This is a genomic window from Acinetobacter indicus CIP 110367 (genome assembly GCF_000488255.1).
In the GTDB taxonomy this organism is placed as follows: domain Bacteria; phylum Pseudomonadota; class Gammaproteobacteria; order Pseudomonadales; family Moraxellaceae; genus Acinetobacter; species Acinetobacter indicus.
The window spans coordinates 1-57,671 of sequence record NZ_KI530760.1 but is presented as its reverse complement, the minus strand read 5'-3'; the positions used below and the strand labels follow the sequence as shown (position 1 = coordinate 57,671).

58 protein-coding genes and 1 rRNA gene (1 of these 59 running past the window's edge) are annotated in these 57,671 nt (G+C 44.9%); 24 read left to right on the top strand and 35 right to left on the bottom strand.

Annotated features, from left to right (window positions below; translation table 11 throughout):
- The 4 genes from P253_RS15205 to tyrS all read right to left on the bottom strand — a co-directional run.
- A protein-coding gene (locus tag P253_RS15205) for an IS200/IS605 family accessory protein TnpB-related protein (protein WP_016659756.1) crosses the window boundary here: on the bottom strand, positions 1-932 show its 5' portion. 451 nt of this gene lie to the left of the window's left edge; the window shows 932 of its 1,383 coding nt (coding positions 1-932); it begins with the start codon at positions 930-932; its stop codon lies off the left edge, out of view.
- Positions 933-935: 3 nt separating this feature from the next.
- The gene (locus tag P253_RS15200) at positions 936-1,535 is read right to left on the bottom strand and encodes an IS607 family transposase (RefSeq protein WP_016659757.1); all 600 of its coding nucleotides are present in this window, start codon (positions 1,533-1,535) and stop codon (positions 936-938) included.
- On the bottom strand, positions 1,535-2,176 hold the full coding sequence (locus P253_RS15195; RefSeq protein ID WP_016659758.1) for a hypothetical protein: 642 nt from the start codon (positions 2,174-2,176) through the stop codon (positions 1,535-1,537). Before P253_RS15195 ends, P253_RS15200 begins: the two co-directional genes overlap by 1 nt.
- A 562-nt stretch (positions 2,177-2,738) precedes the next feature.
- Complete coding sequence (gene tyrS / locus P253_RS15185; RefSeq protein ID WP_005181149.1) at positions 2,739-3,971, bottom strand: tyrosine--tRNA ligase; 1,233 nt, start codon at positions 3,969-3,971, stop codon at positions 2,739-2,741.
- A gap of 63 nt (positions 3,972-4,034) precedes the next feature.
- Here tyrS and P253_RS15180 point away from each other — a divergent pair, with 63 nt between their 5' ends.
- The gene (locus P253_RS15180) at positions 4,035-5,162 is read left to right on the top strand and encodes an anhydro-N-acetylmuramic acid kinase (protein ID WP_016659759.1); all 1,128 of its coding nucleotides are present in this window, start codon (positions 4,035-4,037) and stop codon (positions 5,160-5,162) included.
- A 73-nt stretch (positions 5,163-5,235) separates the two neighbouring features.
- Here P253_RS15180 and erpA read toward each other — a convergent pair whose 3' ends face one another.
- The 7 genes from erpA to P253_RS15145 all read right to left on the bottom strand — a co-directional run bounded on the left by erpA (position 5,236) and on the right by P253_RS15145 (position 12,004).
- On the bottom strand, positions 5,236-5,571 hold the full coding sequence (gene erpA / locus P253_RS15175; RefSeq protein ID WP_005181144.1) for an iron-sulfur cluster insertion protein ErpA: 336 nt from the start codon (positions 5,569-5,571) through the stop codon (positions 5,236-5,238).
- Between the two features lie 116 nt (positions 5,572-5,687).
- Positions 5,688-6,662: a putative solute-binding protein gene (locus tag P253_RS15170; RefSeq protein WP_171066731.1), complete on the bottom strand. Its 975-nt coding sequence runs from the start codon at positions 6,660-6,662 to the stop codon at positions 5,688-5,690.
- Between the two features lie 178 nt (positions 6,663-6,840).
- Positions 6,841-8,223 carry an IS200/IS605 family accessory protein TnpB-related protein gene (locus P253_RS15165; RefSeq protein WP_016659756.1) on the bottom strand — a complete coding sequence of 461 codons (1,383 nt, stop codon included), beginning with the start codon at positions 8,221-8,223 and terminating at the stop codon, positions 6,841-6,843.
- Positions 8,224-8,226: 3 nt separating this feature from the next.
- On the bottom strand, positions 8,227-8,826 hold the full coding sequence (locus P253_RS15160) for an IS607 family transposase (protein WP_016659757.1): 600 nt from the start codon (positions 8,824-8,826) through the stop codon (positions 8,227-8,229).
- Positions 8,826-9,467, bottom strand: a complete 642-nt coding sequence (locus P253_RS15155; RefSeq protein WP_016659758.1) for a hypothetical protein — start codon at positions 9,465-9,467, stop codon at positions 8,826-8,828. Before P253_RS15155 ends, P253_RS15160 begins: the two co-directional genes overlap by 1 nt.
- 261 nt (positions 9,468-9,728) lie before the next feature.
- Positions 9,729-10,739 (bottom strand): putative solute-binding protein, encoded by a 1,011-nt coding sequence (locus P253_RS15150; protein ID WP_016659761.1) that lies wholly within the window; start codon positions 10,737-10,739, stop codon positions 9,729-9,731.
- Positions 10,740-10,996: 257 nt separating this feature from the next.
- Positions 10,997-12,004: a putative solute-binding protein gene (locus P253_RS15145; protein WP_016659762.1), complete on the bottom strand. Its 1,008-nt coding sequence runs from the start codon at positions 12,002-12,004 to the stop codon at positions 10,997-10,999.
- Between the two features lie 232 nt (positions 12,005-12,236).
- Between P253_RS15145 and P253_RS15140 the strand changes: the two genes are divergently transcribed.
- Both P253_RS15140 and P253_RS15135 read left to right on the top strand, forming a co-directional pair.
- Positions 12,237-14,174: an ATP-binding cassette domain-containing protein gene (locus P253_RS15140; protein ID WP_016659763.1), complete on the top strand. Its 1,938-nt coding sequence runs from the start codon at positions 12,237-12,239 to the stop codon at positions 14,172-14,174.
- Between the two features lie 330 nt (positions 14,175-14,504).
- A complete protein-coding gene (locus tag P253_RS15135) occupies positions 14,505-15,668 on the top strand; it encodes a zinc-dependent alcohol dehydrogenase (RefSeq protein WP_016659764.1) in 1,164 nt (387 codons plus the stop codon).
- A gap of 54 nt (positions 15,669-15,722) precedes the next feature.
- On the opposite strand, the gene gyrB is transcribed toward P253_RS15135, so the two are convergent.
- From gyrB to dnaA, 4 genes are all read right to left on the bottom strand, one after another.
- Positions 15,723-18,191 (bottom strand): DNA topoisomerase (ATP-hydrolyzing) subunit B, encoded by a 2,469-nt coding sequence (gene gyrB, locus P253_RS15130; RefSeq protein WP_016659765.1) that lies wholly within the window; start codon positions 18,189-18,191, stop codon positions 15,723-15,725.
- 42 nt (positions 18,192-18,233) lie between these two features.
- Positions 18,234-19,316, bottom strand: a complete 1,083-nt coding sequence (gene recF / locus P253_RS15125) for a DNA replication/repair protein RecF (RefSeq protein ID WP_016659766.1) — start codon at positions 19,314-19,316, stop codon at positions 18,234-18,236.
- A 24-nt stretch (positions 19,317-19,340) separates the two neighbouring features.
- On the bottom strand, positions 19,341-20,489 hold the full coding sequence (gene dnaN, locus P253_RS15120; protein ID WP_016659767.1) for a DNA polymerase III subunit beta: 1,149 nt from the start codon (positions 20,487-20,489) through the stop codon (positions 19,341-19,343).
- A gap of 110 nt (positions 20,490-20,599) precedes the next feature.
- A complete protein-coding gene (gene dnaA, locus P253_RS15115; protein ID WP_016659768.1) occupies positions 20,600-21,979 on the bottom strand; it encodes a chromosomal replication initiator protein DnaA in 1,380 nt (459 codons plus the stop codon).
- A gap of 648 nt (positions 21,980-22,627) precedes the next feature.
- On the opposite strand from dnaA, the gene rpmH reads away from it, so the two are divergent.
- From rpmH to P253_RS15085, 6 genes are all read left to right on the top strand, one after another.
- Positions 22,628-22,762, top strand: coding sequence for a 50S ribosomal protein L34 (gene rpmH, locus P253_RS15110; protein WP_000831329.1), 135 nt, complete (start codon positions 22,628-22,630; stop codon positions 22,760-22,762).
- 28 nt (positions 22,763-22,790) lie between these two features.
- Entirely contained in the window at positions 22,791-23,183 is a 393-nt protein-coding gene (gene rnpA / locus P253_RS15105; RefSeq protein WP_005181120.1) for a ribonuclease P protein component, read from the top strand.
- A 9-nt stretch (positions 23,184-23,192) separates the two neighbouring features.
- Positions 23,193-23,513, top strand: a complete 321-nt coding sequence (yidD, locus tag P253_RS15100) for a membrane protein insertion efficiency factor YidD (RefSeq protein WP_016659769.1) — start codon at positions 23,193-23,195, stop codon at positions 23,511-23,513.
- Between the two features lie 5 nt (positions 23,514-23,518).
- Positions 23,519-25,288, top strand: coding sequence for a membrane protein insertase YidC (gene yidC / locus P253_RS15095; RefSeq protein ID WP_005181113.1), 1,770 nt, complete (start codon positions 23,519-23,521; stop codon positions 25,286-25,288).
- A gap of 95 nt (positions 25,289-25,383) precedes the next feature.
- Entirely contained in the window at positions 25,384-26,739 is a 1,356-nt protein-coding gene (gene mnmE / locus P253_RS15090) for a tRNA uridine-5-carboxymethylaminomethyl(34) synthesis GTPase MnmE (RefSeq protein WP_162182852.1), read from the top strand.
- 274 nt (positions 26,740-27,013) lie between these two features.
- Positions 27,014-27,349, top strand: a complete 336-nt coding sequence (locus P253_RS15085; protein WP_005181102.1) for a DUF1622 domain-containing protein — start codon at positions 27,014-27,016, stop codon at positions 27,347-27,349.
- Between the two features lie 117 nt (positions 27,350-27,466).
- On the opposite strand, the gene P253_RS15080 is transcribed toward P253_RS15085, so the two are convergent.
- Together P253_RS15080 and P253_RS15075 are read right to left on the bottom strand one after the other, a co-directional pair.
- Complete coding sequence (locus tag P253_RS15080) at positions 27,467-28,642, bottom strand: MFS transporter (RefSeq protein ID WP_434057934.1); 1,176 nt, start codon at positions 28,640-28,642, stop codon at positions 27,467-27,469.
- 106 nt (positions 28,643-28,748) lie between these two features.
- Positions 28,749-29,015, bottom strand: coding sequence for a metal/formaldehyde-sensitive transcriptional repressor (locus P253_RS15075; RefSeq protein ID WP_005181098.1), 267 nt, complete (start codon positions 29,013-29,015; stop codon positions 28,749-28,751).
- Between the two features lie 54 nt (positions 29,016-29,069).
- On the opposite strand from P253_RS15075, the gene dmeF reads away from it, so the two are divergent.
- A complete protein-coding gene (gene dmeF / locus P253_RS15070) occupies positions 29,070-30,053 on the top strand; it encodes a CDF family Co(II)/Ni(II) efflux transporter DmeF (RefSeq protein WP_016659771.1) in 984 nt (327 codons plus the stop codon).
- Between the two features lie 90 nt (positions 30,054-30,143).
- Positions 30,144-30,845 (top strand): DsbC family protein, encoded by a 702-nt coding sequence (locus tag P253_RS15065; protein ID WP_016659772.1) that lies wholly within the window; start codon positions 30,144-30,146, stop codon positions 30,843-30,845.
- 72 nt (positions 30,846-30,917) lie between these two features.
- Here P253_RS15065 and P253_RS15060 read toward each other — a convergent pair whose 3' ends face one another.
- The 5 genes from P253_RS15060 to P253_RS15045 all read right to left on the bottom strand — a co-directional run bounded on the left by P253_RS15060 (position 30,918) and on the right by P253_RS15045 (position 34,621).
- Positions 30,918-31,178, bottom strand: coding sequence for a GlsB/YeaQ/YmgE family stress response membrane protein (locus tag P253_RS15060; protein ID WP_005181091.1), 261 nt, complete (start codon positions 31,176-31,178; stop codon positions 30,918-30,920).
- 166 nt (positions 31,179-31,344) lie between these two features.
- Positions 31,345-31,872, bottom strand: a complete 528-nt coding sequence (hpt, locus tag P253_RS15055) for a hypoxanthine phosphoribosyltransferase (RefSeq protein ID WP_016659773.1) — start codon at positions 31,870-31,872, stop codon at positions 31,345-31,347.
- Between the two features lie 70 nt (positions 31,873-31,942).
- Complete coding sequence (locus P253_RS15935) at positions 31,943-32,098, bottom strand: hypothetical protein (RefSeq protein ID WP_005181085.1); 156 nt, start codon at positions 32,096-32,098, stop codon at positions 31,943-31,945.
- Entirely contained in the window at positions 32,085-33,401 is a 1,317-nt protein-coding gene (gene guaD, locus P253_RS15050; RefSeq protein ID WP_016659774.1) for a guanine deaminase, read from the bottom strand. The genes P253_RS15935 and guaD overlap by 14 nt, the downstream gene beginning before the upstream one ends.
- A 263-nt stretch (positions 33,402-33,664) precedes the next feature.
- Positions 33,665-34,621 (bottom strand): TerC family protein, encoded by a 957-nt coding sequence (locus P253_RS15045; protein ID WP_005181081.1) that lies wholly within the window; start codon positions 34,619-34,621, stop codon positions 33,665-33,667.
- Positions 34,622-35,209: 588 nt separating this feature from the next.
- Between P253_RS15045 and P253_RS15040 the strand changes: the two genes are divergently transcribed.
- Positions 35,210-35,494 (top strand): GNAT family N-acetyltransferase, encoded by a 285-nt coding sequence (locus tag P253_RS15040; protein WP_016659775.1) that lies wholly within the window; start codon positions 35,210-35,212, stop codon positions 35,492-35,494.
- 38 nt (positions 35,495-35,532) lie between these two features.
- Positions 35,533-35,814 carry a GNAT family N-acetyltransferase gene (locus tag P253_RS15035; protein WP_016659776.1) on the top strand — a complete coding sequence of 94 codons (282 nt, stop codon included), beginning with the start codon at positions 35,533-35,535 and terminating at the stop codon, positions 35,812-35,814.
- A gap of 95 nt (positions 35,815-35,909) precedes the next feature.
- Here P253_RS15035 and P253_RS15030 read toward each other — a convergent pair whose 3' ends face one another.
- From P253_RS15030 to P253_RS15025, 4 genes are all read right to left on the bottom strand, one after another.
- Positions 35,910-36,533 (bottom strand): zinc-binding dehydrogenase, encoded by a 624-nt coding sequence (locus P253_RS15030; RefSeq protein ID WP_016659777.1) that lies wholly within the window; start codon positions 36,531-36,533, stop codon positions 35,910-35,912.
- On the bottom strand, positions 36,484-36,684 hold the full coding sequence (locus tag P253_RS16090; protein ID WP_303620901.1) for a hypothetical protein: 201 nt from the start codon (positions 36,682-36,684) through the stop codon (positions 36,484-36,486). Before P253_RS16090 ends, P253_RS15030 begins: the two co-directional genes overlap by 50 nt.
- Positions 36,674-36,769 carry an alcohol dehydrogenase catalytic domain-containing protein gene (locus P253_RS16130; RefSeq protein WP_409360285.1) on the bottom strand — a complete coding sequence of 32 codons (96 nt, stop codon included), beginning with the start codon at positions 36,767-36,769 and terminating at the stop codon, positions 36,674-36,676. The genes P253_RS16090 and P253_RS16130 overlap by 11 nt, the downstream gene beginning before the upstream one ends.
- Positions 36,770-36,876: 107 nt before the next feature.
- A complete protein-coding gene (locus P253_RS15025; protein ID WP_016659779.1) occupies positions 36,877-38,268 on the bottom strand; it encodes an RNA-guided endonuclease InsQ/TnpB family protein in 1,392 nt (463 codons plus the stop codon).
- Between the two features lie 72 nt (positions 38,269-38,340).
- Between P253_RS15025 and tnpA (P253_RS15020) the strand changes: the two genes are divergently transcribed.
- Positions 38,341-38,790: an IS200/IS605 family transposase gene (gene tnpA / locus P253_RS15020; protein WP_016659780.1), complete on the top strand. Its 450-nt coding sequence runs from the start codon at positions 38,341-38,343 to the stop codon at positions 38,788-38,790.
- A 343-nt stretch (positions 38,791-39,133) separates the two neighbouring features.
- Here tnpA (P253_RS15020) and mpl read toward each other — a convergent pair whose 3' ends face one another.
- Positions 39,134-40,501 (bottom strand): UDP-N-acetylmuramate:L-alanyl-gamma-D-glutamyl-meso-diaminopimelate ligase, encoded by a 1,368-nt coding sequence (mpl, locus tag P253_RS15015; protein WP_016659782.1) that lies wholly within the window; start codon positions 40,499-40,501, stop codon positions 39,134-39,136.
- A gap of 254 nt (positions 40,502-40,755) precedes the next feature.
- On the opposite strand from mpl, the gene P253_RS15010 reads away from it, so the two are divergent.
- On the top strand, positions 40,756-41,094 hold the full coding sequence (locus P253_RS15010; RefSeq protein ID WP_005181069.1) for a DMT family protein: 339 nt from the start codon (positions 40,756-40,758) through the stop codon (positions 41,092-41,094).
- Between the two features lie 3 nt (positions 41,095-41,097).
- Here P253_RS15010 and P253_RS15005 read toward each other — a convergent pair whose 3' ends face one another.
- A complete protein-coding gene (locus tag P253_RS15005) occupies positions 41,098-42,378 on the bottom strand; it encodes a DUF2254 domain-containing protein (protein WP_005181067.1) in 1,281 nt (426 codons plus the stop codon).
- Positions 42,379-42,666: 288 nt separating this feature from the next.
- Between P253_RS15005 and purE the strand changes: the two genes are divergently transcribed.
- The 4 genes from purE (at position 42,667) to P253_RS14985 (ending at position 46,455) form a co-directional block, all read left to right on the top strand.
- Complete coding sequence (gene purE / locus P253_RS15000) at positions 42,667-43,179, top strand: 5-(carboxyamino)imidazole ribonucleotide mutase (protein ID WP_016659783.1); 513 nt, start codon at positions 42,667-42,669, stop codon at positions 43,177-43,179.
- 15 nt (positions 43,180-43,194) lie between these two features.
- Positions 43,195-44,316, top strand: coding sequence for a 5-(carboxyamino)imidazole ribonucleotide synthase (locus P253_RS14995; protein ID WP_016659784.1), 1,122 nt, complete (start codon positions 43,195-43,197; stop codon positions 44,314-44,316).
- A 14-nt stretch (positions 44,317-44,330) separates the two neighbouring features.
- A complete protein-coding gene (locus P253_RS14990; protein ID WP_035363684.1) occupies positions 44,331-44,567 on the top strand; it encodes a hypothetical protein in 237 nt (78 codons plus the stop codon).
- Positions 44,568-45,171: 604 nt separating this feature from the next.
- Positions 45,172-46,455 carry a lytic murein transglycosylase gene (locus P253_RS14985; protein WP_016659785.1) on the top strand — a complete coding sequence of 428 codons (1,284 nt, stop codon included), beginning with the start codon at positions 45,172-45,174 and terminating at the stop codon, positions 46,453-46,455.
- 42 nt (positions 46,456-46,497) lie between these two features.
- Here the strand turns inward: P253_RS14985 and P253_RS14980 are convergent, their stop codons facing one another.
- The 5 genes from P253_RS14980 to P253_RS14960 all read right to left on the bottom strand — a co-directional run bounded on the left by P253_RS14980 (position 46,498) and on the right by P253_RS14960 (position 53,000).
- Positions 46,498-46,887: a hypothetical protein gene (locus P253_RS14980; RefSeq protein WP_162182855.1), complete on the bottom strand. Its 390-nt coding sequence runs from the start codon at positions 46,885-46,887 to the stop codon at positions 46,498-46,500.
- Positions 46,888-47,007: 120 nt separating this feature from the next.
- Positions 47,008-47,916, bottom strand: a complete 909-nt coding sequence (locus tag P253_RS14975; RefSeq protein ID WP_016659786.1) for a matrixin family metalloprotease — start codon at positions 47,914-47,916, stop codon at positions 47,008-47,010.
- A 230-nt stretch (positions 47,917-48,146) separates the two neighbouring features.
- Positions 48,147-50,087: a molecular chaperone DnaK gene (dnaK, locus tag P253_RS14970; RefSeq protein WP_016659787.1), complete on the bottom strand. Its 1,941-nt coding sequence runs from the start codon at positions 50,085-50,087 to the stop codon at positions 48,147-48,149.
- Positions 50,088-50,206: 119 nt separating this feature from the next.
- The gene (gene grpE / locus P253_RS14965; protein ID WP_005181051.1) at positions 50,207-50,755 is read right to left on the bottom strand and encodes a nucleotide exchange factor GrpE; all 549 of its coding nucleotides are present in this window, start codon (positions 50,753-50,755) and stop codon (positions 50,207-50,209) included.
- Positions 50,756-51,608: 853 nt separating this feature from the next.
- Positions 51,609-53,000, bottom strand: a complete 1,392-nt coding sequence (locus P253_RS14960; RefSeq protein WP_023274438.1) for an RNA-guided endonuclease InsQ/TnpB family protein — start codon at positions 52,998-53,000, stop codon at positions 51,609-51,611.
- A 71-nt stretch (positions 53,001-53,071) separates the two neighbouring features.
- Here P253_RS14960 and tnpA (P253_RS14955) point away from each other — a divergent pair, with 71 nt between their 5' ends.
- Complete coding sequence (gene tnpA / locus P253_RS14955) at positions 53,072-53,521, top strand: IS200/IS605 family transposase (protein ID WP_171066728.1); 450 nt, start codon at positions 53,072-53,074, stop codon at positions 53,519-53,521.
- 58 nt (positions 53,522-53,579) lie between these two features.
- On the top strand, positions 53,580-53,741 hold the full coding sequence (locus P253_RS15825) for a hypothetical protein (protein ID WP_016659790.1): 162 nt from the start codon (positions 53,580-53,582) through the stop codon (positions 53,739-53,741).
- 334 nt (positions 53,742-54,075) lie between these two features.
- Here the strand turns inward: P253_RS15825 and P253_RS14950 are convergent, their stop codons facing one another.
- Entirely contained in the window at positions 54,076-54,501 is a 426-nt protein-coding gene (locus tag P253_RS14950; RefSeq protein ID WP_016659791.1) for a hypothetical protein, read from the bottom strand.
- 202 nt (positions 54,502-54,703) lie between these two features.
- On the opposite strand from P253_RS14950, the gene P253_RS14945 reads away from it, so the two are divergent.
- On the top strand, positions 54,704-55,780 hold the full coding sequence (locus P253_RS14945; RefSeq protein ID WP_005181046.1) for a di-butyl phthalate-hydrolyzing esterase: 1,077 nt from the start codon (positions 54,704-54,706) through the stop codon (positions 55,778-55,780).
- Positions 55,781-55,804: 24 nt separating this feature from the next.
- Here the strand turns inward: P253_RS14945 and P253_RS14940 are convergent, their stop codons facing one another.
- Positions 55,805-56,500 (bottom strand): acetoacetate decarboxylase family protein, encoded by a 696-nt coding sequence (locus tag P253_RS14940; protein ID WP_016659792.1) that lies wholly within the window; start codon positions 56,498-56,500, stop codon positions 55,805-55,807.
- 97 nt (positions 56,501-56,597) lie between these two features.
- On the opposite strand from P253_RS14940, the gene P253_RS14935 reads away from it, so the two are divergent.
- Both P253_RS14935 and P253_RS14930 read left to right on the top strand, forming a co-directional pair.
- Positions 56,598-57,170 carry a peptidylprolyl isomerase gene (locus P253_RS14935; protein WP_016659793.1) on the top strand — a complete coding sequence of 191 codons (573 nt, stop codon included), beginning with the start codon at positions 56,598-56,600 and terminating at the stop codon, positions 57,168-57,170.
- A 432-nt stretch (positions 57,171-57,602) separates the two neighbouring features.
- Positions 57,603-57,671, top strand: a 16S ribosomal RNA gene (locus tag P253_RS14930); the annotation flags it as partial.

Here is a 57,671-nt window from a genome sequence, read left to right as displayed (position 1 = left end):
ATCACTTTGGCTTTATCAACCAACTTGTGAGTTGCTGTAAATATTAATGTTTTGAGCTTTGCTTTTTGAGTATCTTGTCGCTTATCTAGTTTTTTTCGACCTAGATTATTTAACTCAATTTTCTGTTTCTTGTGCGGTTTGGCTTTAGAAATCGCTCTGAGCTTATTTCTACGTTTGTACTTTTGATTTAGGTAGTCTGATTCACTTGAGATCAATTTACCTAAACCATTGCCATATACTTCACCATCAGAATCCACAAAGGCTTCTGAATAACCTTTATCAACACCTACGGTTTCCTGACCACAATCCTGTGTTTCAACTGCATCATAAGTTGAGTGAACTTCAACATTACCGTTTTTTAGAATGATTCTAAGTGTGCCTTGTGGCGCAAAATCAACAGTGGTGTTTAGTGGAATTTTAATGGTTTGTCGAGGGACTAGACTCGGCACTTTAAGCCAACATTGACCATTTAACTCAAAAGTTTTACACATATCCGCACGAACAATAATTTGATTATGTGTGTGATTAACACCATGCTTAAAGTGATTACGCATTTGACGATGGAGGAAATTATCAGTCATCCATTCATCTTTTTTAAGCAAGGTGTATAGTCTTTTTTGTTCATTATTACAGGAGGTGCGTTTTCGGATCGCCTGCTTTACTTTGTCTTTTGATGCTTCTCGATAGGCTTTAATATCACCTATGCAATCACGTAGCGTTTCTTTCCACGCATTTGCAGAAACACCAAAGTCACGACTTTCTTTCATCCACGCATCACGAATAGCTCTGTCACTGATATTCAAACCTGAAATAGCACCATATTTAGCCCACACCTCGCTACGAATACGACCAAGTAAAACAGCTTGTTTCTCAAGCTGTTTGTACTTTTGCACATTCAAGTTTTTACAATGGTGGATGCGTGTTAGTTTCAAAAGTTATTCCTTGATGTTCACTAATTCTTTAACTTTTTCTTTGTATTTTCTTAATCCGTAAAGTCGAGAGGAAAAACAATGAATAATCGCTAACAAGTCTTGTGTTACTTCTTCCGTTGGGGAAAGAGATTCTTGATTCATAATAATAACTTTACAACCATGTCTTTCAGCAAAAGATTCAAACCACTCAAAACCAAAACGCACCAAACGGTCTTTGTGAGCGATGACAAGCATTGAAACTTTACCCATTTCAATATCAAGAAAAAGCTGATTGAATTTCTTTCTTTTATAATTCAAACCACTTCCAACCTCTGACACCCAATCATCAACAGCATAGCCATTTACAGTACAAAAAGTTTCTAAAGCTGACACCTGATTAGCTAAATCGGGCTTTTGAGCAACACTAGATACCCTTGAATAAACAATTACTGATGATTTAGCTTCCGTTGCTTTTATACCGATATATTCAAGGTATTGATCGTGCGTGTAGTATCTGCGATTTTTAGGATTTCGACATGCAACCAAAATACCTTCGGCATCCCATCTTTGTAGAGTTTTAACCGACTTCCCAATCATTTCACCGAATTTAGCAGGAGAATACATTAATCAATCTCCGCTAACTTCTTGAAATCCTCAAGTGTATAGTCTTTAAATATGGATTCATCACAATATATGGCTAGATCATTGTCTTCATCCCATCCACAGATAGGGCATGTATAAGGGGATGATGCGACTCCTAGCTGATTATATTTTAATAAAATATCGTCACAAACCTCATAAAGTTCTAAATCCTCATGATGATCAACAACCTCAAGGAAAATTAGTTCACTAATATTTTCTGCAAATTTTTTGTATTTTTCAGGCACTTCTAGTTGATATAGCTCTACTAAATCATCTAGTTTTTTAGCGCAAGCATCACCAAAAATCTCTAATAATTTTTCCTCATATTCTTGACAGCGCATACCTTGTCCTGAAACGTGAGTACATTCAGAAAAGCCTGTATTTGCATTAATAAAATCAGCATAGGTGGGGCATTTATCGGAGAGTGATTGATTTGTTTTTTCAGGGTACGAAGAACAATCATAGCCTAAATCTACAATATCGGTTTCATAGAAATCATTCTTTGACCACTCACCATAGACCCATGATGCAAATTCCTTAATAAACCCATCTTTATTTTCAGGGGATACAAAATAAGCAAGGTCTTGCTCTACTTTCTTTAAGCTTTCAGTCAAGTATTTCATTGCAAGTTTTTTTAAAATTTAATACCTAAATTGTATATGTTTGACTATATTTGTGAATATAATTATTTGCTATAAATCACTCCCTCTGGCTCGAGTTTATTTTTTATATGGAAATGATGATCCGGATTTATTTATACGCCGGATTTTTGCAGCGGGCAACCATGGGCAGACACCGCTCCAGCTGCTCAAAAAACCGCTTTTTTCAGGTCAAAGGCTAAATTTTGGATAAAAAAAAGAAAGAGATCTCTCCCAAAATCTCTCCCTCGGAGTTGAATCTTTTACGGATCCATATGTTATTGTCATTATTATTTTCGGCTATTTCCGCGCTTCTTGGGGATGAAACGTCATCAAATAGCAATTTACCCTCTAGATATGTAGACACCACATATTTAGACGGATAAATCTTAAACATAAAATATGACAAAATCAAGACAATCGGAAAAATTTAATTCTTGTTTTTATAAGGTTTTTTTTAAATTTAAATATTTAAATATCTTATAAGCAATATCATAAAAAAAGCAGACCGAAGCCTGCTTTTTAATTCAACTACTTAACTGCATTTTTAGTCGGTAAAGGTGACTTTGGCAATGGCCTTTTTACTGGCCTGCACAATCAAGGTCACGTTTTCTTTTACCGAAAATGAGGCATCGACTGGTTGCCAATCAACTTTCACTGCACCACGACCGACAGCATCTTTGGCTTGTGCTGCGTTTTTGGTTAAACCTGCTGCACGTAAAATAGAAGCAATGAAAATCTCGCCGCCATATTCGCCACGTGAAATGGTCACTTCTGGTGTACCTTCTGGCAATTCACCTTCGGTAATCAGGTTACCGGCACCTTTATGCGCATTGGCTGCAGCTTCCGCACCGTGGAAACGCTCGACCAGTTCCAGCGCCAGAATCTTTTTCACATCCTGCGGATTACGACCTTCAGCCACTTCTTTCAGTAATTGCTGGATTTCTGCCACAGACTTGAAGCTGAGCAGGTCAAAATAACGCTCAATCAGTGAATCCGGCATAGACAGCACTTTTTGATACATCGCGCCTGGGGCATCAAATACACCAATATAGTTGCCTAATGATTTCGACATCTTGTTGACGCCATCTAAACCTTCCAGAATTGGCACGGTAATACACACCTGTGCTTCCTGGTTATAACGGCCCTGTAAGGTACGGCCCATTAGCAGGTTAAAGGTCTGGTCAGTACCGCCCAACTCTACGTCGGCTTCTAAAGCCACTGAGTCATAGCCTTGTACCAGCGGATACAGGAATTCGTGAATCGCAATTGGTTGCTGGTTGTTATAACGCTTGGTAAAGTCATCACGCTCCAGCATACGCGCCACGGTTTGCTGTGAGGCCAGTTGAATTAAATCGGCCGCAGTTTTGCTGGCAAACCATTCCGAGTTAAACACCACTTTGGTTTTGTTTGGATCAAGAATCTTGAACACCTGTTCCTGATAGGTTTTGGCATTTTCCAGTACCTGCTCGCGTGACAACGGCGGACGGGTCGCGCTCTTACCGGTCGGGTCACCAATCATGGCAGTATAGTCACCAATCAGGAAGAAGACCTCGTGACCCAAATCCTGGAACACTTTCAGCTTGTTAATTAAAACCGTATGACCCAAATGCAGGTCAGGTGCAGTCGGGTCAAAGCCCGCTTTAATTTTTAAAGGACGGTTCTCTTTTAATTTCTTTAGAAGATCTTCTTCAGAAATAATTTCATGCGTACCTCGTTGGATGAGGGCAAGTTGTTCTTCAGCTGGCAAGAAATTTGACATCACAAAACCCAAACACATCAGTTATTCAATTTGTGCGATATACTAACACTTTTTCAGCACATTGCAGGCTTAAGAATAACCATGACAGCGATCTATATTGGGGTAATGACCGGCACAAGTATGGATGGTGTCGATATTGTTGCTGCTTCTTTTGATCCTTTACAGCTTCATGCCACCCTAACCCTGAGCTTCGATCCCGATTTACGCGATGAACTGATGGCCCTAACCCTGCCGGATGACAATGAAATTGACCGGATGGGCAAGGCCGATGTGGCGCTGGCGCAAATGATTGGACATGGCATTAACCGCCTGATTGAAGAACACCAGCTTGATCACAGCCAGATTCGTGCCATTGGTTCACATGGCCAGACCATCCGCCACCGGCCTGAACATGGCTTTACCCTGCAAATTGGTGATCCAAATATTATTACCGAAATAACCCAGCTGCCGGTGGTCTCGGATTTCCGCCGGCGTGATATGGCTGCCGGTGGACAAGGTGCTCCGTTGGTACCAGCTTTTCATCAGGACGTGTTCCAGCATAACAGCATCCACCGGGTGATTCTGAATTTGGGCGGGATTGCCAATGTCAGCATGTTGCCTGCCGGACAGCCGGAAAAAGTCTATGGTTTTGATACCGGCCCGGCCAATATCCTGATGGATGCCTGGTGTGAACGCTACACCGGCCAGCCTTATGATGAAAACGGCAACTGGGCGGCTTATGGACAGCCAATTCGCAGTCTGCTGGACCGGCTACAGGCACATGAATATTTTTCCAAAGAGCCGCCAAAAAGCACCGGCCGTGAAGATTTTAACCTGGAATGGCTGGATGAACAGATTGCCGACTGGCGCAATGACCTGGCCTATCAGGAACTGGAAGATACCCCGGAAAATGTACAGGCCACCTTGTTAAAACTGACCACCCGCGCCATTAAAAAAGCCATTTACCGCTCGGGCATGGACACCGGTGAAGTCTATGTTTGTGGGGGCGGTGCCTATAATTCCTATTTACTGGAACAGCTGCGCTGGCGCTTACGCAAACATGAGTGGAGTGTACAGACCACGGCAGATTTAGGCATTAACCCGACCTGGGTAGAGGCCACTGCTTTTGCCTGGCTGGCGATGCGTTTTCTCAACCAGCAAAGTGGCAATTTCCCGGCTGTGACCGGGGCCAAAGGCTACCGGATTTTAGGAACATTGACCGCAGTCTAGGCCAATCTCTTTATATTAAAAAAGATATTAAAAAAGCCCTCAAAATAGAGGGCTGAGTATTTTAAAATTCTGCTTAAATCGAGAAAGAAGAACCACAGCCACACGTAGTCGTGGCATTCGGATTTTGAACCACAAAACGTGAACCTTCCAGACCTTCTAAATAGTCCACCACTGAACCGACCAGATATTGATAGCTAAGTGAATCGACCAGCATTTTTACGTCACCATTCACGAATTCAGCATCATCTTCATTCATGCTTTCAGCAAAGTTAAAGCCGTAAGAGAAGCCCGAACAACCACCACCGGTCACATAAACGCGTAACATTAAATCTTGGTTGCCTTCACTGTCACGCAATTGGCGTACTTTGTTCGCAGCATTGTCAGTCAGCACAAGGGCTTGGGCATTCATGTCGGATTCCTCGTTCGATTCAAATGTCTTTTAACAGAAAAGACCACATATCAAGTATAACATACCCAATATATGGTCAGTCATGTTCAATTCAAAGTCAATTCAGACTAATTTTATCAAGATTGTTTGTAATTCTCATCCTGCAGGCCGCATTCGAAGTTTTTCGGGTCCTGCTTACAGCGGAATTGCCACAGCAGCTTCATCATGCGTTTGTCATAAATGCCACGTTTGGTCAGGTCAATCCGCGCCTCACGCATCATCTTCTGATAGCCCGGTTTGTCGGCTGCCGGAATATTCATCCAGTATTTTTGCGGAATATCGGCTTTCATTTTACCCAAGATGTTAAAGGCACGCGGTAATTGACCTTTGACCCATTCCCGTGATTTCTGGCCAAAACCGGCCGGGAACTTGTTCGGGCGAATAATAATATTGCCAGTCACCTGTAAAATCGGATAATTCACAATCGCGCCTTTACTGCCCAAGCCCTTATGCAGCTCCAGTGGCTTAAACACGGCGGCCGGCGCACCAATAATATCGACCTGACCGTTATTGAATTTACTGCCGAAGTTGGTGACATCTGAACTGACTGCCTGCGCGCCAATCTGCTGCACCATAATTTTTTGTGCCTGGTCATAATCCAGGACCGCAATTTTTTTACCGGCAGCTTTGGCCACGGTATTAATACTGCGGTCATTGACCATTAAAAAGGCATCACCGACAGGCACTACACCAGCCACTTCATACTGGCCTTGAGTCATAAAGCGGGAAAATTTCGGACTGGCCAGTCCCTGCATGACTTTGACCGCCAGATTTAAATCGGGAATTGCACCAATCGCATCCAGAGAACCGGTAAAGCTGTTAAATTGACGCCCGCGCATACCGGTGACACTAATCCCGTCACATTTACCGGCTTTAAAATCTTCGGCAATTACCGCTTCATTCTGCCCGACGCGCAGTTCAATATCGGCGCCCCAGGCTTTGGCCGCCAGCTGATAGTCCAGCATCAGCGCATACACATCACCACTTTTTCCCACCAAATCAAAGACACACACTGTCTGCTTGGCCTGTGCTGCAGTCGCACCGAGTCCCATCACTGCAGCCAGTGCGATGCCTTGAGCATAATATTTCATTGATCTTTCCTTTATCGCTGTTCTTGTTGTTTTCAGTTGTACTGAAGTGTTTAATATTTTAAAAAGCTGTTTTTGCCTATCTATCCTTGTTCTTTTTACCTTTGGAGATCACCCTCTCCTGCTGTTCCTTAAAATGTAGTCAAACATAGTCAAGGAGTAATTCGCACTCTGTTAATGTCTTGTTGCCAAGCGTGTAACTAGAGCCTGAGTCGGTCAGTTCCGACTTGTAGCGGTCAGTCCGTTCTTGCAATATACGCTTTACAGTTTTGTAAGGCGTATAACGACTTATCTCATTGTCGTTTAATCTTGCAAGCACGTTTCTCGCAGCATTCCAATCAGCTTGCACAACTTCCCCATTGAAACGGTGAAAACGATCTCCCTTACGTGTACCTATTAAAAGGCCATGCAAGAAAGAATCACTTTGCGAAGTATATGCAGAATTGACTAGATGCACCGTAGAACCTCTACGGTGAGATATAGAAGTTAGGGCATTAGCTAACAAACCTTTAGCCCATGTATTTAAGCGTCTATTGGTGTTTTTGCCATAGTTGCGTTTACTTTGAATTGGGGATGTTAAATCTTCCGCAACAATCACTTTGGCTTTATCAACCAACTTGTGAGTTGCTGTAAATATTAATGTTTTGAGCTTTGCTTTTTGAGTATCTTGTCGCTTATCTAGTTTTTTTCGACCTAGATTATTTAACTCAATTTTCTGTTTCTTGTGCGGTTTGGCTTTAGAAATCGCTCTGAGCTTATTTCTACGTTTGTACTTTTGATTTAGGTAGTCTGATTCACTTGAGATCAATTTACCTAAACCATTGCCATATACTTCACCATCAGAATCCACAAAGGCTTCTGAATAACCTTTATCAACACCTACGGTTTCCTGACCACAATCCTGTGTTTCAACTGCATCATAAGTTGAGTGAACTTCAACATTACCGTTTTTTAGAATGATTCTAAGTGTGCCTTGTGGCGCAAAATCAACAGTGGTGTTTAGTGGAATTTTAATGGTTTGTCGAGGGACTAGACTCGGCACTTTAAGCCAACATTGACCATTTAACTCAAAAGTTTTACACATATCCGCACGAACAATAATTTGATTATGTGTGTGATTAACACCATGCTTAAAGTGATTACGCATTTGACGATGGAGGAAATTATCAGTCATCCATTCATCTTTTTTAAGCAAGGTGTATAGTCTTTTTTGTTCATTATTACAGGAGGTGCGTTTTCGGATCGCCTGCTTTACTTTGTCTTTTGATGCTTCTCGATAGGCTTTAATATCACCTATGCAATCACGTAGCGTTTCTTTCCACGCATTTGCAGAAACACCAAAGTCACGACTTTCTTTCATCCACGCATCACGAATAGCTCTGTCACTGATATTCAAACCTGAAATAGCACCATATTTAGCCCACACCTCGCTACGAATACGACCAAGTAAAACAGCTTGTTTCTCAAGCTGTTTGTACTTTTGCACATTCAAGTTTTTACAATGGTGGATGCGTGTTAGTTTCAAAAGTTATTCCTTGATGTTCACTAATTCTTTAACTTTTTCTTTGTATTTTCTTAATCCGTAAAGTCGAGAGGAAAAACAATGAATAATCGCTAACAAGTCTTGTGTTACTTCTTCCGTTGGGGAAAGAGATTCTTGATTCATAATAATAACTTTACAACCATGTCTTTCAGCAAAAGATTCAAACCACTCAAAACCAAAACGCACCAAACGGTCTTTGTGAGCGATGACAAGCATTGAAACTTTACCCATTTCAATATCAAGAAAAAGCTGATTGAATTTCTTTCTTTTATAATTCAAACCACTTCCAACCTCTGACACCCAATCATCAACAGCATAGCCATTTACAGTACAAAAAGTTTCTAAAGCTGACACCTGATTAGCTAAATCGGGCTTTTGAGCAACACTAGATACCCTTGAATAAACAATTACTGATGATTTAGCTTCCGTTGCTTTTATACCGATATATTCAAGGTATTGATCGTGCGTGTAGTATCTGCGATTTTTAGGATTTCGACATGCAACCAAAATACCTTCGGCATCCCATCTTTGTAGAGTTTTAACCGACTTCCCAATCATTTCACCGAATTTAGCAGGAGAATACATTAATCAATCTCCGCTAACTTCTTGAAATCCTCAAGTGTATAGTCTTTAAATATGGATTCATCACAATATATGGCTAGATCATTGTCTTCATCCCATCCACAGATAGGGCATGTATAAGGGGATGATGCGACTCCTAGCTGATTATATTTTAATAAAATATCGTCACAAACCTCATAAAGTTCTAAATCCTCATGATGATCAACAACCTCAAGGAAAATTAGTTCACTAATATTTTCTGCAAATTTTTTGTATTTTTCAGGCACTTCTAGTTGATATAGCTCTACTAAATCATCTAGTTTTTTAGCGCAAGCATCACCAAAAATCTCTAATAATTTTTCCTCATATTCTTGACAGCGCATACCTTGTCCTGAAACGTGAGTACATTCAGAAAAGCCTGTATTTGCATTAATAAAATCAGCATAGGTGGGGCATTTATCGGAGAGTGATTGATTTGTTTTTTCAGGGTACGAAGAACAATCATAGCCTAAATCTACAATATCGGTTTCATAGAAATCATTCTTTGACCACTCACCATAGACCCATGATGCAAATTCCTTAATAAACCCATCTTTATTTTCAGGGGATACAAAATAAGCAAGGTCTTGCTCTACTTTCTTTAAGCTTTCAGTCAAGTATTTCATTGCAAGTTTTTTTAAAATTTAATACCTAAATTGTATATGTTTGACTATATTTGTCAATATAATTATTTGGTATAATTCACTCCTGTCTGTATGCCTTGGATGATACAACTCATCTCTATTTTTTTAGGCTTGGGCAAAGATGAAACTATTGTTTTTAATTAGCTTACGTGATTTGACCTGAACTGCAATGGCCCAAGTGACAAGGTTCCAGACGCAACAATCCGGCACAAATGCCGGGTTGTTTTTCCTTAAAAATGAAGCTTATTCACCGCCCAGTGAACACTCGAAGTTGGCTTTATCGACAGAACAGCGGGCACGTTTGAGTACGCTCATCATCGATGCATCATAAATACCGCGCTTGGTCATATCCATCCGCCCCTCACGTAATAACTTCTGGTATTTGGTTTTCTCTTCCGCGCTCAGGTTCATTTTGTATTTGGCCGGAATGCCTGCTTCCAGACGTTTAATCATGCCCAAACTTTTTGGCAGGTTTTTCGAGAACCAGTCACGCGATTTCTGGCCAAAACCAGCCGGGAATTTCTCCGGACTAATTACTAAATCAGCCGTGACATGCAGTACCGGGAAATTAAACATGGCGCCTTTGCTGCCCAAGCCTTTATAGATTTCCAGCGGCTTATAGGCATAGGCTGGCGCACCAACCATATCGACCTGGCCATTATTAAATTTCGCCACAAAGTTAGACACATCGGAGATTACCGCCTGAGCACCGACACGTTGCACCATAATTTTTTGTGCATCATCATAGCCCAGTACCGCAAATTTCTTGCCGGCAGCTTTTTCAATCGAATCAATATTCTTGTCACGGACGAAAATAAAGGCCGAACCTAAAGGTGCAATTCCCGCCACTTCATATTTTTTACCCCCCAGATTGGTGACCATTTTGCCGGCATTACGTTTGTCCAGGGCAAAAGTAATCGCACGTTGGGCAATGGCATTGCTGGGCACACCACCCAGTGCATCAATCGAACCGGCAAATTTATTGTACTGACGGGCACGCATCGCAGTCAGGAAAACCGCATCACATTTGCCGGCTTTAAAGTCGTTATCGGCCACGGCTTCATCCTGACGGGGAATCAGGTTGATGTCTGCGCCCCAGCCTTTCGCGGCCAGCGCCCATTCCTGGGCCATTTGATAAGATTCACCAGATTTGCCGAGTAAATCGAAGATACATACATCGACCTTGGCTGCCTGAGCATTGCTGGCCATACCCAAAGTAGCCAGCGCAGAAAGCGCGAGAATTGTTTTTTTCATTGTATTTGTCCTTACAGAATCGTCTTTCATCAAGAGTGTCCATACACTTGCTGAATATTAAGCAACTTGTTTTTAAAAAAATAGAGCTTTTACTCCAAATATTTTTAAATCGTGACCAATTCAATTTATACAGCTGCTGATCTCAAACCCACAAATTGCAGAGATCAGCAGCATTTTCAATGGCTTAAAAATTTCAGGTAGCGCGGCGAAAATTTACACATCACGGCCACTTTTTTACAAACTTATAACCATTTTCTCTATTCGCCACCAAGTGAACATTCAAAATTGGTACGTTCTACCGTGCAACGTGCCCGTTTCAGGACCCGCATCATTGAGCCATCATAAATGCCTTTTTCGGTCAGTTCGATGCGGCCATCACGTAGCAGTTTCTGGTATTTGTCCTGATCTTCCTTGCTGAGTCGGGTGCGGTATTTATTTGGAATTTCCGCTTCCAGACGTTTCACCATGGCAAAGTTTTTCGGAATCTGCTGGACAAACCAGCGCCGGGACTGCACTGCAAAACCATCTGCGAATTTTTCTGGCCGGATAATCAGGTCCGCCGTGACATTGACCACCGGAAAATCAATCATGGCACCGCGTGTGCCCAAACCTTTTCCAATTTCCAGCGGTTTAAAGGCATAGGCCGGTGCGGCCACAATATCAACCTCGCCCTGATTAAACTTGCGTACAAAATTGGAAATATCGGAATCGACTGCAATACCACCGACCCGCTCCACCATCATTTTTTGTGCCGGATCATAATGCAGAATCGCAAATTTCCGGTTTTTAATGTGCTCAACCGAGTTCATGGCCCGATCTTTAACAAAAATATAGGCCGAGCCAATCTGGCCGATGCCAGCCACTTCAAAGGTTTCCTGGCCAATCCGGGTCACCAGACGGCGGTTATTGCGCCGGTCCAGCACATAACTAATGGCTTTCTGGGCAATGCTATTACTTGGCACACCGCCCAGTGCATCAATCGAACCGGCAAATTTATTGTATTGCCGCGCCCGCATTGAGGTCATATAGGCACCATCACACTTGCCCGCCTTAAAATCGCGCTCGACCTGGGCTTCATCCTGATAGGCTTTCAGACTGACATTGCTGCCCCAGCGCTTGCTGGCCAAGGCCCATTCTTCCAGCAATTTATAGGATTCTCCGGCCCGTCCCAACAGATCAAAAACACAGACCTGCGGATTGGCCTGAGCCAGGCCACTGACGCCACACAAGGCCAGTGTCGACAACAACAAAACTCCGTTTTTCATTTTTGTCACCGTACATTTGTTTTTGTTTTTTATCAGAAATTTTAATATATCGGGCTTGGTTTTATAAAAAAACCCTGCATAGCCGCTTTCCGATAGATGACACGGCGCCCGCTTTTTCATTATTTTTTGCGATGTGTTGCTGTAGCGCCTGAAATAAACTGCGCCAGCTTTTTGTTTTCCAGAGCGCATCCTTTAGAATAGGCGCATTCTGTTCCTGAGTTTAGTGAGTCCAATGATTCAATTTGACCAAGTCTCTTTACGCCGTGGTGGTCGTGTCTTATTTCAAAAAGCGTCCATGCAGATCCATCCGGGTTGGAAAGTTGGCCTCACCGGAGTCAATGGCGCCGGCAAATCGACCTTATTTGCCGCCTTATTGGGAGAACTGGGGGCAGATGAAGGCAGCCTGACCCGTCCGTCGGGCTGGACCGTTGCGCACATGGCCCAGGAAGTCAAAGCCCTGGATATGCCGGCGCTGGATTTTGTGTTATCGGGCGATGAAGAATACTGGCAGATTCAGAAACAGCTGGCACAACCTGAACAGCTCAGTGACAGCGAACTGGCACAATTACATGGCCGTTTTGATGAAATTCATGGCTATTCTGCCCCATCTAAAGCCGCCCAGCTGATGGCTGGTTTAGGTTTTATGGAACATCAGCTACGTCTGGATGTTTCCAGTTTTTCTGGTGGATGGCGGATGCGTTTAAATCTGGCGCGCACCCTGATGAGCCGCTCCGATTTACTGCTTCTGGATGAGCCAACCAACCACTTGGATTTAGATGCCATTTTATGGCTTGAAGACTGGCTCAATGCCTATGAAGGCACTTTAATCCTGATTTCACATGACCGCGATTTTCTCGATGCAGTGACCGATCATATCCTGCATATTGAAAATCAGGAACTGACCTTATATACCGGCAATTACTCGACCTTTGAAGTGACCCGCAGCGAACGTCTGGCCCAGCAGCAACAGGCCTTTGAAAAGCAGGTTGAAGCCCGCGCACATCTGCAAAAATTTATTGACCGTTTTAAAGCCAAAGCTACCAAGGCGCGTCAGGCGCAAAGCCGGATTAAACAGCTGGAAAAAATGCAGTTGCTGGCACCGGCGCATGTCGATACCCCGTTTACCTTCAGTTTCCGTGAACCCACCAAAATGAGTTCACCCTTACTGACTCTGGATCAGGCAGAAATTGGCTATCCGGGCAAAAGTATTGCCAGCAAAATCAGTCTGCAGATTACCCCAAGCTCGCGTATTGGCCTGCTGGGCATGAACGGCGCCGGTAAATCTACTCTAATTAAATCACTGGTTGGTGATTTAGCGCTTTTAAATGGCCAGCGCAAAGCCTCTGAACTGCTGAATATTGGTTACTTTGCCCAGCATCAGATGGATGCACTGGATGCGCAGGCCAGCCCGATGCTGCAATTGTCACGTCTGGCCGACAAACAGATCAGTGAAGCCACCCTACGTTCGTTTCTCGGCAGTTTCGGTTTTAGCGGTGAACGCATGGATACGCCGTGCGAAAGCTTCTCCGGTGGTGAACGTGCCCGTCTGGCCTTGGCGCTGATTGTCTGGCAGCGCCCGAATGTACTGATTTTGGATGAACCGACCAACCATCTGGATTTAGACATGCGTCATGCCCTAAGCATGGCCTTACAGGATTTTGAAGGCGCAGTGGTACTGGTATCGCACGAACGTCAGCTAATCGCCAGTGTCTGTGATGACCTGCTGTTGGTGCATGCCGGACGCTGTACTGAATTTTCCGGTGATTTGCAGGATTATGCCAAATGGTTACGTGAGGCCCGCCAGCAGCAGATCAATGCCCAAACCGCCTTGGCACAGGCCAGCGCCAGTACCAACAAGACTGCCGCACCTGCCAAAATCGATAAAGAAGCACAACGCAAACTGGCGGCGCAGCGCCGTGAAGAAACCCGTCCGCTGCGGAAAAAAATTGAACAATGTGAAAGCCAGATTGAAAAAATCCAGCCCCGTCTGGCCAGTATTGAAGAACAGCTGGCTGACAGCAGCCTGTATGAAGCTTCGCGTAAAGAAGATTTGCTCAAGCTGATGAATGAGCAAACCAGCTTAAAAGCCACGCTGGAACTGGCCGAAGAAACCATGCTGGAACTGATGATGGAATTAGAAGAACTGGAACAGTCTTTCCAGGAAAGTTAATTTTAATATTCATTTAAAGCTTCAAGGATCAGTAACTACAGTTACTGATCCTTTTTTTATGGGTTTATATTTTCTCTGCTATTAGTAAATCTTTTCTCTTACCTATTTTCCTACACTTCTCAGCTTTGTTAATCATTTACTCGATTTTTGACATATTTTGTAGTGAATTACGCAAGTACTATATAAGTTTATTGTTTAAACACTCGGCTTCCTTATTTCATACATTAATTTACAGCTTTAGGTCAGGTTATAAGGCTCTAATAAAAAGGCTTTTTAATAATCAGCAGCCTTATTTGAGACTATTTATGTTGAACTAGAGAGGAAATCCGCATGCGTGCTCTTACCTATCATGGTGCTCGGGATGTACGAGTTGAATTTGTTCCAGATCCAGTGATTCAGGAACCAGATGACGTTATTTTAAGGGTGACAGCCACCGCTATCTGTGGCTCAGATCTACATCTATACCGGGGTAAAATCCCGGCCACTGAAGACGGTGATATTTTCGGCCATGAATTTATGGGAGTTGTAGAAGAAGTCGGCCCTGCAGTGACAGAAGTCAAAAAAGGTGACCGGGTGATCATTCCCTTTGTCATTGCATGCGGTCACTGTTTTTTCTGTGAACATGAACTCATGGCTGCCTGTGAAAATACCAATACGGGTCGTGGTGCAATTCTCAATAAAAAACAGATTCCACCAGGAGCGGCCTTGTTTGGCTTTAGCCACCTGTATGGTGGTGTTCCGGGTGGTCAGGCTGAATATGTGCGGATTCCCAAAGGGAATGTCGGACCGTTTAAGGTTCCCGGCTCCTTGCCTGATGAAAAAGTATTATTCCTGACCGATATTCTGCCAACAGCCTGGCAGGCAGTAACCAATGCTCAAGTCACCCGTGGTTCTACAGTGGCAATTTATGGTGCTGGTCCAGTCGGTCTGTTATCTGCAGCTTGTGCACGGATGCTCGGTGCCGAACAGATCTTCATGGTAGACCATCACCCTTATCGCTTGCGATTTGCTCATCAAACCTATGGGGTCATTCCGGTCAACTTTGATGAAGTCGATGCAGCTGAATTTATTATTCAAAATACAGCAGGTTATCGTGGTGTTGACGCGGTTATTGATGCCGTTGGTTTCGAAGCCAAAGGTAGTGTTCTGGAAACCGTAATGACCAACCTGAAATTAGAAGGTTCGAGTGGTTCAGCGCTCAGACAATGTATTGCAGCAGTCCGACGCGGCGGTGTGGTGAGTGTACCGGGGGTTTATGCCGGTCCAATTCATGGCTTCCTGTTTGGTGATGCCTTTGACAAAGGTTTGACTTTTAAAATGGGACAAACCCATGTGCATAAATACTTGCCGCAGTTGCTCGAACATATTGAAAATGGAGATCTGTCTCCAGATGTGATTATTACCCATCGCATGAAACTGGAAGATGCTGCGGAAGGTTACCGTATTTTTGATAAGAAGGAAGAAGACTGTCGTAAAGTCATTCTGACACCGTAAATGTACTAAAAAAATAAAAAGCGCCTTCTAGGCGCTTTTTTTGAATCATGCCGCTTAGGCATCAATATCGGCATTCAGGGCATTTTCTTCAATAAAGGCACGACGTGGTTCCACATCATCGCCCATTAAACACGAGAACATCCGGTCTGCTTCAATCGCATCTTCAATGGTCACCTGCAGCATATGACGGTTTTCCGGGTCCATGGTGGTTTCCCAAAGCTGCTCGGCATTCATTTCACCCAGACCTTTATAACGCTGGATCATCATGCCGCGGCGTGAGTCCTGCAGAATATGCTGCCAGACCTGATGGAAGCTGTTGACCTGAATCTTGCGCTCGCCTTTTTGCAAGTACGCGCCTTCTTCAATCAGGCTAAACCAGCTCTTCGAGTTCTTCAGCAAACGTGCGTACTCACCTGAACCGAGTAAACCGGCATCCAGCAAATAGGCATGTGGCAGGTTATGCACATAAATGGTAATACGTGGCCAGTAAATCGCAGATTTTTGTCCTTCTGCATCTTCTTTGTCAAAGGTTTCGATGCTGAGTTCAGGACGTAAACTGCTTTGGGTGGCCGCGATATAGGCACATAACTGCTCACCCCAAGTCTGTACATAATCCAGATCATGCGCCTGATCCAGTTTGAACGCCTCTTGCGCCAGCAAACCATCTAACAGGCTGGCTGGATAACGCAAGGTTAAACGGCTCAGGCTCTTTTGCGAAGTCTGATAATCGGCAATCACTGAAGCCAGTGCTTCACCACGAATCGCCGGTGCATCTGCGCTGACATGCAGGGCCAGTTCATCAATGGCATTGGAAATCAGATAGGTTTCCAATGCTTCATTGTCTTTAATGTACTGTTCCTGCTTACCTTTTTTCAACTTGTACAGCGGTGGCTGGGCAATATAGATATGACCACGTTCCACCAGCTCCGGCATTTGACGAAAGAAGAACGTCAGCAGCAAGGTACGGATGTGCGAACCATCGACGTCGGCATCGGTCATGATAATGATTTTGTGATAACGCAGCTTGTCCGGGTTATATTCTTCACGGCCAATTCCGCAGCCCAGTGCAGTAATTAAGGTGCCGACTTCTGCCGATGAAATCATCTTGTCAAAACGGGCACGTTCCACGTTCAGGATTTTACCTTTTAGCGGTAAAATCGCCTGCATTTTACGGTTACGGCCTTGCTTGGCTGAACCACCCGCAGAGTCACCCTCGACCAGATACAGTTCAGATAAAGCCGGATCTTTTTCCTGACAATCGGCCAGTTTACCCGGTAAACCGGCAATATCCAGCGCGCTCTTACGACGGGTCATTTCACGTGCTTTACGCGCTGCATCACGGGCACGCGCTGCATCAATAATCTTGCCGGCAATTGATTTGGCTGCTTGCGGGTTTTCCAGTAAATATTCCGAGAAGGATTTATTCATAGCCTGCTCGACCGCAGGTTTCACTTCACTCGACACCAGTTTTTCTTTGGTCTGTGAAGAGAATTTTGGATCAGGCACTTTCACCGAAATAATCGCGGTCAAACCTTCACGTGCGTCATCCCCGGAAACCACCACCTTCTCTTTTTTGAGCAGGTTTTCGTTTTCCATGTAGCTGTTTAAACCACGGGTCAACGCAGCACGGAAACCGGCTAAATGGGTACCGCCATCTTTTTGCGGAATATTGTTGGTAAAGCAGCGCACATTTTCCTGATAAGAATCATTCCATTGCAACGCAACTTCAACCCCAATGCCATTTTCTGCCTGCACGGTAAAATGGAAAATATCATTCAGATGATTTTTGCCTTCGTTAATGTATTTCACGAACTCGGACAGACCACCTTCATAATCATAGATATGTTCCAGGTTAATACGCTCATCTTTCAGGACAATACGTACACCGGCATTCAGGAACGACAGCTCACGTAAACGGCGCGCCAGAATATCAACATTAAAAATGGTCTGGCTGAAAGTCTCGGCGCTTGGCCAGAAACGAACCATGGTTCCGGTCTCTTCTGTTTCACCAACCACGGTTAATGGATATTGCGGATCACCATGACGGTATTCCTGCTGATGAATCTGACCAGCACGTTTAATGGTCAGTTCCAGTTTGCTCGACAGGGCGTTTACCACTGATACCCCGACCCCGTGCAGACCGCCCGACACTTTATAACTGTTGTCGTCGAACTTACCGCCGGCGTGCAGGATGGTCAGAATTACCTCGGCAGCCGATACGCCTTCTTCCGGGTGAATGTCAGTTGGAATACCGCGACCGTTATCGGCCACAGATACCGATTCATCTTCATGAATAGTGACTAGAATCTCGTCACAATGGCCGGCAAGCGCTTCGTCAATCGCGTTATCGACCACCTCGAACACCATGTGGTGCAAACCGGTACCATCATCTGTATCACCGATATACATGCCCGGGCGTTTACGAACAGCATCTAGGCCACGTAATACTTTGATACTAGAGGAATCATAAGCCTTTTCATTGGTTTGTTCTGTTTGAGTGGCAGATTGATCTTCTGAACTCATGGTTTCTCCCTAGTAAAAACTGGTCTATCCAAAGATAAAAAACTATTGCACAACAACTTGAACAGTACCGTTTTCAACATTGAATAATTGATAGGAAATAGACAAATCATGTAAGTGATTCTGCACTGATTCATGGTCTAAGGTGGTAATAAAAACTTGACTACCAAGTTGGCTCAATCGCTCAATTAAACGTCGTTGCGCGGTTAAATCTAATTCTGCTGTCAGATCATCTAATAATACCACAGTTTCCTTATTGCACGCATGCAGCATTGCAATCTGTGACAGTTTTAAAGCCATGATCAATAACTTTTTTTGTCCGCGTGACAGCACCACATCGGCATCGCCCGTCGCTGTTTTTAAACGTAAATCTGCGCGATGCGGTCCATATTCGGTATAGCGGCGTTCCACATCTTTCTGATGATGATTGACCAAATCGCTCATTAAACCCGGTTCCGGATGAAATCCCGGATGGTATTCCAGGCGAATATTTAAATCGGGCAACAACTGCTGTAAATCCTGCTGAAAATAGTGCTGCCACTGCTCGATAATACTGTAGCGTTGCAGATGCAGCATTTCACCATACTGGCTCAGCATCTGGTTCCACGGTTCCAGCTCAGGCAGGCTTAAATGACGCCGGGTTTTTAGTAAGCTGTTACGCTGTTTTAAGGCCCGCGAATAGTATTGCCAGGCATGATAAAACTCTGGTTCCACGTGGAACATCATCCAGTCCAGCAGCTGGCGTCGCGGTTTGGCGCCGTGGTCGATAATATCGGTACTTTGCGGATCAATCAGTTGTAGCGGCAGCAGTTTGGCCAGCTGTCCCTGGGTGGCAATATGATCGCCATTGACCTTAATCAGCTGTTCACCAGACAGCAGTTTTTGCATGCCAATTTTTTCGGTGGGCGATTGGGCAAATACAATCGCCTCCTGGGCATCATGCTGAATATAGTTTTTGGGGATATGGGTACGAAAGGAACGACCGGTGGCCAGTAAATGAATGGCTTCCAGAATCGAGGTTTTACCGGAGCCATTGGCACCATAAAAGACATTAAACGGCTGCAACCCGACGAGTGCAACCGCTTTTAAGTTTCGAACACGTTCTATATTTAAACGCGTAATATGCATAATCGTGTCAGATCACATACAAGCTTAGACACGCATCGGCATCACAACATAGGTTTGATCTTGCTGCGCCGGGTCCTGTACCAGTACCGACTGGTTGGCTTCGGTCATGGTCATTGCCACATCATCACCATCCAGTGCACCTAATACATCCAGCAGATACTGGGCATTGAACGACATTTCCAGCGGTGCATTGTTGTATTGCACGGCCAGGTCTTCAATCGCTTCATCCTGCTCCGGGTTGTTGGCGCGTAATTGTAGTGAATCTGCATTAAAGTTCAGGAATACGCCGCGTAATTTTTCATTACTTAAAATCGCCACACGCTGTAACGACTGCTTGAACACGTCATGTGCAATCATCACCACCTTATCGCCACCACGTGGAATCACACGGCGGTAATCCGGGAATTTACCGTCAATTAACTTGGTGGTGAAACGCACGGTAATATCACCCTGCTCTTTGTCACGACTCGGCACGGAAATAGTTACATTTAACAGTTCACGACCAATTAACAGGGATAGTTGCTCATCTTCAATACTGAGCAAACGCTGTAATTCACCCACGGCTTTACGTGGCACAATCGCCTGAATTGGCTGCGTCGCATTTGAAGAGGCACCGGTTTCACATAATGCCAAACGGTGGCCATCGGTAGTCACAGCGCGCAGCTGGTTTTCATCAATTTCCAGCAAGGTGCCGGTCAAATAGAAACGTACATCCTGCACCGCCATGGCAAAGGCGGTTTTTTCAAATAAACGTTTTAATTCACGCTGGGTCACCGCTACCTGTGTGCCTTGAGTATTTTCAGTGGCCAATAACGGATAATCTTCGGCTGGTAAAGTGCCCAACACGAAACGGCTGTTGCCTGATTTTAAAATACAGCGCTGATCTTCAGTAATCTGCAGGTCAATTAAAGCCGCAGTCGGCAAAGATTTACAGATATCCATCAGTTTACGTGCCGGCACTGTGGTCTCACCCGCCTGTAAACATGCACCTTCAGCCAGAACCGTACTGGCCACCAGCTCAACTTCCAGATCGGAACCGGTAATGGTCAGCGCCTGTTCGGTCACCTGAACTTTCACGTTAGATAAAATGTTTAACGTATGGCGACGTTCAACCGCTCCTACAACATGTGATAGAACATTGAGTAAGCTTTCTTTGGCGATTTTTAAACGCACGGTACATTCCTCTAACAACTGAAGATGATGAAGATAAAAATTAATTTTTTAGCAGTGTACTATGCGGCAGAATATGCCGCATTGCAAGAACAGAATTTGACCAAACCGGCCTAACTTTGCAACAGGCGTTGCAGGTTTTTATAGTCCTCGTTGAAGATTGGATCTTCTTCGCGAAGGCTTTGTACTTTCTCGCAGGCATGCATCACGGTACTGTGGTCACGACCACCAAAAGCCATGCCAATTTCGGGGAAACTGTCACCGGTCAGTTCACGGGCCAGCCCCATCGCCAGCTGCCGTGGACGGGCATAAATCCGGGTACGTTTTGGCCCGACCAATTCTTTCAGTGGAATACGGAAATATTCACTGACCACACGCTGGATATTTTCGGTACTGATGGTACGCGCACGAATCGCCAGCACATCTTTTAGAGATTCACGCACCACATCCAGATCAATCACGGTGCCTTTAAAACGGGAAATCGCGACCACCTTATTTAAGGCGCCTTCCAGTTCACGCACGTTGGCGACCACCTGCTGGGCAATAAACAAGGCACAGTTGCGCGGTAAATCGACGCCACTGCTTTCGGCTTTCTTTAATAGAATTTCAATCCGGGTTTCAATATCGGGCGGTTCTACCCCCACCGACAGGCCCCAGGAAAAACGCGATACCAGACGTGGGTCCAGTTCGGTCAGTTCTTTTGGATAACGGTCTGACGTCAGAATAATCTGCTTAGATTCATCCAATAAGGCATTAAAGGTATAGAAGAATTCCACCAGACTGGCCTCTTTACCGGCCAGCAAATGAATGTCATCAACCAAGAGCAGATCGAGTGAACGGCAATTTTTCTTGAATTCTTCGACCTTACCCTGCTGTAGCGAGCTGACAAAGTCATGTACAAAGCTTTCAGCAGTCATATACATGACCCGGGCATTTGGCTTGGCCTGCAACAAGGCATTTCCCACTGCCTGCATCAAGTGGGTTTTACCCAGACCGGTCGGGCCATATAAAAATAGCGGGTTATGTTGTGAAGCGCCCAGATGGGTCAATACTTTACGGCAGGTTTCTGCCGCCATCTGGTTAGAACGGCCTTCTACAAATAAAGAAAAGGTAAATAAAGGGTTTAACTGACGCTTGCGGCTGTTTTTGCTGCCACTCTCTTCTTTGTCCTTTTTTGGACGGCTGACCGGTGCCGGTGCTGACTCTAAAGCAGCGGTAGTGGTCGCCGGCTGTTCACTGGCCGATAAAATGGCGCCCGGACGGGAATCGACCAGGATTTCAACTTTACGTACCCGTCCTTCAGACAGTTGTTCGGCCAGAATCGTGATCAGCTCAAGATGGTGTTCCTGAATATAGCGGGTCCAATACGGGTTCGGTGCATATAAACGTAAAGTATCTTCTGATTCTTCTGCAACTAATGGGCGAATCCACATCGTAAAGACATTCCCAGAGAGCTCTTGTCGCAAGCGATTTAAGCAGTCCGTCCAAAGCATGTGAAAACCCCTATTCATTCCATTTTAAATTTAAAACGCATTCGTCCGCTGCAAGCGGGTCGCCATTCTAACCAAGTTATCCACATCTGTCATGAGAAATTGAGCGAATTTAGCCAAAAAACAAACATCAAGATCTAAATTTAAATTTAAAAGCTGGTGTGGATAAGTTTATCCGCAAGCTGTGGATGAAATATAGCATAAAGTTATCCACAATGTATTAAAAATATAAAAACACAGTTATCCACATGCAAAGTCTATGTTTTTTAAATTTAAAAATTGCTTTTCCACATAAAAAAGCCACCCTAATAAGAATAAATTTAAATTTATAAATTTGAATTTATATATTAGAGCGTGCTTGGATGTGGATAAACTGAAAATAAATTTAAACCTGCAGAGAATAAATTTATTCACATGATCTTGTGGATAATTATGTGAATAATATTGTTTATAACTTATTTTTTATGTTTTAACAATGGGATAGCTTGTGAATAAGCCAAAATATGTACAATTACCTATTATTGAAGAAACTTAAGGCCTTTTATAAAAATCAGGCTTATTTAAAGGAAAACCGTGTTTTTGATTGACAGCTCAAGCAATGAGCACTAAAATCGCGGACCTTTATAGAAAGATCATTTTTGGAGTTTCGACATGAAACGTACATTCCAACCATCTGAATTAAAGCGTAAACGCGTTCATGGTTTCCGTGCTCGTATGGCTACTAAAGCTGGTCGTCAAGTATTAGCTCGCCGTCGTGCAAAAGGTCGTCACAGCTTAACTGTTTAATCAGTCACGCTGCATCGACTTGGGTGTTATGACATCACTTTATGGCTTCAGCACAGAGCTTCGTATACGCTGTGCTGCCGATTATAAAGATGTGTTTGATGGTGCGCTTTTTAAAGTGCATCAACCCCATTTCTTATTTCTAGCAAAACCGTCCGAACTGCTGAACAGCCGTTTGGGTATTGTTGTTGCCAAGAAAAAAGTGCGTCGTGCACACGAAAGAAATCGAGTAAAACGACTTGCTCGCGAAAGTTTTCGCCTGCATCAACAGCAATTGGCTGTACTGGATATTGTGGTGATGCCCAAAATGGGGATTGAAACAGTGCCAAATGCAGAGTTACATCAGCAATTACAATTTGCTTGGCAGAAATTGCACCGCCTTGCCAAAAAGCATTCTAAAATAGCTCCCTCCCCACATCAGTAGAGATGACCAATGGTACGTTTACTGCATTGGTTGATTCGTTTCTATCAGATTGCGATTAGTCCGCTTCTTGGACCACGTTGTCGCTATATTCCAACCTGTTCTCAATATGCCCTGGAAGCAGTCCAGATCCATGGGTCCGGACGTGGTGTGTGGCTGGCGACCAGACGTATCTGTCGTTGTCATCCGTGGGGTGGTTCGGGTTATGACCCTGTACCGGCCAAAGCAATTCGTTTTATTTCATTTCAGCAAATAGATTCTCAAACGGGTCACATTGCTGTACCCTTTCGTGAACGTTTATTGAACCAAAATCACTCTAACCACTTGGGGTAATAGATATGCAACAATGGGCCAGGATTGCAATTCTCGGGGCCATGTTTGTTGTCGCTTATTTGCTCATTTTGGCTTGGCAAAAAGATTATGGAAATGCTGAAACCCAGCCACAGCAACAGGCTGCGGTGGTTTCACATGAAGTGTCTGCAGATTTGCCAAATGGCCAAACCGCTACAGCAGCTTCTGATGTACCGCAGGCAAATATTTCAGCGCAGCAGACTCAAACCACAGATGCCACTGCACCTGTAAGTCAGCAGCTTATTTCAGTACAAACTGACCTTTATCATCTTTGGATCAATCCAAAAGGTGGTGATATTGTTCGTGTTGAATTACTCAATCATGACAAAAATAAAGACAGTGATGCACCGTTTGTAATGCTTGAAAGCGATGACAAACGTACCTATGTCGCTCAGTCAGGCCTGATTGGTCTGAATGGACCAGACAGCAGCCGTAATGGTCGTCCAAGCTATGAAGTTGAAAAATTAAGCTATAGCCTGGAAGATGCCAAAGCCGTTCAGAATCAGGACGGTGAAGCGGTGAAAGTGTTAAATGTACCAATGGTGTACAAAACTGCTGACGGTGTAGAAATTATCAAGACCTTCAGCTTCAAGCAAGGCGAATATCCGATTGTGGTCAACCACAAAGTGGTAAACCGCAGTGGCCAGAACTGGCAAGGTCAAATGTTTGGTCAGATCAAACGTGATAACTCGGATGATCCGGGTAAATCGGACCAGGGCATTTTCACTTTGGGTACCTTCCTGGGCGGCGCCTGGGGGACACCGGATGAACACTACAACAAGCTGAAATTCGACAACTTCACTGAAGAAAAACTGAATGTTGAAGCGACTGGCGGCTGGGTTGCGGTGGTACAGCACTACTTCGTGAGTGCATGGGTGCCGGGTAACCTGAAACTGACCCAGGCCGATGGCCAACCGTATAGCGCCAAGCTGGAATCGCGTAAATCAGGCGATAATATGAATATTATCGGCTTTACTTCGCCAACCATTAATGTACCGGCGGGTACAGTGGCAGAAGTCGATGCGACCTTCTATAGCGGTCCAAAAATCCAGTCAGAGCTGAAAGATCTGGCCACTGGTCTGAATCAGACTGTGGATTATGGCTGGTTATGGCCAATTGCCAAACTGCTATTTGTAGGCTTGGAATTCTTCCACGGCTTAGTGGGGAACTGGGGCTGGGCAATTATTCTGTTGACCATTCTGGTGAAGCTGATTCTGTGGCCATTATCGTCGAAGAGCTACCGTTCTATGGCGAAAATGCGTGTGATTGCACCTGAAATGCAGCGCATGAAAGAAGAGTTCGGTGAAGACCGGATGCGCTTCTCGCAAGAGATGATGGCCCTGTACAAACGTGAACAGGTCAATCCGCTGGCCGGCTGTTTACCGCTGTTACTGCAAATGCCAATCTTCCTGGCCCTGTACTGGGTACTGATGGAATCTGTAGAGCTGCGTCATGCGCCATGGTTACTCTGGATTCAGGATTTATCGGCAATGGACCCTTGGTTTATCTTGCCGCTGATCATGGGTGCGACCATGTATATCCAGCAAATGCTGAACCCGCAGCCGACCGATCCTATGCAGGCTAAAGTCTTCCGCATTATGCCAGTGATCTTTACTGTGTTCTTGCTGTTCTTCCCGGCGGGTCTGGTGTTGTACTGGATTGTCAACAACCTGATCACCATCTTGCAGCAAGGCCTGATCAACAAATCTGTTGAGAAAGACCGTGCCAAACGTGATGAAGCGACCCCAGTCAACTAAGTTGTACTGACGAGCTGAATAAATCCGCTTAAGATGATACTCTTAGGCGGATTTTTTTTGGCCCGACTTTAAGCATTGCAACAGGTGAATTTATGCTGACCCAAACCACAACAATTGCTGCGATTGCCACTCCACCCGGGCGTGGCGGTGTGGGGGTGATTCGCCTGTCTGGTCCTAAATCCTATGCCATTGCTGAAGCCTTAACCCAAAAGCAGCTGCCGAAAGCCCGTTTTGCCGGCTTCCGTCAGTTTTATGAGGCTAGCGGTGAGGTGATGGATGAAGGTTTGGTGATTTGTTTCCCTAATCCAAACTCCTTTACCGGTGAAGACGTGGTGGAACTGCAAGGTCATGGTGGCCCGGTCATTCAAAATGCCCTGCTGGCACGTTTACTGGAACTCGGTGCAACCGCGGCCAAAGCCGGTGAATTTTCCATGCGCGCCTTTGAAAATGGCAAGCTTGATCTGGTACAGGCTGAAGCGATTGCCGACCTGATTGACGCCACTTCGCAGGCCGCAGCACGTTCAGCGGTACGTTCTTTACAAGGTGCATTTTCAACCAAGGTCAATACGGTTTTAGAAAAACTGATTCATCTGCGTTTGCATGTGGAAGCAGCGATTGATTTTCCGGAAGAAGAAATTGATTTTCTGGCCGATGGCAAAATTCTGGCCCTGCTGGATGATGTTGCCAGCTCAGTCACCGCGGTACAGCAATCGGCACGTCAGGGACAATTATTACGTGAAGGCTTGCAGGTGGTGATTGCCGGTAAACCGAATGCCGGAAAATCATCTTTACTGAATGCTTTAGCCGGGATTGAACGGGCGATTGTGACCGATATTGCCGGTACCACCCGTGATGTGCTGCATGAAAAAATCACCTTAAATGGCTTGCCGATTACCCTGACCGATACCGCCGGTTTACGGGAAACCGGTGATGTGGTGGAAAAAGAAGGCATCCGCCGCGCGATTAAAGAAATTGAACAGGCCGATTTATTGCTGCTGGTGTATGACCTGAGTCAGGGTGAAGATCCGCTGCAATTGGCCCAGGAATATTTTGCCGATCATCTGGAACCCAAACGTCTGATGCTGATTGGTAATAAAGCAGATTTGACTGGTGCTGAAGCCGTTATTGGTGATTATCAGGGTTTTCGTCATATTACCATGTCGGCCAAGCAGGAAACCGGTGTTCAATCGCTCATAGATGCGATTACAGCCCATGCAGGCTTCCAGCCGGAAGAAGATACCTTCATTGCCCGAACTCGTCATTTAGACGCAATGAAGCGCACCCAGTACTATCTGGCCGAAGCGCGCGAGCAGCTGGTAGATTATCATGCCGGTGAGCTGGTGGCTGAATCCCTGCGTCTGGCGCAAAATGCCCTAGGTGAAATTACCGGAGATTTTAGTGCCGATGATCTGTTGGGTAAAATTTTCGGTTCTTTCTGTATTGGAAAATAAGCGTAGTACGCTCTGAGCTTGCTATGCATTTAAAAGCATCAGGTGTTAGCCACCTGGTGCTTTTTTATTGCTTTTTATCAGGCAATCTCGTCATTTCAGCCTAAAGGGTTTCGTATACTCTAAGGGAACAGCCTGTCACATCGTATGCGGCAGTTTACATCTTGCCATCCGCCCTTCTATTGCCCGATATTCAGGCTATGATGAGTGAATAACCTACAAGTTGTTTCAATAAAATCCTGAATGCAGTCTATAAAAACACTGCCGGAGGTGTGGCATGCTGGAGGTGGTTGATTTACGTGAGTCACTGGTTGCTTTAGTGAGTGTGCTGCAGCTGTTACTCGAGTTTATCTCGGTGGTCTGTGTAGTGATTGGTCTGGTCAAAACCTTAATGGTGCTGGTCCAGTTAAAATCCGGCCGCAGCGCGCGCTATTGTTTTGGGAACTGGCTGGCCACTGCGCTGGAGTTTCAGCTGGCCGCAGATATTCTGGCCACCACGGTCGATCCGGATATGGACAGCCTGATCAAACTGGCGATTATTGCGGTCATTCGGACCTTTTTAAACTACTTTTTAATGAAAGAGCTGGAACATCAACCCGGTACAGAGAAATAAAACTATTCAATCATCTGGTGGATGTTGATATGGTCAGCATCTGATTGGCAGCGCAGTCTGTCCGCACCCAGGATCAGGCCGAGGGTGCCTGATCATCCCCGACTCAACAGCATTAATTTAAAAGGTTAGCACTTTACGCTGCTGCCAGATCAGGCTGAGGCAAAGCAGCCCAATCAGCATGCAGAAGCTGATAATACCCACACTTAAGCCAAAATGGTCTGATAAATAACCCACCGCAATAATCGGTACAATGGTGCCCAGATAGGCAATAAACAGATAACTGGACATAATTGCAGCGCGGTTGTGCGGCTGACTCATCTGGTGAATCAGGCCAAAGGCGCCCAATAAGCTCAAGCCATGCCCAATTCCGACCAGCACATCACTGACAAAGAACAGCGGGCTCCATTGCAGCGACATACACAGTCCCAGCAGAAGCAGGCTGCCGAGCAGCGCATAGAGACCCCAGCGCAAGGCCGTGGCAGGCAGTACACTACGGGCAAAAAACTGGACGATGGCTGAAATAATTAAAATCGCAGAAATTGCTACACCACTGACCAGTGGTCCATGCCAAGGCAAAATATCCTGCACAAACGACGGCGACAGCGAAGCAAACAGGCTAAAGCCGGCAAAGGCACAAAACGCAGCGAAACTGACCAGAAAAAAAGCAGCCTGATACGGCGCATCCGGGGTTTGTAATTTGGGATAAACCGAAAAGGGCTGCTGTTCAAAGGCAGGCTGTTTTAGCTTGAACAGGCCCAGCCCACAGAAAATGGCACTGACAATCACCGGAAGATAAGGCGTGACCAGCGGTTGCTCGGCAAACTGGGCAATCACACCGCCCAGAAATGGCCCTAAACCAAAGCCAATTGCGGTAATAATCGAGCTGAGCTGCGGCGCCAGCAGCTTATGGCTATCGGGCACTACATTCATCAGCCCCAGCATGGCAGAAGTGGTAATCAGTCCGGAGGCAATCCCAATAATAAAGCGGCCGAGGCCCAAATACAGTGCTGTCGGCGCCCAGGCTGACAGTATCAGTCCAATCGTGACCAGGGCAATACCGACCTGCAAGCTGCGAACAAAACCAAAGCGGTTACTGGTTCGCCCCAGAAACAGTAAAGTGGCCAGACAACCGAACATATAGGCTACAAACAGATAGGTAATATGACTCGGCAGCAGCTGCCACAGCTCCTGATACAGGGGATATAAAGGGCTGGCCAGTGCGGTTCCAACGGTACCAATACACAGCGCCAGGCTGACCATTAAAAACGGCTGCCACGATTGAGCGTTTGACATGAGAGAATAAAAAAATACCTCAGCTTTTTAGCTCAGGTATCATGATATGAGAAAAGATCGTTTCAGTGTAAAGGCAGGAATTTTGTGGGTCAATCGAAAGATGGGCTTAGGTATAGCGTTTTAACAATTTTAAAAATTCATCCAGTTCGACTTCATTGACCTCGACCTCATCGCCAATGACATGATGGCGCAAATGCGATTCAATCAGCTCATTCATCAGCCCGTTAACCGCGCCTTTAATCGCAGCCACCTGCTGTAATACTTCGATACAGCTTTTTTCCGGATCATGGATGGACTGTTCCACCGCACTGATCTGACCTTGTAAACGCTTGATGCGATTTAAAACTTTTTTATCTGTATGTAAATGGCCCACACTTCACCTTAATTTCAAATATACTATAGGGGGGTATATTGGACGATTCTCCCCATGCAAAATCATGTTTCTCACCGTACCCATCACCATCAGTTTGATGAAGGCAATCCACTGGCCCAGAAGCGTATATTATATGCTGCGATATTAACCGGTGTCATGATGCTTTTAGAGATTATTGGCGGCTGGATTTTTAACTCGATGGCACTTCTGGCCGATGGCTGGCATATGAGCTCGCATATGCTGGCTTTGGGGCTGGCCTATGTGGCTTATCGGGCGGCGCGTCATTATGCCCAGGATGCCCGTTTTAGCTTTGGTACCTGGAAAATTGAGATTCTGGCCGGTTATAGTAGTGCGATTTTATTGCTGGTAGTGGCCGGTTTTATGGCGTTTCATTCGGTAGAACGCTTATTTTTCCCGGTTAATATTCATTATAACGAAGCCATTCCCATTGCGATTTTAGGCCTATTGGTCAACTTGATTTGTGCCTGGTTACTGCATGATGATGGTCACCATCACCATCACCATCACCATGAGTCGGGGCATGGACATGCGCATGCACATACAGCTGGAGCACATGATTTAAACCAGAAAGCTGCGTTTATGCATGTGGTGGCCGATGCTGTAACCTCCATTTTTGCCATTGTGGCCTTAATTGCCGGCAAGTTCTGGGGCTGGGATTTTCTTGATGCGGTACTGGGTATTGTGGGTTCGATTCTGGTGGCGCGCTGGGCCTGGGGCCTGATTCAGGAAACTGGACGCACCTTGCTGGATGCCGAAATGGATCATCCGGTGGTGGAAGAAATTCGCGAGGTGATTGCCGAGCTGCCAGGAATGGTCAATATCACCGATCTGCATGTCTGGAAAGTCGGTCGTGACAAGTTTTCCTGTATTCTGGCCGTAGAAACTGAAGATGAATTAAATGCCGATCAAATCCGCACGGCCCTGTCAGTGCATGAGGAAATTGTGCATGTCTCAATTGAAATTAACTCGATTCATCCGGTTTGTGTTCCACGTGAAACGTCGTTGTCGATGCTGTAGTGATTCGGTAAATTTCTCTGATAAAAGTGGAATCTTTGTCCCGATTTAAGATTAGAATCGGGCAAGGATTGATAAAGACAAGATTTCACTATGTTTAAACATGCATTCTTGCTGGGCGCGCTCGCGATGAGCTCAACGCTGGCACTGGCCAATGTCGACACCGTCAAAGCCAATTTAAAGCAGCAGCATCCAAACCTGGATATCCAGAATATTCAGGCCACTGAAATGCGCGGGATTTATAGCGGTTCAATGCAGGGTCAGGTGGTCTATCTGAATGAAGATGCCAAGCATATTCTGGCCGGTTCCATGATCCGTTTAAGCGACCAGCAGAATTTGACCAAAGCGCTGCTGGTACAACAAAACAGCATCGACTGGAAAAAACTGCCGCTACAAGATGCTTTAAAAACGGTTCGAGGGACGGGTAAACGTCAGCTAGCCATCTTTTCTGACCCAAATTGCCCGTATTGCAAACAGCTGGAAGTAGAGCTGAAAAAACTCAATGATGTCACCATTTACACCTTTATTTTACCGTTAAAGGCACAATCGGTACGCCCTTCGCAGCAGGTGTATTGTGAAGCTAATCCGGCCCAGGCCTGGGAAAACCTGATTGCCAAAGGCCTTAGCCCGCGTGCGAGCCAGCCCTGTGCCAATCCGATTCAGCGTAATCTGAAACTGGCGCAAAGCCTGGGACTAAACGGTACACCGGCCATTATTTTCTCGAATGGTTTTAAGGTGATGGGCGCCTACCCTGCTGCGCAGATCGAGCAGATTTTCAAGGAATTTGGACTCTAAGTTCAGATTGTTAAAAGTCAGATTTTAGACCATAAAAAAGCACCGGCGAATGAACGGTGCTTTTTTATTGATTTAAACGCGATGTGAGCGTTTGGATATCATGTTATAGATAAACAGAATAATCAGCGCACCAATTACTGAGGCAATAAAGCCGGCAGCTGAGTTTTCATCATACAGACCGAGGAAGCGACCGCCGTAAGTGGCCAACAGTGAACCGGCGATCCCGAGTAAGGTGGTCATAATAAAGCCTGCTTTATCATCACCTGGATGGATGGCACGGGCAATAAGACCTGCAATAAAACCAATCACGATAGCCACAATAAGTGTCCACATCTCCTGTCTCCTTCTTGTTATGGTTTATCAAGTTGAGTTGTTGCTATTTGATTTATTTTTCAGGATTTTTGAGAGGACAAACAGTAGAGTCCTGCTACAGATTGTAGCTTTTTTGTCCGCTTTGTCATAAAAAAAGTGGCTGAACGCCACTTTCTTTTGCGGTTGCTTACAGACCAATTTCACCAATAAACGGGATATGGCGATATTTCTGGTCATAGTCGAGGCCATAACCGACAATAAATTTGTCTTCCACTTCAAAGCCCAGGAATTTAACTTCCAGTTCAATTTCACGGCGTGACGGTTTGCTGACCAGCGTGCACAGCTCAATCGAGTTTGGTTCGCGGGTTTGTAAAATTTCCAGTACTTTGCTCAGGGTATTGCCAGAGTCAATAATATCTTCTACCACCAGCACATCTTTGCCACGAATTTCGCCGTCGAGGTCTTTCAGGATTTTTACATCACGCGAAGACAGGGTACCGCCGCCATAACTTGAAACAGTCATAAAGTCCAGTTCATGCGGTTTTTCAATGGCCCGGCATAAATCGGCCATAAACAGCACAGAACCACGCAGTAAACCGATTAACACCAGCTCCTTGTCGCTATTGGCATAATGCGCATTAATCTGTTTACCAAGTTCTTGAACTTTCGCATGAATTTCTTCAGCAGAAATCAATACTTTCATATCAACGGTCATGGGTAGATTCCTAAAAGAGCAAAAAATAAAAAAGGTGTTGACCTGCAACACCCCAAAATATGCCTTAATTTTAATACATCTTGCGGTCAGATGCATCCTCTTTGCTGTCTAAAAAAACAGCATTTTTGACCGGGTGGTCTCTTTTCAGCAATAAGGCCAGACCAATTAGCGTGAGCGCCACCCGCCATTTCGGTTGCGCCCGGCGTATAGGTTTAGTCGCGGACATAGGCACATTGTCCATAAATATAGGTGGCCTGAATATTACGTTCATCGCCCAGAGTCATTAGCGCAAACAGGCTGTCTTCTAGGCCTTTGCTGTGCTGCTGGCGCAGGGTCTGCAAGGCGGTGGCGTTTAGATCCAGCACAATAAAGTCGGCTTCTTTACCGACATTGAAATTGCCGAGCTTGTCATCCAGATCCAGTGCTTTGGCACCGCCTAAAGTGGCATGATACAGCGCTTCATAGGCCGACAGGTTTTGCTCAAGTAGCTGCTGGACTTTATAGGCTTCGCTAATGGTGCGCAGCTGGCTAAACGAGGTCCCTGCCCCGATGTCGGTGCCCAGGCCCATTTTGACCTGTTTCTGCCAGGTCTGATGAATCGGGAACAGGCCACTGCCCAGGAACAGGTTGGAGGTCGGACAAAAGGCAATCGCGGAATCGGTCTGGTGCATACAGTCCCACTCCTGCTCTTCCAGATGCACACAATGTGCAAATACCGAACGTGAACCGGTCAGCCCATAATGATGATAGACATCTAGATAGCCCTGCTGCTCCGGGAACAAGCTTTTGACCCAGGCAATTTCATTTTTGTTTTCACTTAAATGGGTATGTAAATACACATCCGGATATTCAGCTTTCAGCTGCTGCGCTTTTTCCAGTTGTGCCGGCGTTGAGGTCGGTGCAAAACGCGGGGTAATCGCATATAAATTACGGCCTTTGCCATGCCACTTTTCAATCAGTGCTTTAGATTCCTGATAGGCGCGTTCTGGCGTGTCACAGAGTTCCTCGGGTGCATGACGGTCCATCAGCACTTTACCGGCAATCAGGCGCATCTGGTGCTGTTCTGCGGCTTCAAACAGGGCATCGACAGATTCAGGATGCACGGTACAGAACACCAGTGCCGTGGTGGTGCCATTTTTCAGTAGTTCCTGCACAAAAAATGCGGCTATCTTGTCGGCGTAGCTTTTATCGGCAAACTGCATTTCGGTTGGAAAGGTATAGGTATTCAGCCATTCCAGCAGCTGGGTGCCATAGGCGCCCACCATTTCGGTTTGTGGGAAATGAATATGGGTATCAATGAAGCCGGGTATAATCAGCTGATCGGGATAATGCTGCACCGAAACACCAGCCGGAATATGCACCTGCCCCTCTTCCCATGGACCAAACCAGTGAATTTTCCCGTATTGGGTAATTAATAAACCATCTTCTACATAGCGCACTTGGTCGTGAATATCACGCGCTTGGGCAACTGTATTCTGAATATCGAGGAAGCGGCCGCGTATTGCCGTCGTTGCAATGACAGAAGACATGAAAAACCTGCACTTGTTTAATTTTTTCGGTTGATTGTAGCTGAAAAGCGCTGCCCTGTATGGAAAATCCAACATTCAGTCACAGACATCGGGTGTCATGCAAAACTGTTGCCAGTTTTGGGGAAACACAAGATGTCCACTGGGTCAACTCTAGAATATTCAGTTAAATCGCGTTCTTATACGCTGATATTCAAGAGTAAGTCCTGAATGTAGAAAATAAAAAAAGCCCGTATGCAACGGGCTTTTTGATCAATCAGTCCACTTTAGAGCGTGGTTTCATGATGCTTGCGGCTATGACGAATCGACAAGATCGCAGTCACTGTCAAGACAATCACAATAAAGCTCAGTGAAATCCAGATCGGCATATGGAATACATCCAGCATCAGCATCTTAAAGCCGATAAAGACCAGAATTAAACCTAGGCCATAAGGCAGATAATGCATTTTTGAGGCGGCACCTGAGAGCAGGAAGAACATTGCACGCAGGCCTAAAATTGCCATCAGGTTGGCAGTAAGCACAATGAAGGGGTCGGTGGTGACAGCAAAAATAGCAGGAATAGAATCGACTGCGAAGATCACATCAGAGGCTTCGACCAGAATCAGCACCAAGAATAACGGCGTTGCCCAAAGCAAACCATTTTGACGGACAAAGAATTTATCGCCCTGAAGTTGCGGGGTGATACGCATATGTTTACGTAGCCATTTCAGAATGGCCATATCTTCAATATTGCTGTCTTCTTCATGCTGACCACGCAGGAATTTGAAGCCGGTATACACCAGGAACGCACCGAAAAGATACAGAATCCAGGAGAATTCCTGTACAAACCAGGCACCAATAAAAATAAAGATGGTTCTGAGCACAATTGCACCCAGTACGCCATACAACAGCAATTTACGTTGTAACGCTGGTGGAATGGCAAAGGCGGCAAAGATCATCAGCCAGACAAAGACATTATCAATTGCCAAGGATTTTTCCAGCAGATAACCAGCAAAGTATTCCATGACCTTGGTATTGGCAATTGCCGCACCTGCAGTCTGCTCCAGATACAGCCATAATCCACCACCAAATAAAGTCGCGACACTGACCCAGGCAATACTCCAGTAGGCAGCAGTACGGACTTTGACTTCCTGATGTTTAAAGCCGACAAAATCGATCACCAGCATGACGGCGACAATTGCGAAAAAGACAAGATACAGCCAGAGCGTACCAATTGTTTCCATGTGAATTCTCCACATCGGACGACTGGCCATAAAAAAACCTTGACCAGCTGCCAGATGAAAAACATCTATAACAACATGATCAAGGTCTTGCCTACATCTTAGTGTTTCACTTTTTTATATCAAGTGTGACCTAAAGATGCTCAGATACCGACTTTTTGCAAAGTGTAATGACGATATTCTGACACGTTAAAACCAGTGAGTCTCATCTGGCTTTTAACGCTTGGAGGAGGCTACTCCCCTTGTTCAACAATTCTGTGTTGGGGGAATGCCCCAAAGTCGACATAGAATTGCATATTTTTAAGTAAAGTGCAATTAGGCTTATTTAAACGGATCGCGAGATTTTTCCTTATAGATTGAAATGCCGAGATAAATGGCTAAACCTAACAGCAACAAAATAATGATGAAAAAAAGATCTATGGTCAGAAATGTTTCAATGTATTAAAAATGTAATGAATTATATCTGTGTTTTAATTAAAAACCTAGTCATGTTTCACAGATCATAAAAAATGTAAGTCGCACTTTTCTTTTCTGTCTTTTTCTGTGAATAAAGCAGATACTGACTATTCCAGATAGGAGGATATGATAAAAATGATGGTGCAACACGAAAACAATGACAGCAAAGGGGCCTTTTTTGTTGAAGCCAATGGCGAGCGTCTGGCAGAGATGACCTATTCACGCGCCGGCGAAGATAAAATCATTATTGACCATACCACGGTCAGTGAACAGTTACGTGGTCAGGGCGTGGGACGTCACTTAGTTGAAGCTGCGGTCAATTATGCCCGCGAACAGCAGATCAAGATTGTACCGCTCTGCCCTTATGCCAAAGCGGCTTTTGAAAAAGACCCGTCGATTCAGGATGTACTTCAACCCTAATTCATCAGGTGACACATAAACTTTAAGGCAGGACAGCAATGGATATTCAACATCAAGAGGCAAAACGTGGCGGCGCATTTTTTATTGAACGAGATGGACAGCGGATTGCTGAAATTACCTATCAATGGCAAGACACGCATAAAATTGTCGCCGACCATACGTGGGTAGATGATTCATTGCGTGGCCAAGGCATTGCCCGCCAATTGCTGGATGTACTGGTCGAGTTTGCCCGGGAAAAACAGCTCAAGATTGTACCGGTCTGTTCTTATGTTGAAGTCATGTTTCGACGCGAGCCCAGCCTGGCTGATGTCGCCGCTTAAATCTGGCGCTTGAACCCGCCACCGACTTTGGAGCGTCAGCCAATATATAAAAACCACGAGCATGAACTCGTGGTTTTTGATTGCCGATAAAGACCTTAGTTGTAATCAATGATCACTTTCAGGGCTTTTTCATCTGAAGCGTGTTTAAATACCTCATAAGCCTTCTCAAACTGGTCAAATTTAAAATGATGGGTGGCCAGACGTTCCATCGGCAGTTTGCCGGCACAGCAGCTTTTGAGCAGCATGCCGGTGGTATTAGCATTGACCAGACCGGTGGTAATGGTCAGGTTCTTAATCCACAGTTTATTTAACTCGAAATTCACCGATTTGCCGTGTACCCCGACGTTGGCCAAATGACCGCCCTCTTTGACGACATGCTGGCAAATATTCCAGGTGGCTTCTACCCCCACGGCTTCCATGGCGCAATCGACCCCGCGGCCATCGGTAATTTCCAGAATACGCTGAATGGCATCTTCTTTGGTCGAGTTAATGGTATGGGTCGCGCCAAGTTCTTTGGCCATGGCCAAGCGGTTATCATCCATATCTACTGCAATAATCTGCGCCGGTGAATTGAATTGTGCGGTCAGCAGACAACCCATCCCGATCGGGCCGGTACCAATAATGGCAATGGTATCGCCGGGTTTGACATTGCCATATTGCACGCCAATTTCATGCGAAGTCGGCAACACATCCGATGAAAAATACCGCGACTTCTTCATTCAGTCCTTCCGGCAGCGGATACAGCGAGGTATCAGCAAATGGGGTGCGTACATATTTGGCATGGGTACTGTCAATCATATAGCCCATGATCCAGCCACCTTCATTGCGGCAGTGCGCATAGAGCTGTTTCTGGCAGTTTTCAGTTTTCACAGGTACCGCAGCGGCTGATGCAGGAAATAATCACCCGGTCACCCGGTTTGAAATTTTTGACCGCCGTACCGACTTCTTCGACAATCCCGATCCCTTCATGGCCGAGAATACGGCCATCAAACTGGCCGGTTTTTTCGATTGCGGTGCTATGAACTACTCGGAGCTAAAGCAACCGAGTTTCCGTAGTGCAACCTAAGTTGCACACATCTCTTTTGACGCTTCTACGGTACTGCGAAAAGAAGCTTTGACACCTCTAGTCGTCTTACGAATACCTCTGCGCCCACTAGATGACAAATGATTGTCATCCAACAGCGTTCCACTGTCTAAAATTAAATTAATCGCCCTGTTCTTAATAACAACTGATGCATTGTGATCTGCATTGTCAATGTGTCCACAACTCACGCATTTAAACTTGTCTTGGCTTTTGCGATTGTCGGGGTGAGTGTGACCGCATAAAGCGCACTCTTGACTTGTATAAGAAGCATTGATGGTAAATACCGCTTTACCTAGCTTAACTGCTTTGTAAGCTAGGAATGATGCAATTCTATGCCAACCCACGTTCAGAATAGATTTGTTTAACCCTGCTTTAGCTTTAGCCTTATTAGGAATAAATCGACCTGATTCATCGATCTTTGGTAAAGGCTTTTTAGTCATGCTCTTGGTATTTAATTTTTCAAAGATAAATACCTTAGCTAAACCATTAACTAGGCTATGACTTGTCTTATGAGCAAAGTCCTTGCGAATATTGGCTTTCTTAGAGTGATGCACCGCAATTCGATGTTTAGTCTTAGCTCTTCGGTTTGAGCCTTTTACTTGTCGAGCGAGTTTTCTTTGCAGTCGCTTAATGTAGCGATCTGCTTTTGTTAAATGATTCTTTTGTTCTTTAGAGAAATCGAATTCTTCATAGCCTGCATGAACAGGGATTGTGACACCACGATCTATACCCACCACTATTTTTTGTAGTTGTTCTTCGTCCATGCCCTGCAAATGATCTAACTGTCTTTTGGCGTATTTTTTAGCATCGAATTTCTTACCGTCAAACTCTTGAATCTCAACACCATCTTCATAGCAGAAAGAAACGAAATATTGACCACGCTCTTTGCGAATATAAAGGGATTTCGGTTCTTTGAAGTTAGCATGAGCCTTAAAACTTAATGAGCCTATATTAAATTTTTTACCACCGATATATAGCTTGCGCTTATTTCTTTCCGTGCGAAACTCGAATAAATCAGAGGTTAAATGAATCGAACCTTTATCTGTCTTCTTTTTACGTTTTGGTCGCCCACATAAACCTTTAATAGATTTTTTGAGTGTGTTGTACCAATTAACGGTTGAGTTCTTTTGTATTGTACTAGGGCAGTTTGCAAGCCATGAACTAATCTCATCTGATTTAAAGTGAGCGTATTTTTGATCTTGGGTTTCATAATAGTGATCAAAAGTTGCAAACTTACGGGCAAATCCTCGAAAGTATTTATCCTCATCGCATTTGGCATTCCAAACGAAACGAGCACAACCCATCCACTGACTTAAAATCAGCTTTTGATGTTGTGTTGGGTATGCTCTTAATTGGATGCCTGTTAGCAATTGAAAAACCTCTAGGTGTTGAGGTTATTTTAACTTAAAATAAGGTTAAAGTAAATCTAGTATGAGGATAAGATGTACGAGTGGAGAACAGGTAGATCATGCATTTATAAAAACATTGTTCACTTAGTATTTGTTACGAAATACAGAAGAGATGTATTAACAAAAGACATGCTTTCCTCCCTAAAAGAGATTATGGAAGAAACCTGTTTGCAAATGGATTGTGAGCTTATTGAGTTTAATGGTGAAGATGATCACATCCACCTGCTTGTAAGTGTTCATCCAAAGCACTCAGTTTCCAACCTAGTTGGAAAACTGAAAGGGAAAAGTTCTTATGTTTTAAGGCGTTCATTTTGGGATGAAGTTAAGGAAAAACTATGGGGCAATCACTTTTGGTCACCTAGTTACTGCGCTGTATCCTGTGGTGGCGCAAGTTTGGATGTAGTGAAAAAATACATTGAAGAACAAAGAATACCAACGTCAGAAAAAAATGCTAAAAAGTCCATGTCATTAAAAAAGAGCTAACTCGCCCTTAAAAGAGTGAGAATGCGCTCTTTATGCTTGTTCAAAACGGATATCATTGGCGCCATGATAAACCATGGCTTGCATTGTCTGGGACATGGTGGTCATCCTCTTGTTGTGCTTATTGTGGGACAGCCTGCGCCTATTCACCTCATCAGGAACCGTGATGGCACAGGATGTGATCGTTCTAACTGAACAGGAGTTGATGACAAGTTCATCTCTAAAAAACCGTTTTTATTCATATATTTATATTTATTTTAATCTATTGAATTGTATGACAATAAAACAGGGCTGCAGTATTCTAACTACAGCCCCGTTGAATGATGTTTCAGGTCAATAAACGTGCTTAAGCCGATTTTAATGCGCTTAATAATTTCTGGTGCAGACCACCAAAACCGCCATTAGACATGATCACCACCGCATCGCCCTCGCCTGCTTCCTGGCTGACGGTATGAATAATGTCATCCAGCGTCCGGGCAATTTTGGCCTTGTTTGGTGCCGCAGCCACCACCGGTTGTAAATCCCAGTCCAGTCCTTCCGGTTGATACCAGATTACTTCATCGGCCAGACGCGCTGAATGTGCCAGTCCATCTTTATGGCTGCCCATACGCATGGTATTGGAACGAGGCTCAATAATCGCCCACAGTTTACGTTCACCTAAACGTTTGCGCGCGCCTTCCAGGGTGGTGTCAATTGCCGTCGGATGATGGGCAAAGTCATCATAGACCTCAATGCCGCGTACGGTATCGAGCAGTTCCATACGGCGTTTTACCCCGCCGAAATTGGACAAGGCCGCACAGGCCGTTTCAATCGATACACCAACATGCGCCGCCGCGGCAATGGTTGCCAGGGCATTGGCCACTGAATGCTGGCCGGTCATGTTCCAGCAGACTTCGCCCTGAACCACACCATCTTGCAGCACTTTAAAATGTGAGCCATCGGCCTGTAACTGCTCGGCAGATAGCGCGGCCTGGGCATGTGCAGTCAGTGAGGTGCGGACCACCGGTGTCCAGCAGCCCATTTCCAGCACTTCATCAATATGGGTTTCGGTAACCGGTGCAATAATGCAGCCTTCACTTGGAATGGTACGCACCAGATGATGGAACTGTTTTTGAATCGCCGCCAGATCATCAAAGATATCGGCATGGTCAAACTCCAGGTTATTTAAAATGGCAGTTTTCGGATGGTAATGCACGAACTTGGAACGCTTGTCAAAGAAAGCAGAATCGTATTCATCGGCTTCGACACAGAAGTATTTGCCACCACCTAAACGCGCGCTTTCTTTAAAGCCAAGCGGAACGCCGCCAATCAAAAAGCCCGGTTCCAGACCGGCCTGATCCAGCACCCAGGCCAGCATGGTGGTGGTGGTGGTTTTACCATGGGTGCCGGCCACGCCCAGAACATGCTTGCCTTGCAGCACATGATCGGCCAGGAATTGTGGACCTGAAACATAAGGCAGACCGACATTTAGCATATATTCCACCCCATCAATACCACGTTTCATGGCATTACCGACAATCACCAAGTCCGGATGCGGCTGTAAATGGCTGCGGTCATAGCCCTGCATTAAGGTAATGCCTGCATTTTCCAGTTGGGTCGACATCGGCGGATAAACATTCTGGTCGGAACCGGTCACGGTATGTCCCAGATCACGCGCCAACAAGGCCAGAGAGCCCATAAAAGTGCCACAAATACCCAAAATATGCAGATGCATCCGCTGTTACTCCACTGCGTGTAGGACCGTACCATTCTTGTTGATGGCCTGGTCATGATGTATTTAATTGTCAGCAACGATAGCAAGGCTGTTTCGGAAAAGATAGTCATTCTTGTAGGGATTCGTTGACTGGAATCCGAAAAAATCAGGCATTTTCCAGGCGGATGCTGACCGTGAAAAAAATCCGCACGGCTGCACTGCTTTTTTGGCCTGAAACCGTACAATAGGCTGACATTTTCTGGATACTGCCGCCTATGTCCTTCCCTTTACTGCTGTTAATTATTTCCAACTGTTTTATGACTTTGGCCTGGTATGGACATCTGAAATTTTTGCATGGCGCGCCGCTGTGGCAGGCCATTTTATTTGGCTGGATGATTGCCCTGCTCGAATACGCCTTTATGATTCCGGCCACGCGCTTGCTGGCCCAGCATGGCTGGTCACTTGGGCAAATGAAAATTACCCAGGAAGTGGTGACCCTGCTGGTCTTTGTGCCGTTTATGCTGTATCTGTTCAAGCAGCCGTTTAAACTGGATTATCTCTGGGCCGGTTTATGCCTGCTCGGTTGTGTTTACTTCGTTTTTCGCAGCAGTTAAGTCTTATTCAGGCTGTGGCAGATGCGGAAAAAGCGCGGCGAAATCCGCTTGAATCAGCGCCCGTTCTGGTGCGAAATCAAAGTGATGTAAACAGCGTTGTAGCACCTGCATCGCCATCTGCGTGGCCGCCTGTCTGAGTTCCGGTTCCGGCACATTCTGCGCAATCATCGACAGGCATTTCAACAGGCGCTGATTTAACTCCAGATTCTGGGCACAATCGCGGGCCAGCGGCATAAAGCTGCCATAAATCAGGTCTTGCAGATCAAAGCACTCAATACTGAGATGCGGATAATCACAGCGCGTCGCCTCCGGGTCCGGGCGACTGTCAATCAGAATCCGGGTCAGCGCATTCAGCGCGCTAATGCCGGACCCGACATCATTAATTGCACTCGACATGGCTTTTTGCCCGACCTCACTCATCACCAGCAGACAAAAACGCGGATCCTGTAGAAAACTGCGATTGGTTTCAATAATCAGATGCTGCAGAATCTGATCGCGGATCTGCTGTTGCTGTTCTTCGGACAGCGCCTGCGGGCTATAGACCTCGACCAGCGCAGTCATCGGATCTAAAAATTTGCCCGGCATAGATGGCAGATGTAAATGCAGTTGCTGCTGCGCGGCAATCTGCTCCAGTCCGGCCAGATCGACATGGTTAAAATAGCCGGTTGTGCTGCTATAGACGCAAAAGCTGGGCGCAAAGGCAGGCTTCTGCCCTGTTGCCCCCAAATCCGGTTGATGCCGGAACTGGCCCAAGGCCTTTTTGGCCGCAGTTTCAATCTTGTCGATGGTGGTGGTTAAATTGCCGAGTTTGGACAGGGTTTGTACCCAGTGAATCAGGGTATAAATCAGGTACATCAGCACCAGAATGGTACTGATAAACAGCACAAAACGTCCGGATGGACCGTAGTACTCCAGCCCCAGGGCAATTTTGGCAATCACTGCATAAATAAAAGCGGAAATAAAACTGGAAATGGCCAGCCGGGTGTTGTCATCGCTCATCATCAAGCTATAGGCACGTGGTGTGCCGCTGCTTGAAGCCGAAGCAAAAGCTGCCACCATAATCGACAATGAGAAGGTCGTCACTGCCAGCATGCTGGAGGCAATAATATCCAGCAAGCTGCCCAAGGTGTCGATGCTGATATTCGGTACCGTACTGGCCGGAATAAAATACTGGCTGGCGATGGCAAATAATGAAAAAAATGTCGCAAAGATGGCACCCAGCGCCGGCATCAGCCATAAGTTTTCTGAAGGGTTTTGTAGCCAGATTTTAAGTTTGAACCACATGGAAACTGCCCTGAAAATATCTTTAATCTAATCTTAAGTTATTCATTACAAAAAGCTTTATCTTGATAGTTATAGCGTTTTTTTCACCGCTGTATGTCCTCTTTTTGTATTTTTGGCCTATTGCCATCATTGTATTTTCTTCAGTTTTACAAACAGATAATTTTAATCTTTATTCTTGCGCCGAACTTTAGCCAGCCGGTTTTTCAGTCTATAATACGGAGCTTATTCATTAAAGCTTGGCTCTCGTCGAGATTTATCTTTTTTCACTTAGTCTCTGGAACATTAGCAATGAATGCGGCCGCAGCACAAGACGCTCCTCTCGTTGGAATTATTATGGGTTCTCAATCTGATTGGGCAACTCTCGAACACACTGCCAATATGCTCAAGCAGCTTGGTGTCCCATTTGAAGCGGAAGTGGTTTCTGCGCACCGTACCCCAGACCGTTTATTCGAATATGCCGAAACTGCGCGTGATCGTGGTATTCAGGTGATTATTGCCGGTGCGGGTGGCGCTGCCCATTTACCGGGCATGTGCGCAGCCAAGACTGATCTTCCAGTGCTGGGTGTGCCGATTAAATCTTCTATTTTAAATGGCGTCGATTCACTGCTGTCGATTGTACAAATGCCGGCCGGAATTGCGGTAGGTACCTTGGCAATTGGTCCGGCCGGTGCCACCAATGCTGCCATTATGGCTGCCCAGATTCTGGGTTTAACGCGTCCAGAGATTGCGAAAAATGTCGCTGATTTCCGTGCAGCGCAAACCGATAAAGTGGCCAGCAACAATATTCCGGGTCAGGCTTAATACGGGACATTCCTTATGAATAAAACCATTGGTATTTTTGGTGGTGGGCAGCTTGGTCGTATGATGGCGCAAGCCGCGTTACCACTCAATATTCAATGTACTTTCTTTGAAGCCAGTGCAGATTGCCCTTCTGCAGCTTTAGGTACAGTCTATTCAAGCGCAGCTGAACACGGTTTGCAGAATTTTATCCAGAGTGCAGATGTATTTAGCCTGGAATTTGAAAATACCCCACTGGCCGATGTTGATGTCTTGACCCAAAGTAAAGCGTTGCATCCGCCGCGTCAGGCGCTGGCGATTGCGCAAAACCGTTTGCAGGAAAAAGCCCTATTTGATGCGCTGCAGATTCCGGTGGCGCCGTATAAGGCGGTTGATTCGCTGGACAGTTTACAGGCGGCGGTGGCTGAATTAGGTCTGCCGATTGTACTGAAAACCGCGACTGGCGGTTATGATGGTAAAGGCCAGTTTGTGCTGCGTAGCGCCGATCAGATTGATCAGGCCTGGGCAGAACTTGGCCCTGCCGGCTCACTGATTGCAGAAAGTTTTGTCACCTTCTCGCGTGAAGTATCGATTATTGCGGTACGTGGCCAAAATGGCGATGTCAAAACCTGGCCATTGGCTGAAAACCATCACCATCACGGGATTTTATCGCACTCGATTGTACCGGCACCGAACAGCATTGACTTGCAACCGGTGGCGCAAGACTACATCACGCGCCTGCTGAATCATCTGAACTATGTTGGTGTGTTGACACTAGAACTATTTGTCACTGAAAAAGGCCTGTATGCCAATGAAATGGCACCACGCGTGCATAATTCAGGGCACTGGTCGATTGAAGGCGCAGTCTGTTCACAGTTTGAAAACCATGTCCGTGCAGTGGCTGGTTTGCCGCTCGGTTCGACTGAGGTGGTGCGCCCAACGGTGATGGTGAATATTATTGGTCAGCATCCAAAGTCGGAAGATGTGTTGGCGTTAAATGGTGCACATCTGCATTTGTACAATAAAACTGAACGCGAAGGCCGTAAAATCGGGCATATTACCCTAATGCCAAACGACAGTCGCGAACTGACGTCACTCTGCCGTCAGCTGGCGAAAATTTTGCCAAATCCGCTGGCCTTGAGTGAAGATATGAGCATTTAACTGCAGATTCGTTTATGAAAACAGCGGTCCCTCAGCGGGCCGCTTTTTTTATGCCAGAAATTCGGGCAAGATTGCGCTCTTTTTTCGCCAGCTGCCATTGGTCGGCTGGTTCAACAACAGGCTTGATTGCTTCAGTCCAGATCTTTTATAACTATAAATGGCTAAAAAACAAACATAAATACAGAGCATCTGAAAAATTAAAAATGAATTCAAACACAGATTTTAAATTTAAATCTGAATATGCAGTTTGAATTTAAAATATCCGCTGAACTTTAAATTCAAAAATATGAATTCAAATCCGGTTGTAGTTTTAAATGGCTTTGTTGCATAAATATGTAAGCATCTGATTTAAATAAATTTAATTTTGGATCAAAAACAATCAAAACTTTTAAAATCATATAGTTATAAAATCTTTGTGCAACAAAGCCGTTTTAAATTTAAAATTTGAATTTAAAACCTGCGAAATAAATTCAAAAACTGCAATTTAAATTTAAAAAGTACAGATTTACGGTCCGGTAGATGGGTTTTGTGGATAAGTTTTGCTGAAATAAATTTAAAAATGATGATTTAAATTTAAAACTCGTGTTGTTTTGTGGGCGTGGATAACTTTTACTGGTTGAAGTCTGAAAAAATGAATTTAAAAGAATGAATTTAAATTTAAAAAATAAGAAAACCTAGATTTGAATTTAAAAATACTCATGATTAGATCTGTGGATAAAATTTTTTAAATTCAAAACTGAAATATGAATTTAAAATGAAGCAAAATAAATTTAAATTTACGTTTTTACCCTGTCATTTTATGGCTCAGCTGTTATGGTAAAACCAGTTTTAAATTCAAATGACATAAGGGATAGTATGCATCGCTTTGCTTTTGTTTTCGGATCTTTGGCATTGGCTGCATCTCAGCTACATGCAGAACTGATTATTAATGGTCAGCCGGTCACCACTACGGCGCCGGTGCCAAGTACCATCCAGCCTCAAAATAATTTCCAGGTCTGTCTGGCCCATTTGCGCGGCCAGGCCATGGCCAAGGGCGTCAGTGGCAGTACTTATGATCGCTACACCCAAAATTTAACGCCAGATTATTCCGTGATTGAACGCCTGAATTATCAGCCGGAATTTTCGACGCCAATCTGGGATTATCTGTCTGGTCTGGTCGATGAAGAACGCGTACAACTGGGCCAGCAAAAACTGGCCGAGCACCGTGAGGTACTGAACCGGGTTGCAGCAGCTTATGGTGTACCGCCAGAAACCGTGGTCGCGGTATGGGGTGTAGAAAGTAATTTTGGTGATATTTCTGGCCGTTATCCGTTATTGCAGGCCTTAGGTACTTTAAGCTGCGAAGGCCGTCGTCAGAGTTATTTCCGCGGCGAATTCTTTGCCGCGATGCGTATTTTACAACGCGGTGATGTGCGTGAAGATCAGCTCAGAGGCTCATGGGCCGGGGCATTTGGTCATACCCAGTTTATGCCATCGACCTATGAAGAACTGGCAGTGGATTTTGATGGTGATGGCCGCCGTGATCTGGTATCAAGCACCACCGATGCCTTGGCATCAACCGCCAATTTCCTGAAAAAACGTGGCTGGCAAAGCGGACAACCGTGGGGCTTTGAAGTGAAATTGCCCGCAGGCATGTCGGTCAGTGGAGAAGGGCGCCGCAATAAAAAATCCTTAAGCAGCTGGGTCAATCGTGGGCTAGTACGAGCCGATGGCAGTGCCTTGATTCAGGGCAATCTTTCAGGCAGCAGTCAGGCCGGTTTGCTGACACCGGCAGGCGGCAATGGCCCGGCTTTCCTGGTGTTTAAAAACTTTGATGCCATTTACAGTTATAACGCCGCGGAAAGTTATGCCTTGGCCATTGCGCATTTATCCGACCGTTTACAGGGCAAAGGCCCGTTTGTGACGGCATGGCCTACCGATGATCCGGGCACTTCACGCGCAGAACGTCGTGAAATCCAGCAGTTTTTATTAAATCGCGGTCATGATATTGGTGCGGTAGATGGCCTGATTGGTGATAAAACCCGTCAGGCGATTCGTCAGGAACAGATCCGCTTGGGCTTAAGTCCCACCGGGCGTGCCGGACAGCAGGTGTTACGCGCTTTTCGTAATGAAAATGCCAAACTGATGATGCTGCAATAAATAAATATGCAATAAAAAGGGCGCCTTATGGCGCCCTGATGTTTATTCAATATCTGAGGTATCAATCTTCACGGCTTCTAAAATATCAAAAATCACCGTGGTTACATCCTGACTCAAATCACGGTTGTTAAACACCTCATAGGCCGTAATGGTGACATCGGTGTCGCTTGGCAGCAGTTTTTGTTCTTCTTCAATCAGGTGATTAACCGGCAACAGGGTCTGTTTGATTTCTAAATGCAGGATATCTTCAAACTCGACATTTTCTTCTTCGAGTTCAATCATCTGCTCATTAAAATACGGCAATAGAATAGAGTAGAGATACGGTTGAATATCGACGATATCAAACAGTTCAATATCACGCGTTTGTTCAATCGTGCTGATGTGGTCATTTACTTCAATCAAAATATGGTAGTAACTCACATTAATCTCCACAAACATTCCTGTTGAAATTGCGGCTTTCACAATAACATGAAATAGTCAGAGAGGGCAGTGCTGTTGGCGATAAAGCCCCGGTTTTCTAGATTAACTTGTAATGAAAAGCATCAAATGTATTTAACGCTGCTGTAAAAGCGCCAAATCAGCGGTAGTTAGCTGAAAATGATCCAGATTTTGCTCCTGCATGAGAGGATGCATCAGGGCATGTGGATCATGGGTATGCCCCAAACCTAGGGCGTGACCGAATTCATGTGCCAAGGTTAAACGCAGATCGGCGGCTGACTGAAACTCATAAATGCGAATGCTTTTACCATCAAAGCTGCCTTTATCAAATAAACGTGGCTGAAAGCGCTGGTTAAATTGCTGCACCGAAGCATCAATTGACTGATTCAGCTGGTTCAGGGCATCGACCTGTTGGTTCAAGCCTGCAATACGCACATTAAACTGTTGAATTTCAGCCTGTAAACTGGCGGTTTGCTGTTCGAGTTGCTGACGCTGCTGCTTTAAAGAGCTGCGCTGCGTGGCCGAGGCGCCACCTTGCTGGTTCAGCTGCTGCACCTGCTGGTTATAGGCATTCAGCTGTTGCTGTAACTGGGCATTTTTAAAGGCCAGCTGCTGGTTCAGTTGCTGAATCTGCTGTTTGACTGCCTGCACTTGGGTCTGCTGGCGTTCCCAGTGCTGCTGCTGTTGCTCAATCTGGCCCATCTGCAGGCGACGCTGTTCCGATTCATGTTGGCGTTCATCATAAATCAGGCGGATTGCCAGTCGCGCTTGTGAATCATAGACAAAATAGTCCTGACCAGTACCCTCTGTCCAGATTTGTGTGGCCTGTTGTGCCAGTTGCACTACTTCGGCATGGCTTAAACCAAAGCGCGGGTCCACTTCGGCAATCCGGTAACGCAGCCGGGTATCCAAAGGTGCCTGAATTCGGGTCAGCAGGCTGTTGTGCTGCAACTGCGGATGCTGCTGGTTCTGATACCACAGCATGGCGGACAGCAGTAACACAATCAGGATTAAGGGACGCATCACGCAGATTGGGCTTCCTGTAGAGAGGGGATAATTAACTGCACATCCGCATCTGTGATTGACCGATTTTCTTTCCTTTATATAACAGGGAAAACGGTCAAGCAGAGTAGGCCAGATGGGGGTGCCTAACTAGCTTAAAAAAGCCGCAGGGTGGAAACAAGTCTTTTTTGCTTTCAAGCAGATATAAAAAAACCGCGCTTACGCGCGGTCTTTTTGTTTAAAGTGACAAATTATTTTTTGTCATCTTTCACTTCAGTGAACTCAGCATCTACAACGCCATCGTCCGCTTTTTGCTGTTGGCCAGCATCACCACCGAAGGCATTCGGGTCAAAACCTTGCGCAGCGCCTTGGCCTTGAGCTGCTTCATATGCACGTTGCGTAATTGGCATGATGATGTTTTGCAGTGCTTCAGTTTTCGCTTTGATCGCGTCAACGTCATTTTCTTTGGTTGCTGCTTCAAGTTCTGAAACTGCTGTTTCTACCGCAGTTTTTTCATCAGCAGTCACTTGTTCGCCAAGATCTTTTACTGCTTTTTGAGCAGAAGAAACCAGGGCATCTGCTTCGTTACGTGCTTTTGCAAGTTCTTCAAACTTACGGTCTTCTTCAGCATTCGCTTCAGCGTCTTTGATCATCGCTTCGATTTCAGCATCAGACAAACCTGAGTTTGCTTTAATCTGGATCGATTGCTCTTTACCCGTGCTCTTGTCTTTCGCAGACACTTTCAAGATACCATCCGCGTTGATGTCGAACGATACTTCAATTTGTGGCACACCACGTGGTGCAGGTGGGATATCACCCAACTGGAAGTTACCCAACAATTTGTTTTGTTGAGCCATTTTACGTTCACCTTGGTAAACCGAAATGTCTACTGCAGGTTGGTTATCTGCCGCTGTAGAGAACACTTGTGATTTTTTCGCAGGGATTGTGGTGTTTTTCTCGATGATTGGCGTTAACACACCACCCATGGTTTCAATACCAAGTGTAAGCGGTGTTACGTCAAGCAGAAGAACGTCGTTCTTGTCACCAGACAATACCGCACCTTGAATTGCTGCACCCATTGCCACAGCTTCATCCGGGTTCACGTCTTTACGTGGCTCTTTACCGAAGAATTCTTGTACTTTTTGTTGTACAAGTGGCATACGAGACTGACCACCCACCAAAATCACGTCAGAGATGTCAGAAGTCGAAAGACCCGCATCTTTCAGTGCAATACGGCAAGGCTCGATGGTACGCGCAACTAAGTCTGCAACCAAACCTTCTAATTTCGCACGTGTTACGTTGATCACCAAGTGTTTAGGACCAGTCGCATCAGCCGTGATGTATGGTAGGTTGATTTCAGTTGCATTCGAAGAAGAAAGCTCGATTTTTGCTTTTTCAGCCGCTTCTTTCAAACGTTGTAACGCCAGTGGATCGTTTTTCAGGTTGACGTTTTGTTCTTTCTTGAACTCTTCAACCAGGTAATCGATCAATGCGTTATCGAAGTCTTCACCACCCAGGAATGTATCTCCGTTAGTCGATAACACTTCAATTTGCTGGTCGCCATCAAGATCCGCAATTTCAATGATCGATACGTCGAAAGTACCACCACCCAAGTCGTAAACTGCAACTTTACGGTCGCCTTCTTTCTTGTCCATACCGAACGCTAACGCCGCAGCAGTAGGTTCGTTGATGATACGTTTAACGTCTAAACCAGCAATTTTACCGGCATCTTTAGTCGCTTGACGCTGTGCATCGTTGAAGTATGCAGGAACGGTTACAACTGCTTCAGTAATAGTTTCACCGAGGTAATCTTCCGCAGTTTTCTTCATTTTTTTCAGAACTTCTGCAGAGATTTGCTGTGGTGCTAATTTTTTGTCGTTAACTTCAACCCAAGCATCGCCATTGTCTGCTTTGATGATTTTGTATGGCACCAGACCGATATCTTTTTGTACCGCTTGGTCTTCATAACGACGACCGATCAGACGTTTGATTGCGAACAAGGTGTTATTCGGGTTGGTTACTGCTTGACGTTTCGCAGACTGACCGACTAGGATTTCGCCATCTTTATACGCAATAATCGATGGGGTTGTACGCGCGCCTTCAGCGTTTTCAATTACTTTAACTTTATCGCCTTCAAGTACTGCAACACATGAGTTGGTTGTACCTAAGTCAATACCAATGATTTTAGCCATTTGGATGTTTCCTCAAAAATTTTATTGTGCTTTACACTTGTTATCCGATATGAGAGCCGTTCAATTTTTTTCAAGTTAAAAATATGAAAAAATTTCACCAACTCCCGAATTTATGAGGCTTAAGCGCCGACCATAACCATTGCAGGACGCAATAAACGGCCATTTAAGCTATAACCTTTTTGCAGTACATTGCCAATTTCGTTGGCTTTGGCTGTCGGATCAATGCCCACCGCCTGATGTAAATCTGCATTGAAACCGTTCGCGGTATCTACCGCCACAATGCCGAATTTCTCTAAAGTCGTCAGCAGTGATTTCAGCGTCAGTTCCACCCCTTCAGACAGCGGGGTTTTTTCTTCGCCAGCTGCGGCAATAGCACGTTCCAGGTTATCTACGCTATCGAGCAGTTCTTTGGCAAATTTCTCCAGCACTGCTTCTTTATGCTTTTCAGATTCACGCTGAATACGCTCGACACTCTTTTGCGCTTCATACACTGCATTGGCGGTACGCGCTTTTTCAAGTTTTAAATCGCCTTCGAGCTGCGCAATCTGTTCTTGTAAAGACTCAACGGAAACGTCTGCCTGCTCGGTTTCAGCTTGAGTTTGGGTAGTGTCTTGTTCTACTTGCTCTTGTTGCAGATCTTGAGCGTCTTGGTTGTGCTCGGTTGCCATTGATTTACTCCGTTTAAATGGGTTCTTAAACATGTACAGTCCTTCTGGCATCAGTATTGACTGGTTCATTCTGAACTGCCATGAGTGATGAATTTCGTAATTATTAAAGAAGTCGGGGCAGGGGATAAAAATTCAAGCGGTGCCAGTCATTAAATCTGCAGAAATCTGCTGAAAAAACATACATTCTTTTAATTTTTGATCTTTTTAGTAGGGATAGCACAGTAAGATACTATGGGGCTGAAACGCCAATTTGTGTGAAAATGATTTTAATTTTAAGTCTGGATAAATTTTGTAGATGCTATTGAGTTGTCTATAAAAAATTTTAAGTTGATTATTCTTTATACATAAAAACGATCAGAATGAGTGAAAAATACTATTTTACAGGGTGAGGTCAACTTTGTATGATTGCGCCCAGATTCTATCGCTGTAGTTTCTTTTGATATTTTCTTAAAATGTGTTTTCTGGCTTATCCGCCCTCTGGATAAGCCTTTTTTTTGCCCTGAAGATTTAAAAGTACCGCATTTACACTGTTATCTTTTCGCAAAACTAGTCGTATGTTGTGTAGAGCACGCTGTTTTCTCCCTCTAAAATAATTCTGCACTTTCGTCTTTTTTATTGCTGTAATCTATAATAAAAACAGCAGATTAATCCTGCTGATTCCTTCCATTGGCTGTAAAAACAGCTGCATCTTCATGTTTATAAAAAACTGCATAACTCGTACCGGTGGATATAAAAATTTAACTTTTTATCCGCCGAGCCAGCACCGAAATTTTGAAAGTATAGCCAGCGCAAAGTTGGACTTTGTATTTATGAACTACTCGGAGCTAAAGCAACCGAGTTTCCGTAGTGCAACCTAAGTCGCACACATCTCTTTTGACGCTTCTACGGTACTGCGAAAAGAAGCTTTGACACCTCTAGTCGTCTTACGAACACCTCCACGCCCACTAGATGATAAATAATTACCATCCAACTGTGTTCCACAGTCTAAAACTAATTTAATTGCTCTGTTCTTAATAACAATTGATGCATTGTGATCTGCATTATCAGCATGTCCACAACTCACGCACTTAAACCTGTCTTGGCTTTTGCGATTGTCGGGGTGAGTGTGACCGCATGAAGCGCACTCCTGACTTGTGTAAGAAGCATGAACCGTAAATACAGCCTTACCTAATTTGACTGATTTATACGTTAAGAATTCTGAAATTCTGTGCCATCCTACATTGAGAATAGCTTTGTTTAACCCTGCTTTAGCTTTAGCCTTATTTGGAATAAAACGTCCGAATTTATCTTTCTTAGGGTTAGGCTTTTTGGTCATCTGTTTGGTATTTAGTTTCTCAAAAATAAATACCTGACCGAATCCATTAGCTAAACTACGACTTGTCTTATGAGCAAAGTCCTTGCGAATATTGGCTTTCTTAGAGTGATGCACCGCAATTCGATGTTTGGTCTTAGCTCTTCGGTTTGAGCCTTTGATTTGTCGAGCAAGTTTTCTTTGCAGTCGCTTAATGTAGCGATCTGCTTTTGTTAAATGATTCTTTTGTTCTTTAGAGAAATCAAATTCTTCATAGCCTGCATGAACAGGAATGGTGACACCACGATCTATACCAACCACTATTTTTTGTAGTTGTTCTTCGTCCATGCCCTGCAAATGATCTAACTGTCTTTTGGCGTATTTTTTAGCATCGAATTTCTTGCCGTCAAACTCTTGAATCTCAACACCATCTTCATAGCAGAAAGAAACGAAATATTGACCTCGTTCTTTGCTAATGTGGATGGATTTTGGCTCTTTAAACTCAGCATGAGCTTTAAAATTTAAAGCTCCGATATTGAATTTCTTACTGCCAATAAATAATTTACGCTTATTGTTTTCTACTCGAAACTCAAATAAATCAGAGGTTAGGTGAACAGAACCTTTATCTGTCTTCTTTTTACGTTTTGGTCGCCCACACACACCCTTAATGGATTTTTTGAGTGTGTTGTACCAATTAACGGTTGAGTTCTTTTGAATGGTGCTAGGACAGTTTGCAAGCCAAGAGCTTAATTCATTCGATTTAAAGTGAGAATATTTCTGATCTTGGGTTTCATAATAGTGATTGTATGGTGTGAATTTGCGAGCAAAACCACGATAGTATTTATCTTCATCACATTTGGCATTCCAAATAAAACGAGCACAACCCATCCACTGACTTAAAATCAGCTTTTGATGTTCAGTTGGATACACCCTTAACCTGATGCCTGTTAGCAATTAAAAACCTCTAGTGAATACGCTTATTTTAGCTTAAAATAAGATCAATGTAAATCTAGTGTGTGGTTAATATGTACGAGTGGAGAACAGGTAGATCATGTGTTTTTAACAATATTGTTCATTTAGTATTTGTTACGAAATACCGAAGAGATGTATTAACAATGGAAATGCTTACTTCTTTAAATGAGATTATGAAAGAAACTTGCTTGCAAATGAATTGTGAACTCATTGAGTTTAATGGCGAGGATGATCATATTCACATGCTTGTAAGTGTTCACCCTAAACATTCAGTGTCTAATTTAGTGGGTAAACTAAAGGGCAAAAGCTCTTATGTTTTAAGACGATCTTATTGGGATGAAATTAAGGGAAAATTATGGGGCAACCACTTTTGGCCGCCTAGTTATTGCGTTGTATCTTGTGGTGGTGCAAGTTTAGAAGTTGTTAAAAAGTATATCGAAAACCAAAGAACACCAACTTCTGAAAAAAATGCAAAAAAATCCAAGTCACTAAAAAAGAGCTAACTCGGCCTTAAAAGAGCGAGAATGCGCTCTTTATGCTTGTTCAATAAATGAGGATCGAATGATGAAAAAAATGGGTGTATTGGCTGTGGCCTTGTTTGCTGGACTGGCGGTGGTAGGTTGTAGCAGTCATGAAACGGCACAGGCACCAGAAGTGGCACAAAATCCGGAGCAACCTGAAACGGTACAGGTGACTACCATGCCGATAGAAGCGGGGGGCTGAAGTGGGCGTAGCCGCAGAAGTCACTGCCCCGGCCGCTGCTGCACCAGCAGGGCCGGAAGCACCGGCGGTTGAGGCACAGCCACAGCCCTAAATTCAACGCTGTCTATTTCAAATGAAACAGGACTATCAATTTAAATCAGGGAGGAAAATTTAACTTCTCAACAGGGAGATCAAACTAATAGGCCAGGGAAGGTCATGCTATTTTCACTATTATTATTGAAGGTCGTTATTTTTCTGTTACAGCGCTTTCAATCAAAGCACCTGGCAAAAATAAAAACCTGAAAGCCAGTTTTCGGGTTTTTAAACTGTGCATCGTACGCTGTCAAATACAGGATTAATCACGACGGTCACGTTGCCGTTTGCGATATTCTTCCATCCGTTTACGCTGTTCTTCGACCCGTTTTTTACGCTGCTCTTGCTGTTTGCGTTCGACTTGCTGGCGTTTACGGTTCAGTTCGGCGCGTCGTTCGCGTTCCCGTTGTAACTGCTGACGGCTTTGTTCGGCACGTTTACGTTCCAGTTCACGTTTTTGTCGATCCCACTGCGCTTCGCGTTGACGTTGTTGCTGTAAGCGTTTTTGACGTTGTTCATGTTCCCAATGCTGACGTTCTGTCATGCGGCGATAATCATAGTTACGGTCGTAATCCCGGTCATAACGGTGATCATAGCGGCCATTGTAGTGGCCATCTTCAGGGAACGCGACACAACCGACCGCTAAAAATACGGTCGCACAGGAAACCAAGAGGAGTTTTCTAGACATGGTGAGCGTCCTTTTTCTATCCGGATTAGCAAAATCAATCCCTCTGTATCATCAAAATTGTCAATGACACCTTATAGAAATAAGATTAGCGTATATAAATTCTGAATATGTAGGTCGATGACTGGACTTCTATAACGAAATAGTCACTAAACTACTGATCATGTAGAAAATGTGAAGAATGAATAAAAAAGGAAGATGATAGATGAGTGCGTATCAACAGAAACTGCAAAAAATCATTGATAACAGTCAGGGTACGGTGGTGCGAACACTCGATCATTTACCGTGTGTGGCGCAGGAATCACTGGCGCGCGCCTTGGGCTATCCTTATCAGTATCCGCAACTTGATCCCCTCATTAAATGCATGATGGCGGCCCAAATCAAGCAGGGGCGTATCGGTTTTATTGGCGAAAATCCGGCGCAATCGCGTCAGGCTTTTGATACTCAGATGAAGGCGATCCGTAAACAGCCGACCTATGTCAAACGGGTCGAAGATTTACGTTTAAGCCTGCAAAGTGGCACCATTTCAGCCCGTTATTATCATCCTGCACCGCATAAAAAACTGCCGTTGATTGTGTTTTATCATGGTGGTGGTTTTGTGGTGGGCAATCTCGATACCCATGATGAAGTTTGCCGGCTATTGGCGCATGCCGCTCAGGCGCAGGTGGTCAGTGTCGATTATCCACTGACCCCCGAGGTTTCACCGACACAGCTGATTCAGTGCTGTGAAGATGCTTTGGCTTGGGTGTATCAGCATCGCCGTCAATTTAATATTCTGAAAAACCGTATTGCCGTGGCGGGTGACAGTGCCGGTGCCAATATTGCTACGGTGGTGTCACAGCGTAGTAAAAATACCGCCTATGCACCGCATGCCCAGTTACTGATTTATCCAGTGGTGGATTTTAAAAGCCGTCATCCGTCGTTCTTTGCCTATAAAGATGGTCTGGTACTGACTGAGCAGGATATTGATTTCGTCACCGAGTATTATGCGTTACAGCACAATATGGCACTGGATGATGCCCTGATTTCACCAACCTACGGCAATTTAAGAAAACTGCCGCCGACCTTTATTGTGACGGCCGGGCATGATGTGCTGCACGATGAAGCGGAAATTTATGCGCACAAGCTGCGTCAGCAAGGGGTCAAAGTCCAATATAAGGAATATACCGACCAGACCCATGGTTTTATTAATTTAACCCCGGTTTCGCGCCGTGCTAAAAAACTCACGCTCGAGCTGGGCAAGAATTTCAGAAAATTTTGGGATCGACCACGCTTCTTTTAAAAGGGGTAACTTAAAAAGGCCGACTCAGATTTTTCTGGTTTCACGTGGAACAGCGGTTTTGGTTTTAATCTGCGCTTCGGGGAATAACAGATCAAACTCCGGTACATAAAAACTTTGTAATAGTCGGGCCTGGGAAAAATCAGGAAAAATATCCTGGGTATTTTGCCATTCCACCGTTTTGAGTTTAGATAAACGGCCGCGAAACTTCGGACTAAACTGGTAGCGCTGGCCTTGCCAGGCCTGCTGAATGGATAAAAATGAAGTCGGAATATGGTGACTATTGATATAAAACGAGGTGCTGTTTTTCGGCCGCTCCAGACAAATTGACATCTCTTGCTGCTGATGACGCACAATACAATAGGTGCGACCTTCTTTTTCTAGCCATTCAAATTCGGCCAGCTCTTTCGGAATACCCCATAATTGCTGGCCATGCACTAAAGAAGCTTCGGTCGATACATAAATCTTGGGAATGGTCGATAAGCGATGTTTATATAATAAAGGATGATCCATAATTAACAGTTCATCATATGGACCCACTGGTGAATCCTGATAACGGATCAGCATCACATTGACCATGCGTCCTAAAGGAGATGGGGCTAGCCGAAAACGCTTGGCTGTTTTCAGGAAAAAAGGGTTTAGCCAATAATTCAAAATAAAAGCATCGCCGTGTAAGCGCCAAGGCGGATGCGCAAAAATCTGGTTCTGGATATTGTTATTCATCTTATTCTCAGGATTTGAAAGGAACAGCTAATGTTTTCTTCATACTGAACAATTAATATAAGTGAAGCAAAACATCAAACCACGGATTCGTAAAGAAATGTTAAAACGTAGCGTTCTTATGGCCGCCAGCCTTGCCCTTAGTGCCTCTGCATGGGCTGCCAATTCAATGATTGAAATGAAAACCTCGATGGGCAATATTGAAATTGAACTGTTTAATGACAAAGCGCCGTTGTCAGCAGCCAATTTTGAAAAATATGTCAGCAGCAGTTTTTATACCGGTACTATTTTCCATCGCGTCATTCCGGGTTTTATGATTCAGGGTGGCGGTATGGATGCAGCCATGGTGGAACGTCCGAATACCCGTCCACCAGTCAGAAATGAATCCTATAATGGCCTGAGCAATCAGCGTGGTACTCTGGCGATGGCACGGACCAATCATCCCGATTCAGCCAAAAGCCAGTTTTTTATTAATCTGGTCGATAACGACTTCCTGAATAAAAGTCCACGCAATGCCGGTTATGCCGTGTTTGGCCGTGTTACCAAGGGGATGGATGTGGTCGATAAAATTGCCAAAGTACCAACCCGCAATGTTGGTGTGCACCAGAATGTTCCGGCTCAACCGGTGAAAATCCTGAGTGTGAAGATAAAACCGGCAACGGCAAAAAATTAACGAAAATAAAAAGCAGAAATATAAATTAAATATTTCTGCTTTAAAATTAGAAGCTTATTTCAAAGATTGGGTAAAAATGCTCCATATTGGTGCATAAAAAAGAAACACTCGATAAAACAAGATGCTAAAAGCACTTGCGTGTGTAAGAAATTGTCCTATAATGCACCCCATACCGACGAGATACACGGTGATGAACGAGGCGGATCGCTGAGTTGTCGAGTGTTTTGAGTCCAGCTTCTGGCACTGACGAGGTGTTGGAAAGATCATTAAGAGATTATGAAGAACAACTTGTGTGGATTTTTACTGGTTGATTAATCGAAAATATTTTCATTAATTGATTGGTTTAAATTACTCGAAGTTTATTTGAGCGAATTTAAGTCAGAAATTGATGAGCCAGATTTGGTCACTTCGAATAAAGTGACAAAATGATTTTAACTGAAGAGTTTGATCATGGCTCAGATTGAACGCTGGCGGCAGGCTTAACACATGCAAGTCGAGCGG

What these genes read in the sequence shown, in the direction of transcription:
- P253_RS15200 (WP_016659757.1), bottom strand. Translation starts at nt 1,535, where the DNA reads ATGTATTCTCCTGCTAAATTCGGTGAAATGATTGGGAAGTCGGTTAAA.
- P253_RS15195 (WP_016659758.1), bottom strand. Translation starts at nt 2,176, where the DNA reads ATGAAATACTTGACTGAAAGCTTAAAGAAAGTAGAGCAAGACCTTGCT.
- tyrS (WP_005181149.1), bottom strand. Translation starts at nt 3,971, where the DNA reads ATGTGTTTGGGTTTTGTGATGTCAAATTTCTTGCCAGCTGAAGAACAA.
- P253_RS15180 (WP_016659759.1), top strand. Translation starts at nt 4,035, where the DNA reads ATGACAGCGATCTATATTGGGGTAATGACCGGCACAAGTATGGATGGT.
- erpA (WP_005181144.1), bottom strand. Translation starts at nt 5,571, where the DNA reads ATGAATGCCCAAGCCCTTGTGCTGACTGACAATGCTGCGAACAAAGTA.
- P253_RS15170 (WP_171066731.1), bottom strand. Translation starts at nt 6,662, where the DNA reads ATGGGACTCGGTGCGACTGCAGCACAGGCCAAGCAGACAGTGTGTGTC.
- P253_RS15160 (WP_016659757.1), bottom strand. Translation starts at nt 8,826, where the DNA reads ATGTATTCTCCTGCTAAATTCGGTGAAATGATTGGGAAGTCGGTTAAA.
- P253_RS15155 (WP_016659758.1), bottom strand. Translation starts at nt 9,467, where the DNA reads ATGAAATACTTGACTGAAAGCTTAAAGAAAGTAGAGCAAGACCTTGCT.
- P253_RS15150 (WP_016659761.1), bottom strand. Translation starts at nt 10,739, where the DNA reads ATGAAAAAAACAATTCTCGCGCTTTCTGCGCTGGCTACTTTGGGTATG.
- P253_RS15145 (WP_016659762.1), bottom strand. Translation starts at nt 12,004, where the DNA reads ATGAAAAACGGAGTTTTGTTGTTGTCGACACTGGCCTTGTGTGGCGTC.
- P253_RS15140 (WP_016659763.1), top strand. Translation starts at nt 12,237, where the DNA reads ATGATTCAATTTGACCAAGTCTCTTTACGCCGTGGTGGTCGTGTCTTA.
- P253_RS15135 (WP_016659764.1), top strand. Translation starts at nt 14,505, where the DNA reads ATGCGTGCTCTTACCTATCATGGTGCTCGGGATGTACGAGTTGAATTT.
- gyrB (WP_016659765.1), bottom strand. Translation starts at nt 18,191, where the DNA reads ATGAGTTCAGAAGATCAATCTGCCACTCAAACAGAACAAACCAATGAA.
- recF (WP_016659766.1), bottom strand. Translation starts at nt 19,316, where the DNA reads ATGCATATTACGCGTTTAAATATAGAACGTGTTCGAAACTTAAAAGCG.
- dnaA (WP_016659768.1), bottom strand. Translation starts at nt 21,979, where the DNA reads ATGCTTTGGACGGACTGCTTAAATCGCTTGCGACAAGAGCTCTCTGGG.
- rpmH (WP_000831329.1), top strand. Translation starts at nt 22,628, where the DNA reads ATGAAACGTACATTCCAACCATCTGAATTAAAGCGTAAACGCGTTCAT.
- rnpA (WP_005181120.1), top strand. Translation starts at nt 22,791, where the DNA reads ATGACATCACTTTATGGCTTCAGCACAGAGCTTCGTATACGCTGTGCT.
- yidD (WP_016659769.1), top strand. Translation starts at nt 23,193, where the DNA reads ATGGTACGTTTACTGCATTGGTTGATTCGTTTCTATCAGATTGCGATT.
- yidC (WP_005181113.1), top strand. Translation starts at nt 23,519, where the DNA reads ATGCAACAATGGGCCAGGATTGCAATTCTCGGGGCCATGTTTGTTGTC.
- P253_RS15085 (WP_005181102.1), top strand. Translation starts at nt 27,014, where the DNA reads ATGCTGGAGGTGGTTGATTTACGTGAGTCACTGGTTGCTTTAGTGAGT.
- P253_RS15080 (WP_434057934.1), bottom strand. Translation starts at nt 28,642, where the DNA reads ATGTCAAACGCTCAATCGTGGCAGCCGTTTTTAATGGTCAGCCTGGCG.
- dmeF (WP_016659771.1), top strand. Translation starts at nt 29,070, where the DNA reads ATGCAAAATCATGTTTCTCACCGTACCCATCACCATCAGTTTGATGAA.
- P253_RS15065 (WP_016659772.1), top strand. Translation starts at nt 30,144, where the DNA reads ATGTTTAAACATGCATTCTTGCTGGGCGCGCTCGCGATGAGCTCAACG.
- P253_RS15060 (WP_005181091.1), bottom strand. Translation starts at nt 31,178, where the DNA reads ATGTGGACACTTATTGTGGCTATCGTGATTGGTTTTATTGCAGGTCTT.
- hpt (WP_016659773.1), bottom strand. Translation starts at nt 31,872, where the DNA reads ATGACCGTTGATATGAAAGTATTGATTTCTGCTGAAGAAATTCATGCG.
- P253_RS15935 (WP_005181085.1), bottom strand. Translation starts at nt 32,098, where the DNA reads ATGTCCGCGACTAAACCTATACGCCGGGCGCAACCGAAATGGCGGGTG.
- guaD (WP_016659774.1), bottom strand. Translation starts at nt 33,401, where the DNA reads ATGTCTTCTGTCATTGCAACGACGGCAATACGCGGCCGCTTCCTCGAT.
- P253_RS15045 (WP_005181081.1), bottom strand. Translation starts at nt 34,621, where the DNA reads ATGGAAACAATTGGTACGCTCTGGCTGTATCTTGTCTTTTTCGCAATT.
- P253_RS15040 (WP_016659775.1), top strand. Translation starts at nt 35,210, where the DNA reads ATGATGGTGCAACACGAAAACAATGACAGCAAAGGGGCCTTTTTTGTT.
- P253_RS15035 (WP_016659776.1), top strand. Translation starts at nt 35,533, where the DNA reads ATGGATATTCAACATCAAGAGGCAAAACGTGGCGGCGCATTTTTTATT.
- P253_RS15030 (WP_016659777.1), bottom strand. Translation starts at nt 36,533, where the DNA reads ATGAAGAAGTCGCGGTATTTTTCATCGGATGTGTTGCCGACTTCGCAT.
- tnpA (WP_016659780.1), top strand. Translation starts at nt 38,341, where the DNA reads ATGTACGAGTGGAGAACAGGTAGATCATGCATTTATAAAAACATTGTT.
- mpl (WP_016659782.1), bottom strand. Translation starts at nt 40,501, where the DNA reads ATGCATCTGCATATTTTGGGTATTTGTGGCACTTTTATGGGCTCTCTG.
- P253_RS15010 (WP_005181069.1), top strand. Translation starts at nt 40,756, where the DNA reads ATGTCCTTCCCTTTACTGCTGTTAATTATTTCCAACTGTTTTATGACT.
- P253_RS15005 (WP_005181067.1), bottom strand. Translation starts at nt 42,378, where the DNA reads ATGTGGTTCAAACTTAAAATCTGGCTACAAAACCCTTCAGAAAACTTA.
- purE (WP_016659783.1), top strand. Translation starts at nt 42,667, where the DNA reads ATGAATGCGGCCGCAGCACAAGACGCTCCTCTCGTTGGAATTATTATG.
- P253_RS14995 (WP_016659784.1), top strand. Translation starts at nt 43,195, where the DNA reads ATGAATAAAACCATTGGTATTTTTGGTGGTGGGCAGCTTGGTCGTATG.
- P253_RS14990 (WP_035363684.1), top strand. Translation starts at nt 44,331, where the DNA reads ATGAAAACAGCGGTCCCTCAGCGGGCCGCTTTTTTTATGCCAGAAATT.
- P253_RS14985 (WP_016659785.1), top strand. Translation starts at nt 45,172, where the DNA reads ATGCATCGCTTTGCTTTTGTTTTCGGATCTTTGGCATTGGCTGCATCT.
- P253_RS14975 (WP_016659786.1), bottom strand. Translation starts at nt 47,916, where the DNA reads ATGCGTCCCTTAATCCTGATTGTGTTACTGCTGTCCGCCATGCTGTGG.
- dnaK (WP_016659787.1), bottom strand. Translation starts at nt 50,087, where the DNA reads ATGGCTAAAATCATTGGTATTGACTTAGGTACAACCAACTCATGTGTT.
- grpE (WP_005181051.1), bottom strand. Translation starts at nt 50,755, where the DNA reads ATGGCAACCGAGCACAACCAAGACGCTCAAGATCTGCAACAAGAGCAA.
- tnpA (WP_171066728.1), top strand. Translation starts at nt 53,072, where the DNA reads ATGTACGAGTGGAGAACAGGTAGATCATGTGTTTTTAACAATATTGTT.
- P253_RS15825 (WP_016659790.1), top strand. Translation starts at nt 53,580, where the DNA reads ATGATGAAAAAAATGGGTGTATTGGCTGTGGCCTTGTTTGCTGGACTG.
- P253_RS14950 (WP_016659791.1), bottom strand. Translation starts at nt 54,501, where the DNA reads ATGTCTAGAAAACTCCTCTTGGTTTCCTGTGCGACCGTATTTTTAGCG.
- P253_RS14945 (WP_005181046.1), top strand. Translation starts at nt 54,704, where the DNA reads ATGAGTGCGTATCAACAGAAACTGCAAAAAATCATTGATAACAGTCAG.
- P253_RS14940 (WP_016659792.1), bottom strand. Translation starts at nt 56,500, where the DNA reads ATGAATAACAATATCCAGAACCAGATTTTTGCGCATCCGCCTTGGCGC.
- P253_RS14935 (WP_016659793.1), top strand. Translation starts at nt 56,598, where the DNA reads ATGTTAAAACGTAGCGTTCTTATGGCCGCCAGCCTTGCCCTTAGTGCC.